Raw genomic sequence first — 54,357 nt, 5'->3', positions numbered from 1 at the left:
GGCTTGTTTGAGGCCAGCGATCTGAGCATTCAAACCCCCACGGCACCCAGCTTGCAACCCGTGGTGCAAGAGGTGATACGCGAAGTTGAGGTGGTGCGCGAGCTGCCAACGGGCAGCGGCACCGCCATGGTGATCGACAAGCCGCTGCGCTCTGGCCAGCATGTGTATGCCAAAGGCCGCGACCTGATTGTGCTGGCCATGGTCAACCCCGGGGCCGAGATCATGGCCGATGGCCACATCCATGTTTATGCGCCCCTCCGCGGCAAAGCCATAGCAGGTGCGCGCGGCGACGAACAAGCGCGCATCTTCACCTCATGCCTAGAAGCTGAGTTGCTCTCTATTGCAGGCACCTACCGAACCAGTGGCGATGCCCAGTTGCCTGTTGATGTGGCTGGCAAAGCTGCGCAAATCCGCCTGCAAGGCGATAAGTTGGTCATGCAAGCACTGTAAAATTCAACAATCAAATAACAGAAACAACTTGGGCTTTATTCATGACAAAAATCGTGGTGGTGACTTCTGGCAAGGGCGGCGTGGGCAAGACCACAACCAGCGCCAGTTTTTCCTCAGGCCTCGCGTTGCGCGGCTTCAAAACGGTGGTCATCGACTTTGACGTCGGCCTGCGTAACCTCGACCTCATCATGGGTTGCGAGCGACGCGTGGTGTATGACTTCATCAACGTCATCAACGGTGAAGCCACCCTCAACCAAGCCTTGATCAAAGACAAGCAGTGCGACAACTTGTTTGTGCTGGCTGCCTCTCAAACCCGGGACAAAGACGCGCTATCACAAGACGGCGTGGAGCGCGTGTTGAACGACCTCAAAGAAATGAAGTTTGACTACATCGTGTGCGACTCACCCGCCGGCATCGAAGTTGGCGCAATGATGGCCATGCACTTTGCTGACGAAGCTTTGGTGGTCACCAATCCCGAGGTCTCCTCCGTGCGCGACTCTGATCGCATTTTGGGCATGCTCAGCAGCAAAACCAAACGTGCGATTGACGGCGACACGCCCATCAAAGAGCACTTACTCATCACGCGCTACAACCCCAGCCGCGTTGAGGACGGCCACATGCTGTCGCTGGAAGACATTCAAGACATCTTGCGCATTCCCTTGATTGGCGTCATTCCCGAATCAGAAACTGTGTTGACCGCTTCCAACCAAGGCTTGCCTGCGGTTCATTTAGAAAATACCGATGTGTCTGAGGCCTACAAAGACGTGATCAGCCGTTTCTTGGGCGAAGACGTGCCGATGCGCTTCACGGATTACGTCAAACCTGGTTTGTTTAAACGCATGTTTGGCGGAAAGTAAGCCATGTCCTTGCTCTCACTCCTGCTCGGTGAAAAGAAAAAAACCGCCAACGTTGCCAAAGAACGTTTGCAATTCATACTCACCCATGAGCGCTCGGGCCGCAATCCGCAGCCCGATTACTTGCCTGCTTTGCAACGCGACTTGGTGGCCGTGCTGTCGAAATACGTCAAGATCAACCCAGATGACATCAAAGTCAATCTAGAGCGTCACGACAACCTTGAAGTACTCGAAGTCAAAATCGAACTGCCCGACTGAGTGACATTTGCACACAACAATAAAAAGCGACCCGAGGGTCGCTTTTTATTTGGCTTGCACCAGCATGGGGCGAATTAACCGCCTTTGTTGGAACGCTTGCCAGGGTTCTTTTTGCTACGTGTCGCAACACCGCGCTCAAGACTCACACGTTGGCCACGACCACCGGTGCGCAGCATGGTGCCTGGCAGGGGAACAGGTTTTGGTGCGCGTTGACGGTCGGCTTCGGTGACGATTTTGTTTCCCATGAAATTCTTCCAGTTAAAAAAAGTTACAGCCCGCAATTAGGCCACATGTTTGGCGTATTTTCGCATGTAACCGCTCATAATCGACACAACACAAGGCATTTATGAACCCCATCATCAGCGAACTGCTCGCACGCATCCAGCACATCGAGTCAGAGATCGAGCTGGAGATGCAGCTCAAACGCGCAGAGCTCAAAGCCGACTTCGATGAAACCCGTGTGCGCTTTGAGCGTGAGGTGTTGGAGCAACAGCGTCGCTTCAAAACAGGGGTGATGGCTTACCTGTTGACTGCCAACTGGCTCAGCGTGCTGACAGCGCCCGTGATTTACGCCCTGTTGTTTCCCATCCTGCTGCTTGACCTGTGCATCACCGTGTATCAGCACATTTGTTTTCGCGCGTATGGCCTGGCCCGCGTCAAGCGCGGCAGCTACTTTGTGTACGACCGCACGCATTTGGCCTACCTGAATTTGATTGAAAAAATCAACTGCGCCTACTGCTCGTATGGCAACGGCGTGATGGCCTATGGGCGCGAGGTGGTGGCGCGCACCGAGCAGTATTGGTGCCCCATCAAACACGCCCGCAAAATCATGGCAGCGCACCCCTACTACACCGGCTTTGTAGACTTTGGCAATGCGCAAAGCTACAAGGACGAGCTTGAAAATCTGCGCACTGAGCTGACCAAACTCAAATAAAAATTTCCCCATGCCACACACCGACATTGACAAGCGCTTGATGGACTTAGAGGTCAAGGCCAGCTTCACCGAAGATTGGGTGGAGCAACTCAACCAAACCATTTTTCAGCAGCAGCAACAGATCGACGCGCTGATCCGTGAGGTGAGCCAGCTGCGCCAGCAAACGCCTGACGGCGGATCGGGTGGCTTCACCCGTGCGCAAGACGAGTTGCCGCCGCATTACTAAAAAACATTTCATCAGGAGACACCCATGCCAAAAACAGTCGATTACTACCTGGCCCCGCAAAGCCCTTGGACCTATTTGGGCCATCAAAGGTTTGTGCAAATTGCCAAAGACACGGGCGCCACCGTGCGCGTGAAGCCGATGGACTTGGGCAAGGTGTTCCCCATCTCGGGCGGCCTGCCCTTGGGCAAACGTGCGCCGCAGCGCCAAGCATATCGATTGGTCGAATTGACACGTTTCAGCAAGGCGCTGAACATGCCACTGAACCTGCATCCCAAGTTCTTCCCGGTTGCGGGCGACCCTGCGGCCAAGCTGATCATTGCGGTGGACATGCACCACGGCACGCCAGCGGCTTTGGCCATCACCGGCGATGTTTTATCTGCCGTGTGGCACGAAGAAAGCGACATTGCCGATGCCGCCACTTTGGCCAAGCTGTTGAGCAAACACCAACTCGATGGCGCATGCCTGGCGTTGTCTAGCAGCGCTGAAGTACAGACCCGCTACGACAGCTACACCCAAAACGCCAAAGACGCACAAGTGTTTGGCGCGCCAAGCTTTGTGATAGATGGCGAGATGTTTTGGGGCCAAGACCGTTTGGACTTTGTGGCCGCCGCACTCAAGTCGTAAAAAAGCACCGACGCAAAACAACTCAGCCACCGACGTTGCACACATGGTGCAACGCGGTGGCTGAATACTTTTAGCCCGCCAGGAAGCGGGTATCCATCAATTAACGCGGTGTGCGTGGCTTAGGTGCGCGCTTCTTGGCATCAAAGCCGCCACCAAAAGACTTGCCTGCCGCTGGGCGAGCTGGCTTGTCAAACGGTGTGCGACCTGCTTCAAACGGAGCACGTGGGCCGCGTGCTGGGGCACGGTCATCAAAGCTTCGCGGTGCACGGTCTTCAAAGCTACGTGGGGCACCAAAGTTGCCGCGAGGGGCGCCTTGGCCTTCGCCAAAGTTACCACGAGGGGCGCCACGGCTGTCTGCGCCGAAACCACGGCTCTCACCGAAGTTGCCGCGAGGAGCGCCTTGACGTGGCTCAAAGCTGTTGCCACGAGGGGCGTCAGAACGGTGGTTGTCTTGGCGGCCTTCGAAACGGCCCTCAGAACGGCCTTCAGAGCGGCCTTCCGAACGTGGCTCGAAGCGGCCTTGGCCATTGCCTTCAAAGCGACCACCACCGCCACCAAATTTGTTGCCGCCTCCAAAGCCCCCGCGGTTACCACCGCCACCAAACTTACCGCCGCCTTTGCGGTCGTAGTCACGGCCAGCACCGCCACGTTGTTCAACGCGTTGGGTGGGCTCCATGCCTGGGATCACTTCAGCTGTGAACTGCTGACGCGTGTAGGCTTCGATGTCATAAATCTTGCGCTTGTCGCGAAACTCTGCAAGCGTCACTGCCAAGCCGTCGCGACCCGCACGACCGGTACGGCCAATGCGGTGGGTGTAGTCTTCAGACTTCATCGGCAAACCAAAATTGAACACGTGCGTCACGGTGGGCACATCAATGCCGCGCGCGGCCACGTCGGTTGCCACCAAGAACTGCACTTGACCTTGGCGCAACGCCATCAAGCGGCGGTTACGCAAGCCTTGGCTTAAGGCGCCGTGCAAAGCGACTGCGGAAAAGCCTTCTTGTTGCAAGTCATTGGCCAAGCCGTCGCATTCAATTTGCGTGCTGGCAAAGATGATGGCTTGGTTGATGGTGGTGTCACGCAAAAGGTGGTCCAACAAACGGCGCTTGTGTTGTGCGTTGTCCGCCCAATGCAGGATTTGGCGAATGTTGCTGTGCTTTTCTTGGGGCGAATCAATTTGCACGCGTTGGGGTTGACGCATGACGCGGGTGGCCAACTGCTGAATGCGCGGCGCAAAGGTGGCGCTGAACATCATGGTTTGCTTGCGATCAATGGTGAGTTGGTTGATTTCAGCCAAGTCGTCCGAGAAACCGAGGTCCAACATGCGGTCGGCTTCGTCCACCACCAAGAATTGAACCTTGTCCAACTTGATTTGCATCGAGCGTTGCAGGTCAAGCAAACGGCCAGGAGTGGCCACCACCAAATCAGCGTTTTGCAGCTTGGCAATTTGCAACTGGTAAGGCATGCCGCCCACCACGTTGGCCACGCGCAAACCACGGCAATGCTTGACCAAGTCGATGGCGTCGTGCGCCACCTGCTGTGCCAATTCGCGGGTGGGGCAAACAATCAAGGCGCCAGGTGTGGGGGCTTTGAAGTTACGTGTGTTGGTAGGGTCTTTGCGCTTGGCACGCTTAGGGGGCTCTTCGCCATTGGCAGCAGCGTCAGCCACCAGCTTGTCCCACGCTGCTTTGTCAGCGGCATCGGCTTGGGCTTGTTGCTGGAGCAAGGTGTGCAACACAGGCAACAAAAATGCCGCTGTTTTGCCGCTACCTGTTTGGCTCGACACCATCAAGTCGATGAACCCTGCCTTGGCATCTGCATTGGCAGATGGCAAAGCCAAAGGAATGGTTTTGAGTTGAACCGTGGTGGGTTGTGTGTAGCCAAGATCAGCCACAGCTTGCACCAGTTCAGGGGCCAAGCCCAGTTCGACAAAGCCGTTAGGCACGTCGGCTTGGACGGCTTCAGGCGCATCGGCTGGCGTAGCTTCAGGCGCTTGAATGCCCTCAGTGGACACTGCATGTGGAGCAGCCATAGAAATAGTTTCGGCAGGCGCAAATTCGCCTGTCACATTGAATGTGTCAGTCATGATTTTTCTCGCACGTGAGCGCCGCAAGTTGTGCGACTGCTCCGTTCTAGGTTAAAAAACATCAACCATCAAACGGAACCTGCTCTGACCCGCTAGGGGTTTGTTCAGTGCTTGGGGCTCTTTTGGCGAGCCCGGTGAATGAAGGGAGATGTACAAATTCGCTACGGCTTTGTAGCGAAGTAGGCGATTATGACATGAATTCGGGTAATTACCTAATTAAAGTTTCAAGAAGTGTTCACGGTAGTGAATCATCTCGTCAATCGACTCGTGCACATCGGCCAACGCCGTGTGTTTCTGGGCCTTTTTGAAGGCATTCAACACCTCAGGCTTCCAGCGGCGGGACAGCTCTTTCAAGGTGCTCACATCCACGTTGCGGTAGTGAAACCAGGCCTCGAGTTTGGGCATGTACTTGTTCAAGAACCGACGGTCTTGGCCAATGGTGTTGCCACACATGGGAGAAACACCCTTGGACACATAAGGTTTCATGAAGGCAATGAGTTGCGCTTGCGCTTGCTCTTCGGTCACCGTGGACGCTTTGACTTTGTCAATCAAACCGCTCTTGCCGTGCGTGCCTTTGTTCCATGCGTCCATCTTGCTGAGCAACTCGTCGCTTTGGTGAATCACAAACACAGGGCCTTCGATGCGCACTGACAAATCGGGGCTGGTCACAATGACGGCGATTTCCAGCAAACGCTCGCGCTCGGGATCAAGGCCAGACATTTCGCAATCCAACCACACCAAGTTCAGGTCTGACTTGGCAAGTTGGGGGGGAACAGGGGTAACAGGAGTGGGAGCAACTTCAGACATGGGCCAGATTGTCGCCCATCATCTAAACTCTGCCACCATGATGAATCCCTCTTTCACAATGACTTTGACACTGGCTGCCTTGCTGGTCGTCAACCTTCTCACCAAACTGTGGCTCAGTGGCCGCCAAGTGCGCCATGTGGCTCAGCACCGCGTCCAAGTGCCCGCCGCCTTTGCCCACACCATCAGCTTAGATGCGCACCAAAAAGCCGCCGACTACACACTCGCTAAATCACGCGTGGGCTTGATGGACTTGGGGCTCGATGCCATCACCTTGATGGCGTGGACATTGTTCGGCGGTTTAGACCTTCTCAACAAACTCACGCTCGATTGGCTGGGCGCTGGCATGGTGCAACAAGTTGCGCTGGTGGTGAGCTTTGGCTTGATTGGCGGATTGATTGGCTTGCCTTTGTCGCTCTACCAGACCTTTGGCATTGAACAGCGTTTTGGCTTTAACAACACCACGCCCAAGTTGTGGGTGAGCGACCTGCTCAAAGGCTTGTTGGTCGGTATGGTGTTGGGCTTGCCCATTCTCTGGTTGGTACTGTGGCTGATGGAAGCTGGCGGCGCGCTGTGGTGGTTCTACGCTTGGGTGGCGCTGGTGGTGTACCAGTTGTTTGTGATGTGGATTGCTCCCAACGTCATCATGCCTTTGTTCAACAAGTTCACACCGCTACAAGACGCCACCCTCAAAGAACGTGTGACCGCGCTGATGACCCGCTCGGGTTTTACTGCCAAAGGTTTTTTTGTGATGGACGGCAGCCGCCGCTCGGCCCACTCGAATGCTTTTTTCACTGGCTTTGGCGCAGCCAAACGCGTGGTGTTTTTTGACACACTGCTGGCCAAATTGAATGGCGACGAAATGGAGGCCGTATTGGCCCACGAGTTAGGCCACTTCAAGCACCGCCACATTTTGAAAATGATGGCTACCAGTTTTGCTACCAGCCTTGCAGGCTTGGCATTGCTGGGTTGGGTATCGCAACAGGTGTGGTTCTACACGGGCTTAGGGGTCATGCCTAACCTGAGTGGCCACAACAGCGCATTGGCTTTGCTGCTGTTCATGTTGGTGCTGCCTTTGTTCACTTTTTTTGTATCGCCTTTGTCTGCTGGCCGCTCACGCAAGTTTGAATTTGAAGCCGACGCCTATGCTGTGGCAAACAGCGATGGCAAGGCCCTGGCCAGCGCCCTGCTGAAGCTGTACCAAGACAACGCCTCCACCCTCACACCCGACCCTTGGTATGTGGCGTTTTACTATTCCCACCCGCCCGCGTCTCAGCGCTTGGCGCGGATGGCCGCATGAAGCAACCTGGCTTGGTGGTGGCCAGCCATGGGCGCCACTGCATGGTGGAGTCTCCCAACGGTGAACGACGCATTTGCCATCCACGTGGCAAGAAAAGCCAAGTGGTGGTGGGTGACCGCGTGCTTTGGCTGGCCAGCACCGATGAGGGCACGATCGAAAAAGTCGAACCGCGCCACAACTTGTTTTACCGACAAGACGAGATTCGCACCAAGTCATTTGCGGCCAACTTAGACCAAGTGCTCATTTTGTTAGCGGCTGAGCCTGAGTTCTCTGAAATGCAGCTCACGCGGGCGCTGATTGCCGCCGAAGCGGAGCACATCTTGCCCCTGATCGTGCTGAACAAGCGTGATTTGACTGAGCTGCATGCGCGTGCCTTTGCACGCCTTGAGCCTTACGTGAAGATGGGCTACACCGTGCTGCAAGGTGCATTCAAGTCCGGTGATTTGGGTGACTTGCCTGAGCGTCTGAAGCACAAAACCACCCTGGTGCTGGGCCCCTCAGGCACGGGCAAAAGCACACTCATCAACGCGCTGGTTCCCAACGCCAATGTGGCCACGGCGGAAATTTCGCAAGCGCTCAACTCAGGCAAACACACCACCACGTCCACCACTTGGCATTGGGTAGATGCTGAGCGCAAAACAGGATTGATTGATTCACCCGGTTTTCAAGAGTTTGGCGTGCACCATATCGATGCCATGCAGCTGGCAGCCTACATGCCAGACTTCAAACCGCATGTGACGCACTGCAAGTTTTACAACTGCACGCATTTACACGAACCTGCGTGCGGGGTGCAAGACGCGGTCACGGCTGGAGCGATCAGCCCTTCGCGCTACAAGCTCTACGGCATGTTGTTTGCCGAACTCACCCAGCCTGTGAATTATTGAAAGCCGTTGAGGATTCGCTCAGTCTTTAGCCCAACAAACGGGCCAAGGTCAGCAAAGCCAACAGCACCAACCACAGCACCACACTGCGCCAGACCAAGCCCACCACGCTAGACAGATGCGCCATCTCGGGCGTGCGGCCCGGGGTACTTTCGCTGTCTTGATCGTGCGCTTCGCTGGCATCGTGGGCCCGCAAAGCTTCTCCTCCCAAGCGCACATTCAATGCACCGGCGGTGGCGGCCAGCAACACGCCGTTGTTGTCTTCAGGAAAGCGTTGTGCATGGGTGCGCCAGCAGTCAATGGCTTCCTCAAAATTACCCACCACCGCAAAGGCCACAGCGGTTATGCGTGCAGGCAACCAATCGATACGACGCCATGCATCTTGTGCTGCCTCTTGCAAGGTATCGCTCACCCAAGCTTGCGAGGTTTTGGAGGATGACTGCCAAGTCTGCGCCACCATGTCACTCATGCGATAAATCACTGCACCTGCGGGGCCAAAACCCAAGGCCGCCAGCACCGAGAACCAAGTGAGCACACCAAATACATGGTGGTGCGCGGAAAGCACCGAATGCTCAATCACATGTCGCAGCAATTCGCTGCGCGGCAAACTGCCCACTTCCACATGTTGCCATTTGGCCAACAGCTCACGCGCCAAGCCTTCGTCACCCACATTCAAGGCATCGCGAATGTCGGTGAAATGATGACTGAATTGGCGAAATCCCAAGGTGGCATACAACACGGCCACGCTCCAAATAATGGCCACAGGCCACCCAAACAAACCGATCAGCAACCAATGCACAGCCACCGCCATGACAGCGGGCAAGCCAACAGCCAAGGCCCAAGTGGTCCACGCCAAACGCGGATGGCCCGCATCCAAGGTTTGGCTGATCCAATTGACCCACATCCGAACGCTGCCATGCACCCAATTGCCTTGCACCAAGGGTCGGGCTTGTTCAATCAACAAAGCAAGGAGCAAAGAAAGAAAACTCATATCCGAATGATAGCGGTGTGTTTCATCAATTGAAGCCATTCAAGCCTGTAAGAAGCGGTAAAAGTTACGCAACATGCCCGCAGTCGCACCCCATACAAAGCGCTGCTGTGACCCGTCTTGGTAAGGCATGGAAAGCCATTCACGGGTGACGCCCTCAAACGTGTGGCGGTGCCAGCGGTGGTGCGCGGGATTCATCAAAAAAGCCAGCGGCACTTCAAATGCATCAGACACCTCGTGGGTGTTGATCTGTAGCGTCATGGCGGGTGAAATCAAAGCCACGACGGGCGTCACAGAAAAGGCAGAGCCGGTGACATATTGGGGCAAGGTACCGAGCACCTTCACATGGCGGGCGTCTAAGCCCACCTCCTCATGCGCCTCGCGCAGGGCTGTGGCGGCTGCATTGGCATCACCTTCATCACACTTGCCACCCGCAAAAGCAATTTGCCCTGCGTGCGTGGACATGTGCGCTGGCCGCTGGGTCAATAGCACCGTGGGTTCATCGCGCATGACCAACCCCAGCAACACAGCCGCTTGGGTCGGGGCGCGGTCCTTGAACATGCGCTCGCGCACCAGCTCGGGCTGCCACGCAGGTGGGTTGGTAAAACGTGCTTGCAACGCCTCTGGCGTGAGGTGCTGTGCAGCCACGGCGGTCAGGTGCACGTCTACTTGAAAAACGGGCACCCGCTGCGGATCAAATTCTGGGGGTTGGGACATAGAAAAAGCCACCGCAAGCTTTCACTTGGGGTGGCCTATTAGCAAGGTGAGACCTGCTTATTTAGCGGCTGCTGCGGCTTTGAGCGCTGCGGCTGACTTGCTGACCAACTTTTCTTTGATACGCGCAGACTTGCCGCTACGGTCACGCAAGTAGTACAACTTGGCACGACGCACATCACCGCGACGCTTGACTTCGATGCTCGCAATCAAGGGGCTGTAAGTTTGGAACGTACGCTCCACGCCTTCGCCGCTGGACATTTTGCGCACAGTAAAGCCGCTGTTGAGGCCACGGTTGCGCTTGGCGATCACCACACCTTCGTAGGCCTGCAAACGCTTGCGTGTGCCTTCAACCACGTTGACGCTCACAATAACCGTGTCGCCTGGTGCAAATTCGGGAATGACTTTGGCGAGGCGAGCAATTTCTTCTGCCTCAAGGGTTTGGATCAGGTTCATGTTTTCCTCTAAAAGATCTTGGTCGCGCTACACAAAAGGCTTCTTGCACGTGGGCATGAAGCGGCCGACCAGAGGATCGAATAGCCTGCAATTATAGCTTTTTTTGCGCCAACAAAACAGACTCGTCTTGGGCCGACAGTTTGGACTCGGCGCGGGCCGCATCAATCAGCTCTGGACGCAGGCGGGATGTGAGCTGTAGGCGCTGGTCACGGCGCCAGCGCTCGATGTGGATGTGGTGGCCCGACATCAGCTCGGCTGGCACGCCCTGCCCCTGCCATTGCTCGGGACGGGTGTAATGCGGGCAATCCAGCAAGCCGTCTAAAGCGGGATGAAAACTGTCCAACTGATGGCTGCCCTCATCATTGAGCACACCGGGCTGCAAACGCGCCACGGCATCCAACAAGGTCATGGCGGCCAATTCGCCGCCCGACAACACAAAGTCACCCACGCTGATTTGGGCATCCACATGGGTGTCAATGAAGCGCTGATCCACACCTTCGTAGCGGCCGCACAACAGCACCGCGCCTTGGCTGTCCGACCAGCGCTGCACGCCTGCATGGCGCAGCATCTCACCAATCGGCGAGAACAACACCAGCGGAGCCACATCGCGGCCTTGCCCACGGTCGGTGCGAATGGCGCTCAGACAAGCTGCCAAAGGCTCGGGCATCATCACCATGCCGGGGCCGCCGCCAAAGGGGCGGTCGTCCACACGGCGGTAATTGCCCTCGGCGTAATCGCGGGGGTTCCACAAGCGCACGTCCACCAGGCCCGCCTCGAAAGCGCGGCGCGTAATGCCGATTTTTAAAAACGGCTCAAACAGTTCGGGGAACAGGGTGATGATGTCAAAGCGCATGGCGATGGCCTTGGGCTGATCAATTAGTAATCAGGCTGCCAGTCGGCGGTGATTCGGCGTCCAGCCAAATCGACGGTGTCGATGTAGGCAGACACAAATGGAATCATGCGCTCGAAAGCCTTGCCCTCTTCTTCGTAAGCAAGCACCAACACAGTTTGTGGGCCCGTGTGCAACAACTCACGCACGGCGCCCAGGGCCACACCTTCTCGGTTGACCACGTCCAGGCCAATCAGGTCAACCCAGTAGTACTCGTCTGCCTCGGGGGTGGGGAAGCTGGCGCGCGACACAAAAATGCGCGCACCTTTGAGCAGCTCTGCGGTGTTTCGGTCAGCCACCTCTTGGGCCGTGGCCACCACAGAATCAGAATGTTCTTTGGCTTCGATGATTTTCAAAAGCACGGTGCCAGAAAATGTTTTGGCACCTCTTTCAGAGGGTTGTAAAAACCAACGCTTGGAAGAAAAAAGCGCCTCCGGAGAAGCGCTGTGGGGCAAGACCTTGAACCAGCCTTTGATGCCCCAAGCATCCGCAATGCGCCCTACCTCGATGGCGTCCGCAGGAAGTTCTGCAGACGTTAGGCTCAGCAGCATTGCAGCGTTTGTGCTCAATTAAGCAGCCACCTTGGCAGCAGCTTGCTTGACCAAACGGATCACAGTCGGAGAGCACTGAGCGCCCACGCTGGTCCAATGAGTCAAACGGTCGTGCGCAACGCGCAAGCTTTCTGCTTGACCTTTGGCGATTGGGTTGTAAAAACCAATGCGCTCGATGAAGCGGCCGTCGCGACGATCGCGCTTGTCGGCAACAACAATGTTAAAAAACGGACGGGCTTTAGAACCGCCGCGTGAGAGTCGGATGACGACCATGATGAATCCTTCGGGTGGAAATTTTTTCAACGTTTGAGACACGCGCTAAGCCACCCGGCCTGCGACACGCTGAAAAGCCTTCTAGTATAGCGCTTTACACTCTGTCCATGAAAAACAAAACCATCGCCGCTTGGCTGGCCTTCTTAGGCGGCCCTTTTGGGCTTCACCGTTTTTACCTCTTTGGCATGTGGGACACCTTGGCTTGGTTGCTGCCTATCCCCACTGCACTGGGCATTTACGGCATCGAACGGGTAGGGCAATACGGCCTAGACGATGTGGCCAGTTGGTGGCTCATTCCGATTGCGGGCTTCACCTTTGCAGCCTGTGCTTTGAATGCCATCGTGTATGGCCTGATGACGCCTGAAGCATGGAACGCCCGCTTCAACAGCACCGAGAGCGAAGACGCACCGGCTGGCCAAACCAATTGGCTGACCATCGGCGCGATTGCCATGGCGCTGCTGATTGGCACCACGGTGCTGATGTCCAGCATCGTGTTTAGCTTTCAGCGTTACTTTGAGTATCAAATCGAAGAGGCGCGAAAGCTGTCGGAATAAGGCAGTTTTTCAACCGCTTGGTCCTGCACTGCCGCCAGTTGCGCAGCACTGACTCGCGCTGGCCACACCTCAGTCAAAGGCAGCAACACAAACGCACGCGCCTGCCAACGGGGGTGCGGCAAGCTGAGTTCTGGCGTTTCTAAAACAACATCGCCGTAAAAAATCATGTCTAGGTCTAGCGTTCGCGGTGCGTTGACGTAGGGGCGCTCGCGGCCACTTTGCAGCTCGAGGGCTTGCAAGGCATGCAACAACCCAAGCGCGCTGAGCTGTGTTTGGACCAACACAACGGCATTGATGAAGTCTGGCCCCTGCGCTTCATACGGGGCACTGCGGTAAAGCGATGACGCCTTGACCAGGTGTGTCGTGGGTAAATTCGCCACATCGCGCAAAGCTTGCTGCACCGTGGCCACTGCGTTGCCCAAATTGGCGCCCAGAGCCACACACGCCATGACGGGAGAGACTGACATGGCGTGGCCCAGGTTTATTCAGCGGGGGATGCCCCACCCGCTTCGCCGGTGGACTTGCGACGGCGGCGGCGGCGTTTTTTGACCGGGGATGTGCCGCCGTCTTCACCCACGTCTTCACCCACGTCAACGCCGTCAGGCCCGACGTCTCTGAAACGTGGGTCTTGCGCCTCAGGCTTGGGCGCACGACGCACCGCATGCACGCGGGGTACACGTTGGGATTTTTGTTGTTGCTGCTCTTGACGCACTTGCAGCAACAGGTCTTCACGCGCGCTGTCGCTGGCCATGCTGAACTCTTGCCACCAGTCTGACAAGGCTTCGTCCACCTCGCCCACATCGGCACGCAAGCGCATGAAGTCAAATCCTGCCCGAAAACGTGCTTGGTCCACCAAGGTCCAAGGTCCGCTGCCTGTTCGCTTTTCAAATCGCGGTTGCATCATCCAAATTTCGCGCATGTCCGCGCCGAGCTTGCCGCGGCCCGACACATCACCGATGCGAGCGTCAAACACTTCGTCAATCGCGTCTTGCAGTGCAGGGAACGAGGGCTGCTTGGCGCTGCGCTGGGCCCAGGTTTCGCGCACGTCTGACCACAACACACAGGCCAGCAAAAAGCTCGGGGCCACGGGCTTGTCCTCGCCGACGCGGCGGTCGGTGTCGTTGAGCGCGGTGGTGACAAACTGCTCGCCTGAACGCGCCACCACAATGTCGAGCAGCGGGTAAATGCCTTTGGCCAAACCTTGCAGCTTGAGCTGCTCGATGCTGGCCAGCGCGTGGCCGGTTTGCAAGAGCTTGAGCATTTCGTCAAACAAGCGGCTTTGCGGCACATCGGCCAGCAGCTTGGCAGCGCGCTTCAAAGGCGCAGCTGTTTTGCTCTCAAGCTTGAAGCCCAAGGCCGACAACTTGGCCGCAAAGCGCACGGCACGAATCACGCGCACAGGGTCTTCGCGATAGCGCGTGGCTGGATCGCCAATCATGCGGATGACTTTTTTCTTTGCGTCGGCAATGCCGCCGTGGTAGTCGATCACATTGCCCGTTTCGGGGTCGTAATACATCGCATTGATGGTGAAGTCGCGGCGGGCCGCGTCTTGGTCTTGCGGCCCCCACACGTTGTCGCGCAGCACACGGCCACTCGCGTCAACCGCATGCTTCATATTGGCCAGCTCTTGTTTGCTGCTGCGTTCGTTGCCTTTGACTTGCTCGGCGTCGGCGTTGTCGAGATGGGCACGGAAGGTGGACACCTCAATCACCTCATGTTCGCGACCGCGGCCATACACCACGTGCACGATGCGAAAGCGTCGGCCAATGATGAAGGCGCGACGAAATGCTGCCTTGACTTGCTCGGGCGTGGCGTTGGTGGCCACATCAAAGTCTTTGGGCTTCAAACCCAACAACAAGTCACGCACCGCACCGCCCACGATGTAGGCCTCAAAACCTCGGTCTTGCAGGGTGCGCACCACATTCAAAGCGCGTTCGTCCACCCAGTCGACATTGATGCCGTGCACCTTGGCAGGCACCACTTGGCGTTTGCCCAAATTGGGCAGGGTGCTGGCAGGTGCTTTGCCCATCAGCTTGTTGATGAATTGTTTGATCATTGTTTTGGGAACAGTTCCAAAATCGGCCAGCCTTTTTCTAAGGCCACGGCGCGCAGTGTGTCGTCGGGGTTGGTCGCCACGGGGTGGTTGACGCGCTCCAACAAGGGCAAATCGTTGCGGGAATCGCTGTAGAACGTGGCGTCTACATCGGCCCAGTCCAAACCTTTGCTGATAAGCCATTGTTGCAGACGTTGCACTTTGCCCTCACGCAGACTGGGAACACCCAAAATTTCGTTGGTAAACCAGCCTGTGGCATCGCGCACCAATTCAACAGCGATCAAATCATGCACCCCAAAGGCTTGCGCAATGGGGCGGGTCACAAACTCGTTGGTGGCGGTGATGATGAGGGTGTGCTCTCCCGCATCGCGGTGCTTTTTCACCAGCGCCAGTGCTTGGGGCAGGAGGGCCGGCTGCACCACCTCGCGCATGAATTGCGCATGGGCCTCAGCCGCCTCGACTGGGCCGCGCTGGCAAAACGCCTGGGCACCAAAGCGCACGTAGTCGTGAATGTCCAAAGTGCCCGCTTGGTAGTGGGCATAGAACTCGTCATTTTTTTGAAGGTAGGTGTCTCGGTCATGCCAACCCAGCTTGACTGTGAATGCGCCCCAAGACTGGTCAGAATCAATGGGCAACAAAGTGTGGTCGAGGTCAAATAAGGCGAGTTTCATCACATGGCTTCCAGCATGGCTTTGATCAGGGGAATGGTGATGGCGCGCTGCGTTTGCAGGGCATAGCCATCAAGTTGGTCGAGCAGTTGAATGAGGCTGCTGAGGTCGCGACTGAAGCGGTGGAGCATGAAATCCATCACCTCATCACTCAAAAACACACCGCGGTCGTCCGCTTGTTGACGCAACACAGCGCGGCGTTCGGTTTCGCTGAGCACCTGCAATTGAAAAATATGGCCCCAACCCAAACGGGTGCGCAAGTCCTCGCGCAAGCTCAGGTCACTGGGCGGCACGCTGCCTGAAGCCAGCACCCACCGCTGCTGACCGTCAGTGGGCGTGATGGCGTTGACAAACCAATTGAATGCTGCTTGTTGCTGCACCGCGGTGTAGCGCTGCACATCGTCCATGATGACCACGCGCCAAGCATTCTCAAACGCGAGGGGCTCGGCCACGGTGGCGTCCAGCCAACCCGCCGCGTGACCTTGGTCACGCAAGGCGGCTTGCACGGCGCGCAGGAGATGGGTCTTCCCACTGCCGCTTTCGCCCCACACATAGGTGGGCACGGGAGAGCGTTTGTCGTTGCCCACCCACAACTGCAGGTGTTGCAGCGCGTCAAGGTTGGGGCCCGAAAAGAAGTTGTGGAGTGTGGGGCCAGGGGCCAAGCCAATGTCGAGTGCAATTTGCTTCATCTGCACTTAAACGCCACGGTACAAAGCACTGGCTTGATATTGCGCACGCAAGCGACGTATGGCCACCAGCAACACGGCGCTGGCAGGCAAGGCCACCAGCACACCTACAAAACCAAACAACTGGCCAAAGGCCATTAAGGCAAAAATCACGTGCAGCGGGTGCAGCCCAATGCGCTCGCCCACCAAGCGCGGGGTCAACAAGAAGCTTTCAATGAGCTGCCCCAAACCGTAGACCACCGCCACCATCAGCATGGCTTGACTCGGCGCAAACTGCAACACGCCCGCGAGCACCGCCAACACCAAACCTAGGCCAAAACCCACATAAGGCACAAATACAGCCAAGCCTGTGAACACACCAATGGGCAAGGCCAGCTCTAGGCCAAACGCCCACAGCGCCAAGCTGTAATAGACGGCCAACAAGGCCATGACCGACAGCTGCCCACGCAGGTATTGGCCCAACACATCGTCACACTCCGACACAAAGCTGTCGTAAGCCGCTCGAGCGGGCATGGGTACCAGCGCTTCAACATGACGCACGAAGCGCTGCCAGTCGGCCAACAAATAAAACAGCACCACAGGAATCAACACCAAATTCCCCACCACGGCCAAGGCCACGCTGCCCCCAATGCGCAGCGAGGCAAGGGCTTGCTTGAAGCCGTCTTCAAACGAAGTGCTGAAGTTTTGCAACACAAACGCTTTGATGCTGGCACTGTCCAGCATGACAGGAATGCCTTTGGCTTGCAGCCAAGGCGCGATGTCGGTTTGCAGTCGCTCGACCAAGACAGGCACTTGGTCGCGCATGCGCGGCAGCTCGTGGGCCAAGATCGGAATCAGCAAGGTGAACAAAGCCACCACCAACAACAAAAACAGCACTTCGACCAGCACCACCGCCACCAAGCGGGGCACGCGACGGCCAAACGTTCGCTGAAAGCCACGCACCAAAGGGCTCAGCACATAAGCCAACACAGCAGCCACCACAAAAGGCATGAGCACAGGTCCCAGCAGCCACAAAACAAGCGCCGCCACTGCGGTAAGGCCGGTCCAAGACAAGGCATGTTGTTGAGCGGGAGTGAATTGCATACAGCGTGTGAAGGTGTTGGCTTTAAAATGACAGCTCGATTCTATCGGCGCACACCTTGACAGCGCCCCAGCACCTCCTCACTATGAACAAACCCCTCTCCTACAAAGACGCCGGCGTCGACATCGTCGCAGGCGATGCCTTGGTCGAACGCATCAAGCCCTTGGCCAAAAAAACCATGCGCGAGGGCGTGTTGGCTGGCATCGGGGGGTTTGGCGCACTATTTGAAGTGCCCAAGCGCTACAAAGAACCCGTGCTGGTCAGCGGCACTGACGGCGTGGGCACCAAGCTGAAACTAGCCTTTGAATGGCAAATGCACGACACAGTAGGCATCGACTTGGTGGCCATGAGCGTGAACGACGTGTTGGTGCAAGGCGCCGAACCCCTGTTCTTCCTCGACTACTTTGCCTGCGGCAAACTGCACATCGACACCGCCGCTGCGGTGGTGGGTGGTATTGCCAAAGGTTGCGAGCTGTCAGGCTGCGCCCTGATTGGCGGCGAAACCGCTGAAATGCCCGGCATGTACCCCGACGGCGAATACGACCTCGCAGGTTTTGCCGTGGGCGCGGTAGAAAAATCCAACATCTTGACCGGCCATCACGTCCAGCCAGGTGACGTGGTGTTGGGCTTGGCCTCATCGGGCGTGCACTCCAACGGCTTCTCGCTGGTGCGCAAAGTCATTGAGCGTGCGGGTGCAAACGCACCCGCCACCTTAGACGGCCAGCCGTTCAAAGAAGCCATCATGGCCCCCACCCGCCTGTACGTCAAGAGTGTGTTGGCCGCCTTGGCCGCGCACCCCAACACGCAAGATGCCTCCGGCATCAAAGCCCTCGCCCACATCACAGGTGGCGGCTTGTTAGAAAACATCCCACGAGTGTTGCCCGAAGGCATGGCCGCACACCTGACCAAAGGCAGCTGGCCACAAACCGAGCTGTTTGCTTGGTTGCAAAACACAGCGGGCATCGACGACATGGAAATGAACCGCACCTTCAACAACGGCATCGGCATGGTGGTGGTCATTGACGCAGCCCACGCTGCTGCTTGTGCCGAGGTGCTGCGCGCCCACGGCGAGCAGGTGCACACCATTGGTGTGATTGCCCAACGTGGCGAAGGCGCTGCGGTGGTGGTGGCTTAAACGCTCAATCTTGGCTGCCAAACGAGGGCAGCAGCACCATCAACCGCTGCCTCACCAGCATCAAACGCTCAGGGTCTTGGTGCGAGGTGTAGACCTCTTCTAAATTGCGCAACATGCGCGCCACGATTTCGCGTGGCGTGGCGGCGCGCAAATAGTGTTTGAGCAACTCATCTGACACATGGCCGTCGCGCATCAAGCCCGACTCGGCATGCAAGGGCATCAAACGCTCAGACAAGTCTTCTTTGCTCAGCGATTCGCCCGTGAACGGGTCAATCACCACCTGCCCTTCGTTGGGGTGAGGCAAGCGTACTTTGACCAAAAAGTGCCCCGGAAAGCCCACACCTTGGGCATTGAGCCCGATGCTTTGCGCCAGTTCTAGCCACAACACGGCCAAGCTGATGGGAATACCACGGCGCGTGCGCAACATGACGTGCAGGTAGCTGTTGTCGGGGTCGTAATAGTTGTTGAGGTTGCCACCAAATCCGTGCTCGTCAAAAAAGAACTTGTTGAGCAAGCGCAGCTTTTGCAAAGCGCCCGCATCGGCGGGCAGGCGTTGCTTTAATCGGTTGCCCAGCTGATCCACATGGCCCAACACTTCTTGAATATCCAGCTCGGGGTATTCGTCTTGGGCCAAACTGGTCACGGCTTCAAGCAGAGGAAAGTGCGCATCGCTTTGTACCAAAGACGCAAAGTATTCCAGGGTGGTGGGCACTTCGAGTTTGAAATCCATGGCGCAGCCTCCTCTTGTAGCAGTTTATCGGCGCAGCAAGGCGCGCAGTTTCAAGCCTGTGACGGCCAGGGTAGCAAAATACACCAGCGCGCTCACGGCCAACACGCCTGTCATCAAGCCCACGCGCAACAGCGGCGTGGCGCGCAAAGCTGTCCAGTCCCAATGCTGGGCAGCCCACCACAGCCATGCGCCCAATACCGCACACGCGGCCAGCACTTGCAGCACAAAGCGCAACCAGCCTGCGCTCAACACAAAGCTGCCGTTTTTAACCAAACCCCACAGCAGCCAAGCCGCATTAACCAAAGCGCCCAAGCCAATGGACAAGGCCAAACCCGCATGTGCCAAATAAGGCACCAAGGCCAGATTGAGCAACTGGGTGATGACCAAGACCGCCACCGCAATGCGCACCGGTGTGCGAATGTTTTGGCTGGCGTAATAGCCAGGCGCCAGCACCTTGATGGCCACCAGACCCAGCAACCCCACGCCATAGCCCATCAGTGCCAAGGTGGTTTGCTGCACATCGTGGGCGGTGAATGCGCCGTAGTTGTAGAGCACCGCCACCAAAGCTTTGGAGAAAATCAGCAGCGCCATGGCGCAAGGCAATGCCAACAACAACACCAAACGCAAGCCCCAGTCGAGCAAGTCTGAATATTTAGCCTGGTCATTGTCCGCCTTGGCTGCCGAGAGCTGGGGCATCAGCACCACGCCCAATGCCACACCCAACAAGGCAGTGGGGAATTCCATCAAACGGTCGGCATAACTGAGCCAGCTCACACTGCCCGCCACAAGCTGAGAGGCTATTTGCGTGTTGATGAGCAGGGAAATCTGCGCCACGCTCACACCCAGCAAGGCAGGCGCCATCAGTTGCAAAATGCGCGTGGGGCCTTCGGCGCCCCAAGCCTCGCGCACAGCACGCCCGCTCACACCCACGCGGGGCAACAGCCCCAAACGACGTAAAGCCCATAGCTGCACGCTGAGCTGAGCCACACCGCCCAGCATCACACCCACCGCCAGTGCATAAATCGGTGGCACGCCCAAAGTGCCAAACCACGGGCCGCCCCACCAAGCGGCGGCAATCATGGACACGTTCAACAACACGGGCGTGGCAGCAGGAACGGCAAAGCGCTTCCACGTGTTCAGCACACCCGCCGCTAAGGCGACCAAGGACATAAAGGCGATGTAGGGAAACATGAAGCGCGTCATCACGACCGCCACGTCAAAACCTTCGGGCGATTGCTTCAACCCGCTGGCCATGGCCCACACCAGCCAAGGTGCGCCCAAGACGCCCAACACAGAGGTAACGAACAAAGCCCAAATGAGCAAGGTGGCCACTTGGTTGATCAGCACTTGGGTGGCTGCATCGCCATGTTGTTGGCGACTGGCGGCCAGCACCGGCACAAACGCTTGGCTGAACGCGCCTTCGGCAAACAGGCGACGGAATAAATTGGGAATACGAAACGCCACATTGAAGGCGTCAGTCAAGGCGCTGGCCCCGAAAGTCGAGGCAATCAGCAGCTCGCGCATCAATCCAGTGATGCGGGAAACCAGGGTCAAGCCAGAAACAAGAGATGCGGATTTGAACAATGTCACGCTTGGAGTGTAGCGATTTGCTACAATCGTCTGCTTTGCTGACAACATCCTCAAACCTTCAAGGAAACTCATCATGGCTTCAGCCAAACCCAAGAAAAAAAATCCGCGCCTGGCATCAGGCCGTAAACGCGTCCGTCAGGACATCAAAATCAACGCTGCCAACACCTCGTTGCGTTCCAAGTACCGCACCGCGGTGAAGAATGTCGAAAAAGCTGTCATCGCTGGCGACAAAACCAAAGCCACCGAGCTCTTTGCCAAGATGCAAGCCGTGGTGGACACGATTGCTGACAAAGGCATCTTCCACAAAAACAAAGCAGCTCGCGACAAGAGCCGCCTGTCCACCAAGGTCAAAGCCTTGGCACTCGCCGCCTAATTCATTAGGCCACCAGCCCGGGCTGCCAAATCAGCCCGCCGTTTGTCACGGGTGCGCTGTCAGCAAAGAAAAAGCAAAAACCCGCTCTTGAGCGGGTTTTTTGTTGTCAAACCACGGGTGGATAGTCAGGTAACAAGCAAGCTTCCACCACTTGCAAGTTGTTGTCTTTGGCAAAGTTCATCACAAAGTTCCAAGCCATCGGCTCTTCATCGCGCAAATCGGTGTGAACGATGACACATTTGTTGTTGTCCAAGGTATTGGGCACACACCAAGGCGAATAACTCAAATGGCTGCCAGGGGTTGCGCCGCCGGGACGAAACTGGCTCATCACGCCGGCCAAACGCTCGGCCCAATCACTGGGGCGAAACGTGCGTCCTTCTTGGGTCAGACCCAGAATAAAAACTTCTTTGGCGGAGTGTGAAACCATCGGGTAGAGGCTGAAATCGGTTGCATGGCGAAGGGGGATCTCCCTCACTCGCTCACTGGCAAACATTCTATCTTATAGAAGACTTGTGGCATGGAGATACCCTCGAAGGAGCCACGGTTTTGTCATGTCAGTGCCTTTAAAATCTTAGCTCAGCGGCTCAACCTTCGTTGGGTCGTTTTTATTTTTGGAGTTGACATGACCACGCCTGCCGCATCGCCCCACACCATGAACACCTATGGCCGTCTGCCAATGACGGTGTCGCATGGCCGAGGTTTGCGAGTGTGGGACACCGAGGGCAAGTGCTACCTCGATGCCTTGGCCGGCATCGCCGTCAACACCTTGGGCCATGCCCACCCCAAACTCACCCCTGCCTTGCAAGACCAAGTGGGCAAGATGATGCACAGCTGCAACTACTACCACATCCCCCTGCAAGAAGCCCTGGCAGCCAAGCTGGTGGCGTTGTCGGGCATGACCAATGCATTCTTTTGCAACAGCGGCCTAGAAGCCAACGAAGCAGCCCTGAAACTGGCGCGCAAGTTTGGCCACATGAAGGGCATTGATCTGCCAGAAATTGTGGTTTATGAGAAGTCCTTTCACGGCCGCTCACTGGCCACATTGGCGGCCACGGGCAACGACAAAATCAAAGCAGGCTTTGGTCCCATGATGGGCGGCTTCATCCGCGTCCCTGTCAACAACATCGACGCACTCAAACAAGCCACCGAAGGCAACCCCAATGTGGTGGCTGTGTTTATGGAAACCATCCAAGGCGAAGGCGGTGTGACGCCCATGCGGTCCCAGTACCTGCAGCAAGTGCGCCAGCTGTGCGATGCGCGTGATTGGCTCATGATGGTGGATGAAGTGCAATGCGGCATGGGCCGCACGGGTCGATGGTTTGCCCACCAATGGTCTGGCATCGTGCCTGATGTGATGCCGCTGGCCAAAGGCTTGGGTTCTGGCGTGCCAATTGGTGCGGTGGTGGCAGGCCCCAAAGCCGCCCACATCTTCCAGCCTGGCAACCACGGCACCACTTTTGGTGGCAATCCGCTGGCCATGCGGGCAGGCGTGGAAACCATTCGCATCATGGAGGAAGACAAGCTGCTCGACCACGTGACCAACGTGGGGGCTCATTTGCATGCCGCCTTGCACCGCGAGCTCGATGGTGTGAAGGGCGTGAAAGAAATTCGTGGACAAGGCCTGATGATTGGCATCGACCTTGACCGCTCTTGCGGTGTGTTGATGCAACGCGCACTCGATGCGGGTTTGCTGCTGAGCGTGACCGCTGACAGTGTGGTGCGTTTGGTACCACCGCTCATCATCACGCAAGCAGAGGCCGACGAAGTGGTGGCCATCTTGGTGCCACTCATCCAAACATTCTTGGCAGAAGCCCCATGACCCAAACGCTGAAACATTACTTGCAGTTCACGTCTTTGACGGCAGACGAATACACCTATGTGTTCCAACGTGCGGCGCTGATCAAGAAAAAATTCAAAGCCTACGAAAAGCACCACACCCTGGCCGACCGCACACTGGCCATGATTTTTGAAAAGGCCTCCACCCGCACCCGCGTGAGCTTTGAAGCTGGCATGTACCAACTCGGCGGCTCAGTGGTCAACCTCACCACGGGCGACAGCCAACTGGGCAGAGCCGAGCCGATTGAAGACAGCGCCCGCGTGATCAGCCGCATGACCGATCTGGTGATGATTCGCACCTATGGCCAAGAAAAAATCAAAAACTTTGCGGCCCATTCGCGCGTGCCCGTGATCAACGGCTTGACCAACGAGTTCCACCCCTGCCAAGTGATGGCCGACATCTTTACCTACATCGAGCACCGCGGCTTGACGGTGCATCCCCTCGAATGCCTCAAAGGCAAAGTCGTCGCTTGGGTGGGAGACGGCAACAACATGGCCAACACTTGGCTGCAAGCGGCCGACATGCTGGGCTTTACTGTGCACGTCAGCACACCGAGCGGCTACGAAGTGGACCCCGCCATTGCAGGCCTGTCCAACAGCGATTGCTACAAAGTATTTGCAGACCCCATGCAAGCCTGCGAAGGCGCCGACCTGGTCACCACCGATGTGTGGACCAGCATGGGCTTTGAAGCTGAAAACGACGCGCGCCAACAAGCCTTCGCCGATTGGTGCGTGGACCGCGAGATGATGGCGGTAGCCAAAACCAACGCACTGTTCATGCACTGCTTGCCTGCGCATCGCGGCGAAGAGGTCGCGGCCGATGTGATCGATGGCCCACAAAGCGTGGTGTGGGACGAAGCTGAAAACCGCATGCACGTCCAAAAAGCACTCATGGAATACCTGTTGCTTGGGCGTCAGTGACAACGGGTGCGGCTTAGCGCTGCCGATAGCCGTAGAGCCAAGGCATATCCATCAAATGCGGCCCCATCAGACGCAAGCCTAAATCTCGCACCCACTGCACGCCACCTGTGGCGTGAAAAATTTTGCCATTGCGCGCTGCCCTCGCCTGCACCCTTGCATTGCGCTGCCAACGGGCATTGGCAAATTGATGCAGGCGCTCGGGCACTTGGGCCCATGCAGCATCTTGCAACTGCGAGGCCAGCTCAGCCGCATCTTCAATCGCCATCCCAGCACCTTGGGCCAAGTAAGGCAGCATGGGGTGTGCGGCATCACCCACCAAAGCCAGTCGGCCTTGCGCATGTTCGTGCGCACCCTGCATGACAGCTCGGCCGCACAAGGGCCACAAACGCCAATCGCTGCATGCGCGCATCAAATCAACCAAGGGGACACACGCGCCGCGCAAAGCGTGGCTGAGCTCGGCCAAAGTTTGCGCTTGTGACTTTTGCGCATTCCAAGTGTGTAAAGCGGGCAAGTGTTTGGCATCGTCTTCAAGCAAACGGCCCTCCGCCAAACACACCACATTGAGGTAGTCGCCGCCCCGAACGGGGTAGCTCACCACATGGGCTTGTGCACCCATCCACACCGACGCATCTTGGCTGCGCAAATGCTGGGGCAAGTCGGCTTGAGACACCAAGGCGCGATAAGCAATATGGCCTGTGAAAGAAGGCAAGCCATCGCCTAAAAGTTGTTGACGCAACGGACTCCACACGCCATCCGCAGCCACCCCCACAGCGGCGCTGTAATGGCTCAAATGGGACTGCTGCACAACATCAAAGACTGCCTGATTTTCAGATTGGCCCACCTTTTGAACCACCGCATCGTTGACGACTTGCACGCCTTCGCGTGCTGCGGCTTTCAACAACAGGCCATGCAAATCAGCACGGTGAAGGCAAGCATAAGGCGCGCCGTATTGTGTGACTGCTTGTTTGACAGGAAACGTGGCCAACACCTCGCCCGTCTTCAAGCTGCGTGCGTGCAAGCCCGCGGGAAATGCAGCCACTTGTTTGAGTGCCGCACCCATCCCCCATGCTTGCAAAATGCGTGTGACGTTGGGGCCCAGTTGCACGCCAGCCCCCACTTCTGAGAACTCCGCCGCCCGCTCAAAAACTGTGGCGTGCCAACCTGCACGCGCTGCAGCAAGACCTGTGGCCACGCCCCCAATGCCACCACCTGCAATCAACACATTTCGATTCATGCAAGGGATTTTGCTTGATCCATCGCCCTTGCTGTCACCAGCGCAACTCAGACGGTGGCCAAGCGAGCGCAGCGGTGAAGAAAAAAACTTGAAATTTCTTTTAAGCTTATTGAATTTATTATCTAATTAACAAATTGGATTGAAATTTGTAAGAAAATACAACCAACTTATCATCCTAGGTGTCTATTTTGAGCTAACACCCCGACTTTGGAATTGATTCATGAAAACATATGAGATCAAAACTTACATCGCCGTATTGCTTGGCCTGATATATGCGGGCGCTCATGCACAAACAGCTGATCGTGAACCTTTCTTAGCCTTGGCGCTGCAAGAGGTGATGGAACTCGAGATCACCTCGGTGTCCAAAAAACCGCAAACAGTGTCACGCTCGGCGGCCGCCGTTTTTGTCCTTACCGGTGACGATATTCGGCGCGCCGGGGCGCAAAATATTCCTGATGCTTTGCGTCTGGCGCCAGGCCTGCATGTAGCCCAAATCAGCGCCAATGCTTGGGCGGTGAGTGCACGTGGCACCAATGGACGCTTTGCCAACAAACTATTGGTCATGATTGACGGACGCACCGTTTATTCACCCATGTTTTCGGGCGTATTTTGGGATGTGCAAGACACAGTCTTGGCAGACATCGAACGCATTGAAGTGATTCGAGGCCCAGGCGCGGCATTGTGGGGGGCCAATGCAGTCAACGGCGTGATCAATATCATCACCAAATCTGCTTTGGCCACACAAGGCACCTTGATCGACATGAGCGCGGGCAGCACCACACAAGGCCAACTTTCTATGCGCCGTGGCGGCCAGTTGGATGGCCTAGGCCACTGGCGACTCTATGGCAAAGCGTTCGAAAACAAAGCGCTCACTCTTGCCAATGGGCAAGGTGGTGCCATGGACGCTTGGCGGCAACAACGCCTTGGCTGGCGCGCGGACCTCAACCACAGCTGTGGGCTTATGAAATCGGTTGGAAGCAACGTTTGGCACCCGGTTTGACCTTAGACACAGCCGCTTATCACAACGATTACAGCCAATTGCGTGCAGGCAGTTTTAACGTGAATAACATGCGCTGCATGCCCTCCTACAACCTGCCATTGCCCGCTGGCTCACCGCCTTACGCAGAGTGCTACTCGCCTGTGCCGCTGCCCAATCAGTATCTGGTCCTGCCCGCCACATTGACCAATGATTTCAGTGGCCACAGCTATGGCTTGGAAGCGTGGCTCGATTGGCAAGCCTCACGCCAACACCGTTGGCAAGCCAATGTGACGCGCTACGCCATGACCCTACAAACATCAGCCACCAACGTCTACAGCTGGGATTCCCCCGACAGCAGTCCTAAATGGAAAGGATCCGTGCGCTGGTCTTACACCCCCGATGCCCGCACTGAACTTGACGTCATGGCGCGTCATGTAGGCGCGCTGCGTGATGTGCTCTTTGGTCAGTCTGTGCCCAGCTACACCACCTTGGACATGCGCTGGGCTTGGTCAAGTCAACCCGGCGTGCAGTGGAGCGTGACTGGGCGCAACCTCATGACGTCGCGACACCTTGAGTTCGTGTCTGAGGCCGCTGACGTGGCACGCACCCTGATTGGCCCTTCGCTGAATTTTGGACTGCGTTTGCAGTACTGAGCAAACAGGCAATTCATGCAACTCCAGCGTTGTCAAAACCCCCGCTTGACCCACACCATTTGGTGTGTTGGGCTCTGCATCGTGGTGCTTTGCGCTTGCCTGGGCACAAGCGCTGTGTGGGCAGAGCCGCAGCGCGCTGCGCGGATCAAAGCAGTGTTGGTTTTACGCTTGCTTAAATTTGTAGATTGGTCCGCAGAGAGCGCGCCTCGTGGGGCGGACCCTTTGCAAATTTGCACTTGGGGAGACTCACCCACCGAAGCAGCGTTGCAGAGTTTGCAAGGTCAAAAAATAAAAGAGCGGGAGGTCCGAATGCGCAAACTCGGCACGCCTTTGGACACACGAGGCTGCCATGTTCTTTTTGTGAGCGAGGGTGTGCGTGACATCACCCCAGCACAGTTGTACAACTCCGGCAACGCCGCCGTGCTGACGATCAGCGACATGCCCGACTTCAACAAACGCGGCGGCATCATCAATTTGGTGCAGCAAGACAACCGCATCGGATTTGAAATCCAGTTGCGTTATGCGCGCGAGCAGGGCCTGCAAATCGGTGCGCCACTGCTTGAGCTGGCACGCGTGGTGGATTGAACAAACACATCTGTATGCGCAAACCCGACTTGATCAAAAACAAACTGAACCGCTTGATGCTGCGCGCGGTCAGCCTCGCGTTGTTGTCAACCACCTTGCTGCTGATGCTCTACCAAGGTTGGACATTCCAGCAACACATGTCCGAGCGCTTGGCGGTGGTGGCACAAATGGCAGGCAGCAACCTGACTGCGGCCTTGGAATTTGAAGACGCGCGCCAAGCACAACTGCTGTTGCAATCGGTTCAGGCAGAACAAGACATTGTGGCGGTCACGCTATACAACAGTGAGCGCCAACGTTTTGCCAACTACACCGAAACACGCCACAAGGACTTCACACATCCCAAGCAGTTGAGTGCTTCAGAAGCGCACGGACACAACCACTTTGACCTGCAAACCAAGTCGATCACACACACCGCGCCCGTTTTGTTGCACAACGAAACTGTGGGCTATTTGGTGATCAGCGCCAGCCTCAACCGGTTGTTTCAACAGTGGTGGATTAGCCTGTTGCTGATTGCCTTGATCTCTTTGATTTCCGGCTGGTTGGCCATGCGCGTGGTGGCATCTCTACAGCAACAACTGGTTGAACCCATCACCCAATTGGCGAAATCCATGCGCCAACTCACGCAGGACCAAGATTTCAGCCTTCGCGTGCGCAGTACATCTGACGACGAGGTGGGCCAACTCACCCAGGGTTTCAATGAAATGTTGGCCCATTTGCAAGCGCGCGAACTTGCTCTAGATGACCGCAACCGTGAGCTAGCACAAAGTAACCGTGAGCTGGCTCTCGCGGTCGAACAAGCGACCCAAGCGCGCTTGGTTGCAGAACAAGCGGCCTACGTGAAGTCGATGTTCTTGGCCAATATGAGCCATGAGATTCGTACCCCCATGAGTGGCATTTTGGGCATGACCGAATTGCTGCTTGAAAGCCCATTAGAGACCGAGCAACGCAGCCAAGTACAGACTGTGCTCGACTCGGGCCGCGCTTTGCTCAACATCATCAACGACATTCTTGACTTTTCAAAAATCGAAGCCAACAAAATGGTGCTCAGCCCTTCGGATGTCCAGCTGCGCGTTTTATTGCAAGATTTGATTCAGCTGTTTCATCGTAGCGCCAAGATCAAAGGCTTGTCTCTCAACTTACATGTTGACGCTGATACACCCCACTGGTGCCGCGTGGATGCGGGGCGCTTGCGCCAAATTTTGGCCAATCTCTTGGGCAATGCCATCAAGTTCACCAACACAGGCCATGTGCAATTACGCCTCATCCACATCAGCAGCGGCGAAAACACCAGCCAGTTACGCTTCGAAGTCACAGACACTGGCATTGGCATTCCCACAGACCAGCAAGCGCAAATCTTTGACGAATTCAACCAAGGCGATATCAGCACTGCACGCCGTCATGGGGGCACAGGCCTGGGCTTGGCGATTGCCCAGCGTTTGGTCAAACTCATGGGTGGCGACATGCAAGTGCACAGCCAAGTTAGCCAAGGCAGCACCTTTGGCTTCACGCTGGCATTAGAAAATGCCCATGACACGCCCTTGGCTAACCAAAGCTTGCCGCATCAAGTCATGCCAAGCCACACTGACGCTGCTTCGGCACTGATCGGCAACCGTCGTGTGCTGGTGGTGGAGGATCACCCCGTCAATCAAATTTTGGCGCGCACCGCACTGCAGCGCTTGGGATGCGATGTGACCATCGCCAGCGGCGGCAAAGAGGGCTTTGAGGCCGCCATCTCCCACACGTACGACCTGGTACTCATGGACTGCCAAATGCCCGATGTAGATGGCTATGAGGCCACGCGTCAAATCCGTCAATGGGAAAGCTTTGAAGGCGTATCTGCCCAGCGCGCGCGAACACCTATCGTGGCACTGACGGCACATGCCATGCCAGGTGATCGCGAGAAATGCGAAGCCGCTGGCATGGATGACTACCTGAGCAAACCCTTTTCAGGGCAAGACTTGTTCAATGTCTTGCAACGATGGACTTAACTTGCTGGCAAAAGGCACACGCAATTTAAGCTGTCACCCCTTTTGCAGTTTCTACATACTCGTCGATCTGGTTGAAATTCAAGTACTTGTAGATCGCTGCGCCGTCGCTGTTGACCACCCCCATGGCTGCGTGGTACTCGGCCACCGTGGGGAACTTGCCCATCTTGGAGGTGATCGCTGCCAGCTCCGCTGAAGCCAAGTACACATTGGTGTTCTTGCCCAAGCGGTTGGGGAAGTTACGGGTCGAGGTAGACACCACAGTCGCGCCTTCGCGCACTTGGGCTTGGTTGCCCATGCACAAGGAACAGCCAGGCATTTCGGTGCGTGCACCCGCGGTGCCAAACGCAGCGTAGTGACCTTCTTTGATCAATTCGCTCTCGTCCATCTTGGTGGGCGGGGCCACCCACAATTTGACAGGAATGTCACGCTGGCCGCCGAGCAACTTGGCAGCGGCGCGGAAGTGACCAATGTTGGTCATGCAAGAACCGATGAAAGCTTCGTCGATGTGGGTGCCGGACACTTCAGACAAGAACTTAGCATCGTCTGGGTCGTTCGGGCAGCAGACGATGGGTTCTTTGATCTCGTTCATGTCGATCTCAATGACGTGCGCGTACTCGGCGTCTTTGTCGGCTTCGAGCAAGGTGGGCGCAGCCAACCAAGCTTCGACTTTTTCGATGCGGCGTGCCAAGGTGCGTGCGTCGGCGTAGTTGTCGGCGATCATGTTTTTCATCAACACCACGTTGGACTTGAGGTATTCCTCTACAGGCTCTTTGTTGAGCTTGATGGTGCAACCTGCGGCTGAACGCTCAGCCGACGCATCAGACAATTCAAACGCTTGCTCGACCTTGAGGTTGGGCAAGCCTTCGATTTCCAAGATGCGTCCCGAAAATTCGTTGATCTTGCCAGCCTTGGCCACAGTCAACAAACCTTGCTTGATGGCGAACAGCGGAATCGCATGCACCAAATCGCGCAGCGTCACACCGGGCTGCATCTCGCCTTTGAATCGCACCAGAATTGACTCTGGCATGTCCAAGGGCATCACGCCCGTGGCCGCGCCAAAAGCCACAAGACCTGAGCCGGCAGGAAAGGAAATACCGATCGGGAAACGGGTGTGCGAGTCGCCTCCTGTGCCCACGGTATCTGGCAACAACAAACGGTTGAGCCAAGAGTGAATCACACCATCGCCTGGTCGCAGCGATACGCCGCCACGGTTGCTGATGAAGGCAGGCAATTCGCGGTGTGTCTTGACGTCCACAGCCTTGGGGTAAGCCGCGGTGTGGCAAAACGATTGCATCACCATGTCGGCACTGAAGCCCAAGCAGGCCAAATCTTTCAATTCGTCACGCGTCATGGGACCTGTGGTGTCTTGAGAACCCACGGTGGTCATCTTGGGTTCGCAATAAGTACCAGGGCGCACGCCTTGGCCTTCGGGCAAACCCACCGCACGACCGACCATTTTTTGCGCCAGCGTGAAACCAGCTTTCGTGGTGATCGTCGCGGTTGGCAAGCGAAACACCGTCGATACTGGCAAACCCAAGCACTCGCGGGCCTTGGCAGTCAAGCTGCGACCGATGATGAGGTTGATACGGCCACCAGCGCGCACTTCGTCAAACAGCACATCGCTCTTGAGGTGGAAGGTGGAGATGGTTTCACCGTTCTTCACGATCTTGCCGTCATAGGGCAGCACATCGACCACGTCGCCCATGTTCAGGGCACTGACGTCGACTTCGATGGGCAGCGCGCCCGAATCTTCTTGGGTGTTGAAGAAGATGGGGGCAATCTTGCCACCCAAAGTCACGCCACCAAAACGCTTGTTGGGCACAAACGGAATGTCTTGGCCAAAGCCCCAGATGATGCTGTTGGTGGCCGACTTGCGCGAAGACCCTGTGCCGACCACGTCGCCCACGTAAGACACCAAATGGCCTTTTTTCTTCAGCTCTTCAATCATGGCCATGGGGCCGCGCTTGCCGTCTTCTTCGGGCTTGAAGGGTGCGCCTTCGCGGGTGTTTTTGAGCATCGCCAAGTAGTGCAAGGGAATGTCTGGGCGGCTCCAAGCGTCAGGCGCAGGGGACAAATCGTCAGTGTTGGTCTCGCCTGGCACCTTGAACACGGTGATGGTGATTTTTTTCTCAACTTCTGGGCGGGAGGTGAACCACTCGGCATCGGCCCAGCTTTGCATCACTTCTTGGGCTTTGGCGTTACCGGCCTTGGCTTTTTCAGCGACATCGTTGAAGAAGTCAAACATCAACAAGGTTTTCTTCAAGGCTTGCGCGGCCACAGCGGCCACTTCAGCATCGTCGAGCAATTCGATCAAAGGGTGCACGTTGTAGCCGCCCACCATGGTGCCCAGCAACTCAGTGGCTTTGGACTTGGAAATCAAAGCGACCTGAATTTCGCCGTGTGCCACAGCGGCCAAGAACGAGGCTTTGACTTTGGCCGCATCGTCCACACCAGGAGGCACGCGATGGGTCAACAAGTCCATCAGATAAGCCTCTTCGCCCGCGGTTGGGGCCTTGATTAACTCGATCAATTCGGCCGTTTGCTTGGCATCCAATGGCAGCGGTGGGATACCCAGCGCTTGGCGCTCGGCGACGTGGTCACGGTAGGCTTTCAACATGGTTTTCTCCGGTCTATCAAATCAACAATAAAAGGTTATTTCTTGGCCAGCGCGGGCGCTTCCAACAAATTTGGCGGCGGGTCAAGCTTCATCAGATGGGCCGTTGTCGTTTGGTGTTCACTCTGACATTCGTCGGCCATACGCTGACCGAGCTTGCTGTTCATCAACATCGATTTGTGGGGCAACTGCAACCACATGGCTCCGGCTGAAGCGTCTTCCAACCGCACAGCGCCTGTGGTGGTTTGTACGGGTGTCATGAGGTAGGTGTTCCTCTTGAGTTGCACGATAAACCTTGCAGGATGCTGCGGGTCGGGAGTGACAGTGACCGAGTTGCCCAACTCGCACACCATGCGGCCGAGATGGACCTCGCCCAGCTCAGGCGGTGCAACTGACTCTGCTTGGGCTGGCAGTGCAAGCGCGGCGGGCGCTGTGACAACGGGCACGGGGGTGGCTCTGACGTAATAGTATTTGGGCGCAGCAGGCTTGGGTTTGGCTTGCGCTTGCGCAGCAGATGAAGGTTTTGCTGCCGCGAGCTTGCCAGGTGGCGGCTTGGCATGTGGCGGCTTGGCAGGGGCGGCGGCTGACTTTGGCTGGGGCGCAGGCTCTGCGGCCCACGCGACATGACCCATGCTGGACAACACCAAAACCACCACAGACAAGCAAAAATTATTCATGCGCATCTCCGCTCAAGCCTTGAAGAATAACTGGACTTCGGCTGGAAGGCTACAACCCGTGCTGTGCGCACGTTCCAACACTTGCCAATAAAAGCGGTAACTCGCACGGTCTTGCAAATGGCCTTGGTGGCTGATGGGCGCCCATTGGGCGGCATAGGCAGCCAACACAATCTCGCTGGCCACTTCTATCGCTGCAGGATCAGGCGCCATGGCCTCGAGGATAGGACGAATTTGCGAGGGGTGAATGCTCCACATGCGGGTGCAGCCCAACTCTTGCGCCGCGCGTTGAGCGGCGGCACGCATAGCGGCCATGTCATTGAACTCGGTCACCACACAATGTGACGGCACTTTGCCGTGGGCATGGCAGGCACTGGCGATGTCCAACTTTGCGCGCACCACCAGCGGGTGGTTGAATTGGCCTTGCGATGTCATGGCTGACGCGGGGATGGCACCACCATGCGCAGAAATAAAATCCATCAATCCAAAGCTGAGCGACTGCACTCGCGGGTGAGCGGCGATCTCAAACGCGCGATGCACTGCAGCTGGCGACTCAATCAACACATGAATCGACAAATCTTTGGCGCCAGCATCAAGCAAGGCTTGCTCAGCCACCAACACATCGGCCACTGACTCCACCTTAGGCACCATGATGTGGCTCAAACGCGTACCCGCTTGGCCCGCAATGGTGGCCATGTCGGCTTGAAAACTCGGATGATCGACGGGGTGCACACGCACGGCCACCCGGGCCTCAGGTGCTGCACGCAACGCCAACTCGGTCACGAGCGCGGCATGCTCTGCCTCGCCGCCGACGGGTGCGCCGTCTTCACAATCCAAGGTCACATCAAAGACGCAAGTGCCAAATTCTTGCGTCATGTCAGCTTGCAGCTGCAAGCTTTTGCGCATTCGCGCTTCGACACCGCTGTAGTGGTCACAAACAGGCAGCTGAACGATGCCCGCTTGTGAGCCCAACAAAACTTGACGCGGATGAAGCAAAGAGGCCTCCACACTGTTTGATGCGTGCAAGTTCTTGTCCAATTTGGCTTTATCCAGCACTGGCTTAGATCAAGTGGGCCACACCGGCTTGCTCGTCGGTCAACTCTTTCAAGGTCTTGTCGATGCAACCTTGGCTGAAGGCGTCGATCTCCAAACCTTCCACCACTTTGTATTCACCGTTGTCGCACGTGACGGGAAAGCCAAACATGACGTCTTTTGGAATGCCATACCAGCCTTGCGAAGGAATGCCCATGGTCACCCATTTGCCGTGTGTGCCCAAAGCCCAGTCACGCATGTGGTCGATGGCAGCGTTCGCAGCAGAAGCTGCGGAAGACAAACCACGTGCATCAATGATGGCCGCACCACGCTTGCCCACCGTGGGCAAGAACACATTCGCGTTCCACTCTTGGTCATTGATCATGGTCTTGACAGACTCGCCCTTGATGGTGGCGAAACGGTAGTCTGCATACATGGTGGGTGAGTGGTTACCCCACACGCACAATTTTTCGATGTCAGCCACAGCCTTGCCTGTCTTGGCCGCAATTTGAGACAAGGCGCGGTTGTGGTCCAAACGCAGCATGGCTGTGAAATTGTGAGGCTTGAGGTCTGGTGCGGCTTTCATGGCGATGTAGGCGTTGGTGTTGGCGGGGTTGCCCACCACCAAAACCTTCACATCGCGAGAAGCCACAGCATTCAAAGCCTTGCCTTGCGATGTGAAGATGGCGCCGTTGATGGCGAGTAACTCAGCGCGCTCCATGCCTGGGCCGCGAGGACGTGAGCCCACCAGCAACGCGTAATCGACGTCTTTGAACGCCGTCATCGGGTCGTCATGGGCTTGCATTCCAACCAAGAGGGGAAATGCGCAGTCTTCCAACTCCATCATCACGCCGCGCAAAGCTTTTTGTGGGCCTTCCACGGGGACTTCCAACAATTGCAAGATAACGGGTTGGTCTTTGCCCAACATTTCACCAGAGGCGATACGGAACAACAGGGCGTAACCAATTTGACCAGCTGCACCAGTGACGGCAACGCGAACAGGCTTCTTGCTCATGAGGAAAACTCCAAATAGTGATTAAAAAAGGAAGATGGCACAGTTTACCCGCGAAAACCCTTTGGGCACCCTGTCTTATGTCTTATAGAAGATATGATACGAGGATGACAACGAACTGACGCCCATGCGTCCAGACGACCCACACATGGCCTCTAACACAGCGCCCTCTTTTGCAGCTCTTGGCAACCCCACCTATGTGGGCAGCGATGCGTTGGGCGCTTCGGCTCTGTCACCTGCTTTCAGCCCGCTTTATCAGCAAATCAAAGGCTTGATTTTGCAAAGCCTAGAGTCAGGCGAGTGGAAACCAGGTGAAGCCATCCCCAGTGAAATGGATTTGGCTGGGCGGTTTCGCGTCAGCCAAGGCACCGTGCGCAAAGCCATTGATGAACTGGCAGGCGACAACCTGTTGGTACGCCGACAAGGCAAGGGCACCTTCGTGGCCACCCATGCCGAGCACCAGGTGCAATACCGATTCTTGAAGCTGCAACCCGACAATGGCGATGCGCAAAGCGAAGGCCCGGCCGAGCGCACCATCATTGACTGCAAGCGCCTTCGCGCCAGTGCCGACATTGCCCGCTCGCTCAGCCTGCGCAGCGGCGAAACCGTGCTGCAAGTGCGCCGCGTGTTGGCTTATGCTGGGGTGCCCACGATTTTGGAAGAACTGTGGCTTCCAGGTGCCCCGTTCAAGGGCCTGACTGCCGAACGCTTAAGTAGTTACAAAGGTCCGATGTATGCGCTGTTTGAAACCGAATTCGGTGTTCGCATGGTGCGAGCAGAAGAAAGTATTCGCGCCGTTAACCCTGACTCAGAACAAGCCCAACTGCTGAACGTGGCTATCCACGTGCCCTTGCTGAGCGTGGCACGGGTTGCCTACACTTACAACGACACCCCCATGGAATTGCGACGCGGACTCTATAGAACGGATACGCATCACTACCGAAACGCTTTGAGCTGACATGAAACCCTCATGTCAGCTTGATAGAGTGAAATAGAATTTCAGCTGTTTTGACATACAGATAAACCCCAAGAAAGAACCCCCATGACCCAGCTTGCCAAAAAGCGGCCTGAGTTCCGCAACATCAACGCATTGACCGACTTGCCCACCTACAGGCTTCCTGCGGCGGGTATTGTGTCGATCTTGCACCGCATCAGCGGGTTGATCATGTTTTTGTTGCTGCCCTTCATCGTTTGGATGTTTGACACCTCGGTGTCTTCCGAAATTTCCTTTGCCAAGTTCAGCGCTGCGTTCAACGTCGGCTTGGGCTTTGTGCCTGCGGTGTTGGTGAAAGTTGTGGTGCTGGGACTGATCTGGGCTTATTTGCACCACCTCATCGCTGGCGTGCGCCATGTCTACATGGACGTCAACCATGCTGTGTCCAAAGAATTTGGCAAGTCTTCCGCCATTGCCACTTTGGCACTGAGCTTGGGTTTGACTGGCGCTTTGGGTGCCAAGTTGTTTGGTCTTTACTGATTTATTAGGAGCTTTCAACATGTCTGTGAATTACGGTTCCAAGCGCATCGTCGTCGGCGCGCACTACGGCCTTCGTGACTGGCTCGCCCAGCGCATCACCGCTGTTTTGATGGTTTTGTTCACCTTGGCGGTGCTGGGCCAAGTGCTGTTGACCAGCGGCGAAATCAGCTATGACAAATGGGCGGGCATCTTCAGCTCGCAATTCATGAAGGCCTTGACCTTCTCTGTTTTCATTGCGTTCACCCTGCACGTCTGGGTGGGCATGCGCGACATTTGGATGGACTACGTCAAGCCTGTGGGCGTGCGTTTGTCGTTACAAGTTTTCACTTTGGTTTGGCTGGTGTCGTGTCTCGGCTGGGCCATTCAGGTTCTCTGGAGGCTCTAAGTCATGACCGTTAAAAGCTCTATCCCACGTCGTAAATTTGACGTGGTCATCGTCGGTGCAGGCGGCTCTGGCATGCGTGCCTCGTTGCAACTGGCACGCGCTGGTTTGAATGTGGCTGTCTTGTCTAAAGTGTTTCCCACGCGCTCACACACAGTGGCTGCCCAAGGTGGCATTGGTGCCTCCTTGGGCAACATGAACGAAGACAACTGGCACTACCACTTTTATGACACCGTCAAAGGCTCCGACTGGCTCGGCGACCAAGACGCGATTGAATACATGTGTCGCGAAGCCCCCAAAGTCGTGTACGACTTGGAGCACATGGGCATGCCTTTTGACCGCAACCCAGACGGCACGATTTACCAACGCCCCTTCGGCGGCCACACCGCCAACTACGGCGAAAAAGCTGTCGAACGCGCCTGTGCAGCCGCTGACCGCACCGGTCATGCAATGCTGCACACGCTTTACCAACAAAACGTCAAAGCCAAAACCAGCTTCTTCGTCGAATGGATGGCACTCGATTTGATTCGCGACGACTCGGGTGACGTGGTGGGCGTCACCGCCCTCGAGATGGAAACCGGCGAGCTCTACATCATGGAAGCCAAAACCGTGATGTTGGCCACCGGTGGCGCCGGCCGCATCTTTGCTGCGTCAACCAACGCCTTCATCAACACCGGCGACGGTTTGGGCATGGCCGCTCGCGCAGGCATTCCTCTCGAAGACATGGAATTTTGGCAATTCCACCCCACCGGCGTGGCTGGTGCGGGCGTGCTCTTGACCGAAGGCTGCCGTGGCGAGGGAGCGATTTTGCGCAATTCAAATGGCGAACGCTTCATGGAGCGTTATGCCCCCGCCTACAAAGACTTGGCCCCACGCGACTATGTGTCACGCTGCATGGACCAAGAAATCAAAGAAGGCCGCGGTTGCGGTCCTAACAAGGACTACATCAACCTGGACATGACCCATTTGGGCGCCGACACCATCATGAAACGTTTGCCTTCGGTGTTCGAAATTGGCCACAACTTTGCCAACGTCGACATCACCAAAGAGCCCATCCCCGTGATTCCGACCATCCATTACCAAATGGGCGGCATTCCAACCAACATCCACGGCCAAGTGGTGACGCAAAACGCCAACAACGAAAGCGTGGTGGTGAACGGTTTGTACGCGGTGGGTGAATGCTCTTGCGTGTCGGTGCACGGCGCCAACCGCTTGGGCACCAACTCCTTGCTCGACTTGTTGGTGTTTGGCCGCGCAGCCGGCAACCACGTGGTGGAGTTCAACCAAAAGAACAAAGAACACAAGCCACTGCCCGCCCATGCCGCCGACATCAGCTTGGCGCGTTTGGCGCGTTTGGAAGCCAATCAAACTGGTGAATACGCCCAAGATGTGGCCAATGACATTCGCGACGCCATGCAGACACATGCCAGCGTGTTCCGCACACAGGCGATGATGGACGAAGGCGTCAAGAAAATCGCCGCGCTGCGCGAGCGCGTCAACAACATTGGCTTGAAAGACACCTCCAAAGTGTTCAACACCGCACGCATCGAAGCCTTGGAGGTCGAAAACCTGATTGAGTCAGCCGAAGCCACCATGGTCTCTGCTGCTGCTCGTCACGAAAGCCGTGGGGCTCACACCGTGAACGACTACGGTGACTCGCCCGAGCACCCCAACGGCCGCAATGACCAAGAATGGCACAAACACACGCTGTGGCACAAGGATGGCAACAAGCTGACCTACAAGCCCGTGCAAATGAAGCCCTTGACCGTCGACAGCATCCCGCTGCAGACCCGTACTTTCTGATCAGGTAAACACCATGACAAAACGCACGTTCCAAATTTATCGCTACGACCCAGACACCGACGCCAAGCCTTACATGCAGACCATCGAGGTCGAATTGGATGGCCATGAGCGCATGCTCTTGGATGCTTTGATGAAACTCAAAGCCGTCGACCCCACCATTTCGTTCCGTCGCTCATGCCGTGAAGGCGTGTGTGGCTCGGATGCGATGAACATCAACGGCAAAAACGGCTTGGCCTGCTTGACCAATATGCGCACCCTCCCTGGCGTGATCGTGCTCAAGCCCCTGCCCGGTCTGCCCGTGATCCGCGACATGATCGTGGACATGACCCAGTTCTTCAAGCAATACCACTCCATCAAGCCTTACTTGGTCAACGACACACAAGCCCCTGAAAAAGAGCGCCTGCAGTCACCCGAAGAGCGCGACGAGTTGAACGGCTTGTACGAGTGCATCTTGTGCGCCAGTTGCTCCACGAGTTGCCCCTCGTTTTGGTGGAACCCCGACAAGTTCGTGGGCCCTGCCGGTTTGTTGCAAGCCTATCGCTTCATTGCCGACAGCCGCGACCAAGACACTTCTGGCCGCCTAGACAACTTGGAAGACCCTTACCGTCTTTTCCGCTGCCACACCATCATGAACTGCGTCGACGTTTGCCCCAAAGGTTTGAATCCCACCAAGGCCATCGGCAAAATCAAAGAACTGATGGTTCGTCGCGCCATCTGACCATGGATGTGGATTCAATCTTTCGGGATACCTCAGTGGGGGACCCCACGCTGGACGGCTTAGATGGCAAGCAAGCATTGGGCGCCCGAGCGATCAGCAAACTGCACTGGCGAAGCCGGCGCGGCTTGCTCGAGAATGATTTGTTCATTCAAAAATTTTTCAAACAATATGAATCGCAACTCACCGTGGGCCATGCCAGAGGCATGTATGAGTTGATGGACTTGTCGGACAACGATTTGCTCGACATCTTTTTGCAACGCAAGGCATTGCCAGACAAACCCCTATCAGAAGATGCACGTGAAGTGCTGCGAATGTTGAGACACTGAACCGAACACCGCTTTTTAAAAGACATTGAGGAATCACCATGAAACTTGCAGACAACAAAGCCACCCTCTCGTTTAGCGACGGCAGCCCCAGCATCGAGATGCCCGTCTACAGCGGCAGCGTCGGCCCAGACGTCATCGATATCCGTAAGTTGTATGGCCAAACGGGCATGTTTACCTATGACCCAGGCTTCTTGTCGACCGCTTCTTGCCAATCAGCCATCACCTATATCGACGGCGACAAAGGTGAGTTGCTGTATCGCGGCTACCCCATCGAACAACTCGCCACCCATTGCGACTACCTTGAAACTTGCTACTTGCTATTGAAGGGCGATCTGCCCAACACTGCGCAAAAATCCGAGTTCAAGCACATCGTGACCAACCACACCATGGTCAACGAGCAAATGCAATTCTTCTTGCGTGGCTTTCGCCGTGACGCGCACCCGATGGCTGTGTTGACGGGCTTGGTGGGCGCTTTGTCAGCCTTCTATCACGACAGCACCGACATCACCAACCCAGAGCACCGCGAAATTGCTGCCATTCGCTTGATCGCCAAAATGCCAACCCTTGTGGCCATGGCTTACAAATACGGCGTGGGTCAGCCTTTCGTATACCCGCAAAACAACCTCAGCTATGCAGGCAACTTCTTGCGCATGATGTTTGCTGTGCCTTGCGAAGAGTACGTGGTCAACCCCGTGCTCGAACGCGCCATGGACCGCATCTTCACGCTGCATGCCGACCACGAGCAAAACGCATCGACATCCACAGTGCGTTTGTGCGGCTCCTCGGGCACCAACCCCTTTGCCGCCATCGCTGCAGGTGTGGCTTGCTTGTGGGGCCCTGCACACGGCGGCGCCAACGAAGCTTGCCTGAACATGCTGGAAGACATCCAAAAAATGGGTGGCATTTCCAAAGTCGGCGAATTCATGGAGAAAGTCAAAGACAAAAACTCTGGCGTCAAGCTCATGGGCTTTGGCCACCGCGTCTACAAAAACTATGACCCCCGCGCCAAGATGATGCAAGAAACCTGCGACGAGGTGTTGAAAGAACTCGGTCTCGAGAACGACCCCCTGTTCAAGTTAGCGAAAGCTTTGGAAAAGATTGCTTTGGAAGACGAATACTTTGTCAGCCGCAAGCTCTACCCCAACGTCGATTTCTACTCTGGCATCGTGCAACGCGCCATCGGCATTCCCGTGAACTTGTTCACGGGCATCTTTGCCTTGGCTCGCACCGTGGGCTGGATTGCACAGTTGAACGAAATGATCGGCGACCCCGAGTACAAAATCGGCCGCCCACGTCAGTTGTTCACCGGCGCTGCACACCGCAACGTAGAAGACATAGCCAAGCGCAAGTAATTGCGCACAGCACCTCAGGGGTCGGCTCTGCCGCTATGAATTCTGTCCCGTTTTTAAAGACGCCCGAGGCTCTGAGGGCGCTGGTCAACGTCGTTCACGCCTCCTGTCAATGTAGCTTGCAACATTGCACAGGATGGGAGAGCGTCAACGACAGCGCGTGGCCCGCGCAGCAGATGACCCTCGTGGCCACCTTGCGCGATCCCGATGTGTATGAGCCCACATTTGAAGAACAGCATCCCCACGGCACGCGTTACGAATCAGCCGATGCGCCTGTGGTGCTGAAGTTTTTTCCCTACAACCGCTGCGATGTGCATGCCTGCAACACATGCCAGCAACACGCGCTTCGCTACACAGAGTTTGGTGGCTACTACGTTGACCCTCGAGCGCGTCGCTTAAACCCTGAGCTGATCACAGACTGAGTGACCCGCCCAGGTGCATCGGCATTTAGCCCAGCGCCATCTCGCCACCCAAGGCCTCCAACAAATCCGGCAAAAGCTTGCTGAGCTCGCCTGTGGCAAGGGCCACGTCGGCATCAAAGCCCTCGTCTTTTCCAGCTGACATGGCCTCAAACACCACATCTAAGAAGGTGATTTTTTTCAACTGGAGCGCTTCAGTCAACGAAAACGACACGCGCCCTTGCCACGTCAGCGCCAAACGCGTGGGCAACTTTCCGCCTTGCACATGGTGCTTGACCTCATCGGTATCCAGCGGGTGGCGAACGTAGCGCACCACCGACTTTGATTCATCAGCAGCCTTGAGCTCACACTCGCGGTCCACGCTGAATGCCGCAGGTGGCTCTTGCGTCACCAACCACAAAGCCATGGCCGACTGAGGCGACATGTGGGTGTTGATCAAGGTCAGGCTCAGGCCCGCAAAGGTCTTGACCAGCAGAGTCACCACCTCATCCGCTTTGGCTTGGCTGCCTGCGTCCAACACCATCACATGGGTGATGGGGTCAATCCACACCAGCACTGACGACTCTTGACTAAAGGCCATGGGCATCAAAGACATCTTCACGTCTTCTTTGATGTCCTTCATCTCTTTCTTGCCGGGCTTGCGGCCCTCAGCCATCTCAATCTGCGCACCGCGCTCTTTGGCCTTGCGTGTGACCACCGAGCCGGGCACGCCCTTGGTCTCAATTTTGAGCTTCAACATGCGCTGACCATTCACTGCCTCGACCAACGCGCCGTGCGCCTCACCGCGGGGCTCCACCCACCCAATCGCCTTGTCTTGGCTTGCGCCGCAAGGCACAAAACGTTCGGCGTCAAGCGCTTGCTCCATTTGTTCAAGGCTGGGACGCCAGCCCTCGCCGATTCGATACACCATCATATTTTTGAACACGAATCGCCTTTAGTTTTGAGATCTGATTGCCATAAAAAAAGCCAACCGCAAGAGTTGGCTTTGGAAGTTGTGGTCATTTTAGCTTGTGGCCCTTGCCTTGAATGACGACGAAAATGACGAGAACTGGAGAACACGGATGAACATCAATTTCCTTCGCACACTGGTGTGTCTGTTAGGCCTGCTCGCCGCCATCCCCTCTCTCGCCCGGCAAGGCGACTGCGGCTTTATTCAAAACCCAGACCGCCAAGCCTATTGCCGCGCCATCAGCGGTGGTGGATCTAGCCACTGTGGGTTTATTCGTGATGGCGAAATGCAAGCCCGCTGCCGTGCCGAAACGGGCGGTGGCAGCAGCCAATGCGGATTTATTCGCGACCAAGACATGCAGGCTGCTTGCCGCGCCAGTGCAGAACGTGCCAACACAGCATCCTCTGGCGGCTCTGGCCAATGCGGATTTATTCGCGACCAAGACATGCAGGCTGCTTGCAGGGCCAAAACGAGGTAAGCCCAATCTGGGCTTTGAAAATCAACCCGTTGGAGCGACAGCGCTTTAGGTGACTTGCACCTAAATCCAATCGCGCTAGGATTTCAAAAAAATGCGCAACAACCAAACAACCCAAACTGGAGACGACAACATGCACCTTAAAAAATTTGTAACTCATGCCAGCAAAACCAGTGGCATTGCCGCCTCGCTGGGCATCGTCCTCGCTTTAGGTTTGCCGCTTGTACCGAGCGCAGCGCACAGCCAAACAAGTTACCCCACCCGCCCCGTCACGCTGGTGGTCCCCGTGCCGCCTGGCGGCATTCTTGACACAGTGGCAAGAATGGTGGTGCCGTCGATGACACAAACCTTGGGCCAGCCCGTTGTGATCGACAACAAGGCCGGCGCAGGCGGCAACATCGGGGCCAGCTTTGTGGCCAAGTCTGCACCAGACGGCTACAACTTGTTAGTCGGCTACTCGATGTTTCATGTGGGCAACCCCTCGATGTACCCCAACCTCAGTTGGGATCCGCTGCGCGATTTCACGCCCATCGGCATGCTGGTCGTGTCGCCCCATGTGTTGGCTGTTCACCCTTCCGTTCCCGCCAAAAACCTGCGTGAGCTGGTGGATTTGGCGCGCGCCAACCCGGGCAAGCTGAATTACGCCACCTCTGGCAACGGGTCAGTGCCGCATGTGGGCGTGGAGTTGTTCAAGCAACAAAACAATATTTTCATCACCCACATTCCCTATCGGGGCGCTGGCCCAGCCATGCTGGACGTGGTGGCGGGCAATGTCCAAATGACTGTGGCCACGCCGCCCTCATTGGCGGGCTTTGTGCAGTCTGGCAAGATGCGCCCACTCGCAGTAGCAGCCAGCAAACGACTGGCGCTGATGCCCGATGTGCCCACCTCTGCCGAGGCCGGCTTTCCTGGGTTTGAGCTAGAGGCGTGGGTGGCCTTGTTTGCACCCATGGGCACCCCGCCCGCTGCAGTGCAAAAGCTCACCGAGGCGGTCAAGCTTGCCATGGAGTCCCCCAATGTGCGCAAGTCAGCCGAAACAGCAGGCGTTGAAATTCGCTACATGCCGCCCGCCCAATTGGATGCGGTGGTTCGCAAAGACATTCAATACTGGTCCAACGTCATCAAGACTGCCAATATTCGAGCTGACTAAATACCCTGGGCAGCCACAGATCTGATTTACAACTTCAATTCATCGCTTCAATATGACGACTCAAAACTCTTCGGCCTCATTTGTGACACGTGCCTTGGCACTCGACTGCGCCGCGCTGAGCGACGCGCTAGACCGCTCTGGCATTGCTGGTCAGTGTTACCAAATCAAAGCTTGCGATCCCAAGTTTCGAATGGCTGGCCATGCTTACACCGTGCTCTACCGACCAGCCGCCCATGGTGAAGAGGGTCATGTGGGCGACTTCATTGACGATGTCGAACCCGGCAGCGTCATCGTGATCGACAACCGCGGCCATGACCACATGACCACCTGGGGAAACATCCTGACCGAGATGGCGCATCAGCGAAAAATGGCGGGCACCGTGATCGACGGCATCAACCGTGACGTGGCACTGTGTAGCGAGCTCAATTACCCCATCTACAGCCGAGGCAGTTGGATGCGCACCGGCAAGGGACGTATTCAACTGGCGGGTTTGCAAGTGCCCGTGCAAATTGGTGGCGTGACTGTTTATCCAGGTGACTTGCTGCGCGGTGACGCGGACGGGGTGGTGGTCATTCCCAAAGCCTTGCAGGAACAAGTACTGGGGTTTGCTGAAGAAATCACACGCAAAGAAAACACCGTGCGCGCGGCCATTCGCTCAGGCATGCGCATGGATGAGGCCAGACGCCAAAACCACTACCACGCGCTGCAAAGCCCCGACTACCAAAAAATTGCGGGCTAAGGCCGCTCACTCATGTAGGAATGAAAAACGCCCCGTGAGGGGCGTTTCTTTGATTGTCTGGCGGAAGCGGTGAGATTCGAACTCACGGAGGGCTCACACCCTCGCCGGTTTTCAAGACCGGTGCATTCAACCGCTCTGCCACGCTTCCTTGTTGAATTTCAGGCGAGATTGTAATGGCTGTTTCACTCGTTTCTATCCACGCTCAGGTCTCTGGCAAAAACATCGATTGCAGATCGCTCAAGAAGTCAAAGCCACGCTCGGTGGGCACCACGCGCTGAAAGTCTCGGGTGATGAGGCCTTTGGCCTCGGCCTCGGCCAAGGCGGACTGAATGGCGGTCACGGGCAGGCCTGTGCGCTCTGTGAAGTCGGCCAACGAAAACCCATGACGCAGACGCAGGGCGTTGAGCATGAACTCAAACGGCAGTTCGGCCCGTGTCACTTCGGTGTTTTGCGCCACCGCGCGGTCAGCGCGACTGCTGTCGAGCGCATGGTCCATGAACAGGCGCGGGTCGCGGTGGCGCACTTGGCGCAGCACGCGATGGGCAAAGCTGAGTTTGCTGTGCGCGCCAGCACCAATGCCTAGGTAGTCGCCAAACTGCCAGTAATTGGTGTTGTGCCAGCAGCGGTGCTTGTCTTTGGCGTAGGCCGACACTTCGTAGCGGTGTAGACCTAAGGCGGCAGTGCGCTCGGTGATGCGGTCCAGCATGGCGTAGGCGTCGTCGTCTGGCGGTATTTGCGGTGGAAATTTGGCAAACACGGTGTTGGGCTCGATGGTGAGGTGGTACACCGACAAATGGGGGGGCTGCAAGGACAAAGCCATGTCCAGGTCTTGGTCCAACTGCGCCAGGGTTTGGCCAGGCAAGGCGTACATCAGGTCGAGGTTGAAGGTGTCAAAGGCGTCCCGTGCTTCTTGTACCGCCGCAATTGCTTGGGCGCGGTTGTGCACGCGGCCCAAGGCTTGCAAGTGTTGGTCGTTGAAGCTTTGCACGCCCACCGACAAGCGGGTCACGCCTGCGGCGCGAAAGGAGCGGAAGCGGTCTTTCTCAAACGTGCCGGGGTTGGCTTCTAGCGTGATTTCGCAGTCGGCCTCTAAACGCAAGCGCGCACGCATGTCGCTGATCAGCCGCTCAATCGCGGCCGGCGAAAACAAGCTGGGCGTGCCACCCCCAATGAAGATGCTGTGCACGCCGCGGCCCCAGACGAGGGGCAGGCTGTGCTCTAGGTCGGCGCACAGGGCGTCAAGGTAGCGTTGCTCGGGCAGCTCGCCGCCCACGCTGCTTTGCAGCTCGTGTGAATTGAAGTCGCAATAGGGGCATTTCTTGAGGCACCAAGGCAGATGCACATACAGCGACAGCGGCGGCAAGCTGCTGAGCGACAGCGTGCCAGGGCGCATGAGGTGTTGGATGTCTTGGGTCATGGACAGCGTGTCAAGCAAACCAGCGCTCGCGCATGAGCGCGAGCATGAGCTGCGCCGCTTGACCCCGGTGGCTGTTGGCGTTTTTCACGTCGGTGGGCAACTCGGCAAAGGTTTTGCCAAAGCGCGGAATGAACATGATGGGGTCAAAGCCAAAGCCATTTGCCCCCACCGGTGCGCGTGTGATGTCGCCTACAGCACGGCCAACAGCGATGAGCGGCTCGGGGTCATCCGGATGGCGCACGGCCACAAGGGTGCTGACCAAGGCAGCGCGGCGGTTGTCGATGTTCGCCATTTGTTCTAGCAAGGCGCGCACGTTGTTGTCGTCGCTTTTCGCGTAGCCAAACTGGGTGGCATAAAAAGCGGTTTGCACACCAGGCAATCCGCCAAAGGCGTCCACACACAAGCCCGCATCGTCGGCCACCGCAGGCAAGCCGCTTTCTCGTGCAGCGTGGCGGGCTTTGGCCAAAGCGTTTTCCACAAAGGTGTGAAACGGCTCTTGGGCTTCGCCAATGTGCAAATCGCCTTGGCGTACCAACTCAACACCCAGCGGTGCAAACATGGCTTGCAGCTCAGCGAGCTTGCCTTGGTTATTTGAGGCCAGAACGATTTGCTTGATCATCGTGGGCGTGGGCGTGGGCGTGGGCGTGGGCGTGGGCATGGGTATTTATGCCGCCAAAGCTTCTTGTTGCATCGCGATGAGTTCGCGCACGCCTTTTTCAGCCAAGGCCAGCAAGGCATTCATTTGCTCGCGCGTGAAAGGCAGGCCTTCGGCGGTGCCCTGAACTTCCACATAGTGACCCGCGCTGGTCATGACCACATTCATGTCGGTGTCACAGGCCGAGTCTTCGGTGTATTCCAAATCAAGCAAAGGCAATTCGCCCAACATGCCGACAGAAATGGCAGCAATGCCTTGGGTGATGGGGCTCTCGGTCAGCTTGCCTGAGGCCATGAGGGTGTTCACCGCATCCTGAGCGGCCACAAACGCGCCGGTGATGCTGGCGGTGCGTGTGCCGCCGTCGGCTTGCAACACATCGCAGTCGAGGTGAATGGTGCGCTCGCCGAGTTTTTTCAGGTCAAACACCGCGCGCATGGAACGGCCAATGAGGCGCTGAATTTCTTGGGTGCGGCCCGATTGTTTGCCGCGTGCAGCCTCGCGGTCGCTGCGGGTGTGGGTGGCACGGGGCAGCATGCCGTATTCGGCGGTGACCCAGCCTTCGCCAGAGCCTTTTTTGTGGCCTGGCACTTTTTCTTCCACCGAAGCGGTGCACAGCACCTTGGTGTGGCCAAACTCAATCAGCACCGAACCTTCGGCGTGCATGGTGTAGTGACGGGTGATGCGCACGGTCCGCAGTTGGTCGGCGGCACGGGTGTGGCGTGAGGCGGGTAAGGAATGGGTCATGGGTAATGGCTTTGAATCAAGCGTTTGAAGAATGGGGTCAGCCGTCGATTGTCGACCAATCGCAAGACCTTGCCTGTGCGTCAAAAAACTGCCTCAGTCGGCCTGAGATAATTCAGGCTTTGATACAAAAAGTCACCCCATGCCCATTTACAGCATGACCGGCTATGCCAGTGCGCAAACCGAGCTAGCTTCAGACACCGCCAACAGCCCCGCACTGCGCTTGGGGCTAGAGATTCGCTCGGTCAACAGCCGCTTTTTGGACCTGACGTTCAAGATGCCCGAAGAGTTGCGCCAACACGAAGCGGCCCTGCGTGAACTGGTGACCCAACACCTCAAGCGCGGCAAGGTCGAAGTACGCGCCAACATTGAAAGCACGGCTGACACCAGCTTTGCCCAACCCACCCCTGCCCTGCTGCAGCATCTGCTGGTCCTGCAAGAGCAGGTTCAGGCGCACTTACCCAAGGCCAACGGCCTGTCGGTGGCCGATGTGCTGCGCTTGGCCACGGCCCAATCGGCCGCACCTGCTGACATTGGGCCTGCGGTGCTGCAACTGGCCCAAACCACCCTGACCCAATTGAGCGGCGCCCGTGAACGCGAAGGCGCACGTTTGGCGCAAACCTTGCGCGATCGCCTGAGCCAACTGCGCGTGCTGGCCAAACAGGCGGCGCCGCTAGTGCCACAGTTGGTGGAGCAACAGCGCTTGAAGTTTTTAGAGCGTTGGCGCGAAGCCATGGCATTGACCGAAGGCTCGACCCTGCCCGAAGCAGCGCAAGACCGCGCCTTGACTGAGGCCACCTCGTTTGCGATTCGCATTGACGTGGCCGAAGAGCTCACGCGCTTGGTGTCACACTTTGAAGAAATGGATGATTTGCTGGCCAAAGGCGGCAAAGCTGAGGGCGTGGGCAAGCGTTTGGACTTTCTGATTCAAGAGCTGCACCGCGAGGCCAACACCTTGGGCTCCAAGTCAGCCACGATGGACATGACCCGTATTTCGGTGGACATGAAAGTGTTGATCGAACAACTTCGCGAACAAGTACAGAACCTCGAATAATGGACAACTTTCCCGGTAACCTCTTTGTGGTGGCAGCCCCCAGCGGGGCTGGCAAATCAAGCCTCGTCAATGCCTTGATGGAGCTTGACGCCAAAGTGCGCCCTTCCGTCTCGCACACCACCCGCCAGCCGCGCGGCCAAGAAAAACACGGCCGCGAATACTTCTTTGTCTCGCCGCCCGAGTTTGACCACATGGTCGAAGCCAACGCATTTTTGGAATGGGCCCATGTGCACGGCCAGCGCTATGGCACCTCACGCAAAGCGATTGAAGACCGCATTGCCCAAGGTGCAGACGTGATTTTAGAAATCGACTTCCAAGGCGCGATTCAAGTCAAAAAGTTGTTTGCCAATGCAGTGCTCATCTTCATCTTGCCCCCCAGCTGGGAGGAGCTCAAATCGCGTCTGCACAACCGCGGTGAAGATGCGGCTGACATCATTGAGCTGCGCCTACAAAACGCGGCCGACGAGATGGCCCAGGCCCGAGAATTTGACTACGTTATAATCAACGAAATGTTTGAGACCGCTTTGTTCGACCTGAAAGCGATCGTGCATGCACAGCGCCTCAAATTCCTGGCACAGCGCCGGGCTCGGGCTGAGATCTTTCAAGCCCTGAACATCACCTGAATTCTGGAGTACCCACATGGCCCGCATCACTGTTGAAGATTGCCTCGCGCAAATCCCTAACCGCTTTCAATTGGTGCTGTGCGCCACTTACCGCGCTCGCATGCTCAGCCAAGGTCACACGCCCAAGGTCGAAAGCAAAAACAAGCCAGGCGTGACCGCCTTGCGCGAAATTGCAGCAGGCCACATTGGCATCGAGATGCTCAAAAAAGTACCCGGCTAAATCCGGGCTTGCCCAAGTCAAAAGCACCGCACTGTCGGTGCTTTTTTTATTGCGGGTAAAGTAAACCGTATGAGCGTTACCCAATCCACTCTCAAGCCACCCGCTTCTCTGTCCAGAAGTGCGGCCGCGGCCAATGCTGCAGCCGCGAGCTTTGCTGCGTTGACGCAAAAACTAAGCTACCTCCATACCGAGGGCTTGGAGATGGTGCGCCGCGCTTACCGCTATGCCGACGAGGCGCATTTGGGTCAACTGCGCAACAGTGGTGAGCCCTACATCACCCACCCCATTGCCGTGGCAGCGCAATGCGCGGAATGGAAGCTAGATGCACAAGCACTCTCAGCCGCGCTGCTGCATGACGCCATGGAAGACTGCGGCATCAGCAAAACTGATTTAATCGAACGCTTTGGCATTCAAGTGGCTGACTTGGTGGACGGCCTGACCAAGCTCGACAAACTGGAATTCAACACCCGCGAAGAAAGCCAAGCAGAGTCCTTTCGCAAAATGCTGTTGGCCATGGCACGCGATGTGCGCGTCATCCTGATCAAGCTGGCCGACCGCAGCCACAACATGCGCACCATGGGCGACATGCCCCGTGCCAAATGGGCCCGTATCTCCAACGAAACGCTGGAAATTTATGCACCCATCGCCCACCGCTTGGGCCTGAACCAAACTTACCGAGAATTACAAGAACTGGCGTTCCAACACCTGTGGCCTTGGCGTCATCACGTGCTGAACAAAGCCATTCAAAAAGCCCGCCACCGCCGCCGCGATTTGATGCAAAAGGTGGAGCAAGAGGTGAGCGCATCGTTGGCCAAAGTGGGTTTGCAAGTGCGTATCTCGGGACGCGAAAAAACGCTGTATTCGATTTACAAAAAAATGGATGAAAAGCTCCTGAGCTTTGCGCAGGTCACAGACATCTATGGCTTTCGCCTCATCCTGCCCAATGTGATTGACTGCTACACCGCCATGGGCGTGTTGCACCAGATGTACAAGCCCGTGCCTGGCAAGTTCAAAGACCACATTGCCATTGCCAAGCTCAACGGCTACCAGTCCTTGCACACCACCATCGTTGGGCCATCGGGTTTGAATGTCGAGTTTCAAATGCGCACCGAAAGCATGAACTTGGTGGCTGAAACTGGCGTTGCAGCCCATTGGCTCTACAAAGACAGCGGCTCCAGCAACGAAACCAACTTGGGCAACAAGTGGCTGCAGTCGCTGCTAGACATCCAAGACGAAACGCGCGACGCCACTGAGTTTTGGGACCACGTCAAAGTCGACTTGTTCCCAGATGCCGTGTATGTGTTCACCCCAAAAAGCAAGATCATGGCCATGCCACGCGGCGCGACTGTGGTTGACTTTGCCTATGCGGTGCACAGCGATGTCGGTGACCGCACCATGGCTGCCAAGGTCAATGGCGAACAAGTGCCGCTGCGAACCGAACTGCGCAATGGCGACATCATCGAAGTCATCACCTCCTCCGTCGCATCGCCCAATCCTGCATGGCTGGGCTTTGTGCGCACGGGACGTGCCCGATCCAAAATCCGTCACCACCTCAAAACGATGGCTCACAGCGAGTCGCAAGAGTTGGGCGACAAGCTGTTAGCCCAAGCGCTGCGTGCCGAGGGCATTGACCACATGCCCGCGCTCGATGGAGAGTATTCGCACCTATGGGACAAGTTGCTGCACTTCACGGGCAGTAAAACACAAGCCGAGCTCTTGACCGACATCGGCTTAGGCAAACGCGTGGCCAGCATCGTCGCCAAGCGTTTGGCCAAGTTGCTGGCAGACACAGGCCTCAAGCCCGATGCACTTCTGCTCAGCCGCGAGCGATTCACAGCCCACGAAAACCTGTCGCAAGGCAGCGTCACCGTGGACGGCAGCGAAAACGCCTCGGTGCAATACGCCACCTGCTGTCGCCCCGTTCCAGGGGATGCGATTGTGGGTTATTTGGGACGCGGTGAAGGTCTGGTGGTGCACACCGATCTGTGCGGCGTGGCCCAACGCTTGAAGCACAAAGACAGCGAACGCTTCATTGCCGTGGAGTGGTCGGATGAGCCCACGCGCACCTTTGAAGTCGCAGTGGTGGTCACTGTGAGCAACGGCAAAGGCGTGTTGGCACGCGTGGCCTCAGCCATCACGGGCGCCGAAGCCGACATTACCCATGTGCTGATGGCCGACGAAGTGATGGGCCAAGAGGCCTTGGATTTGCGTTTTGTCTTCAGTGTGCGCGACACAGCGCATTTAGATGCAGTTCTGAGCAACCTGCGGCGCGTCCCCGCAGTTTTGCAAGCACAACGCACGGTGTCGGGCGTGGGGCGTGAGACCTGAGATTCAAGCCTGCCTATTTAAGGCTTGTCATCCACAGGCGCTGGATAGCGCACCGCCAACAGCTCCACCTCTTGCACACCCACTGGCGTGACCAACTTCACCACATCACCTTCACGCGCTTTAAGCAAAGCGCGTGCGATGGGTGACACCCAAGTCACTTCGGCTTTCAAACTGTCCGCCTCGTCAATACCCAAGATAGTGACTGTGCGCGCCACTTGGCCCTCATCCACATAGGTCACCGTGGCGCCAAAAAACACTTGATCGCTGCCGTGGTGGCTGCTGGGGTCTGTGACTTGCGCAATCTCTAAACGTTTGGTGAGGAAACGAATGCGGCGGTCAATCTCGCGTAGACGTTTTTTACCGTAGTGGTAATCGCCGTTTTCCGATCTGTCGCCATTGCTGGCGGCCCAATGCACGATCTCGACCATGCGCGGACGTTCGTTGTCCATCAGCTCAAACAACTCCGCACGAAGATTGGCATAGCCTGAGGGCGTGATGTAGTTTTTGCTACCTACAGGCAGCGGTGGCAAGGCGTTGTCCTCCTCCTCGCCATCCGTCTCTTGGGTGAAAACATTGTTCATGATCACAAACTCTGTGCAGTGAAGAACAAAGAAAAAGGGTTTACATCCGAAAATGTAAACCCTTGTTCAATTTGGTGCGGCTGGCAGGAATCGAACCCACGACCCCTTGGTTCGTAGCCAAGTACTCTATCCAGCTGAGCTACAGCCGCTCTGGAAAAAAGCCATTGTACCACAGATGCACCACCCTGCTTTCGCAACCCACATCCGAAGCTAATGCAGTTCAGTTCAGTGCAGTGCAGTGTGAAGGCAGATGACGCGCAGCCTAAGCAAACTCAGGCAGCAAAACAAATGCGCACAAAAAATCAAAAATAGTCAAAAGAAAAGAAGCGCTTCACGAATTCACGACACGCAATTGCATGGCCTAAACTAAGGGTCAACACCGCAAAAATCTAGTCCAAATTGACGATGGCTTTGGTGCAATCGGTGCTGACAATTCAACCTGCTAATCAAGCTGTTTTATTTGGTGGGCGATTCAAATAATTCCAAAGAGTTTGCAATTTTTACTAACGATTTTTACTTTGAACAGCATCTCCACAACAAGTCAAGTCCGCGGTTTAAATTGTTAGTTTGAGCGTTTTGCATCATTAAAAATAAAACGAAGGGGCCCTTCAAGAATGGATGATTATTCCAGTCAGCGTCGGAAATCTAGCAATCAACTGGTGGGCATCGGCCTGGTGGTTGTGGTGCATGTGTTGATCCTATGGGTTGTGAACTCTGGCCTGGCAAGGTCATTTGTTAAAAAAATCCAAAAGCCTGTTGAGGCTGTTTTATTGGAAGAAAAAAAACCTGAACTTCCACCTCCCCCACCGCCGCCGCCTGCGCCTGTCAAAAACGTCCCTCCGCCACCTGTATTTGTGCCCCCTAGTGATGTGCAGGTTTCAGCGCCTTCAACCGCCAATGCGATCTCTGCAGTCACTTCTACGCCAACACCCGTGGTGGTCGCACCGGTCGTCAACACACCGCCGCCTGTTCGCACGCCAGCTGTTGTGAATTCAGCCAACTGCGTGAAACCTGAATATCCAAGCGTTTCTAAGCGACTAGAAGAAGAAGGCACAGTCAATCTGCGATTTCTCATTGGCATTGATGGCAAGGTCCTTGAGGCATCCATAGAAAAATCATCTGGCTACAGAAGATTAGACGAAGCTGCGCGTGAAGGCTTATCGCGATGTCAATTCACTGCAGCAACAGTGGGTGGCAAGCCAGAGCAAGCTTGGGCCACCATGAAATACACCTGGCGACTTGACTGAGCGAATCGCTAAATTGACTTTTTAATTTCCCCAAAATACCAAACCGGAGAATTCATCATGCCTAAACAAATCAAAAACCTATTCTTGTCAGCCATTTTTTTATATGCAGGCAATCTGATGGCGCAAAGCACAGAAGCCGTTTCAGCTGCTTCGGCCCCCATCACTGCCGCAGCGACCGCTATTGCTGAAAATCCTTATGGGCTAGCAGCCCTGTGGAACCAAGGAGATGGCGTTGCAAAGGGCACATTGCTGATCTTGGTGTTGATGAGCATGGCGTCTTGGTATGTCATCATTATCAAATTTGCCGAGCAAGCCAAACTCAACAAGCAGGCCAAGGCAGCCCAAGAAACCTTTTGGACAGCGCGCACCGTTGAGCAAGGCAAAGAAACCTTGCAACCAGATTCGGCATTTCGATTTATTGCTGAAAAAGCACTGCAAAGCGCTACCAAACATACCGGTTTATTGGGTGCTGTTGACTTCAATGAATGGGTCACCATGAGCATCCAGCGCGCCATTGGCAATGTTCAAAGCCGCATGCAGGATGGATTGGCAGTTTTGGCGACCGTTGGCTCTACCGCGCCATTTGTAGGACTTTTTGGAACGGTTTGGGGCATTTATCACGCTCTGGTCAAAATCGGTATTTCTGGCCAAGCCTCGATTGACAAAGTTGCAGGCCCTGTCGGTGAGTCATTGATCATGACGGCTATTGGATTGGCTGTCGCAGTACCTGCGGTTTTGGGATATAACTTTTTGGTGCGCCGCAACAAAGCCGTGATGGAACAAGTCAACGAATTTGGCTCTGACTTACATGCCGTATTGCTGGGTTCTCTTAAAAAGTAAGCCTTCTTTCAATCGGCTCCTATTAACCCAAATGGCTTGACTGATAAGTTAAGAAACTATTATGGCAATGAATGTTGGCGAAACCGATGAGGAAATCATCAGCACCATCAACACCACTCCTTTGGTGGATGTGATGTTGGTTCTGCTGATTATTTTCTTAATCACGATTCCTGTGGTCACC

Annotated in this window: 61 protein-coding genes, 2 tRNA genes and 1 pseudogene (1 of these 64 only partly in view); 35 read left to right on the top strand and 29 right to left on the bottom strand. The window is 56.3% G+C overall.

Annotation, left to right across the window (positions count from 1 at the left end):
* The 3 genes in view from minC to minE are tightly spaced (at most 41 nt apart) and all read left to right on the top strand, a layout consistent with a single transcriptional unit that may run on beyond the window.
* Positions 1 to 450, top strand: partial view of a septum site-determining protein MinC gene (minC, locus tag V7Q41_RS08155; RefSeq protein ID WP_333845279.1) — the 3' portion only. 297 nt of this gene lie to the left of the window's left edge; the window shows 450 of its 747 coding nt (coding positions 298-747); the start codon falls outside the window, past its left edge; it ends in the stop codon at positions 448 to 450.
* A gap of 41 nt (positions 451 to 491) precedes the next feature.
* Positions 492 to 1,307, top strand: coding sequence for a septum site-determining protein MinD (minD, locus tag V7Q41_RS08150; protein ID WP_333845277.1), 816 nt, complete (start codon positions 492 to 494; stop codon positions 1,305 to 1,307).
* 3 nt (positions 1,308 to 1,310) lie between these two features.
* Positions 1,311 to 1,562 (top strand): cell division topological specificity factor MinE, encoded by a 252-nt coding sequence (gene minE / locus V7Q41_RS08145; RefSeq protein ID WP_333845275.1) that lies wholly within the window; start codon positions 1,311 to 1,313, stop codon positions 1,560 to 1,562.
* A 74-nt stretch (positions 1,563 to 1,636) separates the two neighbouring features.
* Here the strand turns inward: minE and V7Q41_RS08140 are convergent, their stop codons facing one another.
* Positions 1,637 to 1,807 carry a hypothetical protein gene (locus tag V7Q41_RS08140; RefSeq protein ID WP_333845272.1) on the bottom strand — a complete coding sequence of 57 codons (171 nt, stop codon included), beginning with the start codon at positions 1,805 to 1,807 and terminating at the stop codon, positions 1,637 to 1,639.
* 101 nt (positions 1,808 to 1,908) lie between these two features.
* Between V7Q41_RS08140 and V7Q41_RS08135 the strand changes: the two genes are divergently transcribed.
* The 3 genes from V7Q41_RS08135 to V7Q41_RS08125 are packed head-to-tail and all read left to right on the top strand — an operon-like array spanning position 1,909 to position 3,346.
* Positions 1,909 to 2,496, top strand: coding sequence for a hypothetical protein (locus V7Q41_RS08135; RefSeq protein ID WP_333845270.1), 588 nt, complete (start codon positions 1,909 to 1,911; stop codon positions 2,494 to 2,496).
* Between the two features lie 10 nt (positions 2,497 to 2,506).
* Positions 2,507 to 2,722 (top strand): SlyX family protein, encoded by a 216-nt coding sequence (locus tag V7Q41_RS08130; protein ID WP_333845268.1) that lies wholly within the window; start codon positions 2,507 to 2,509, stop codon positions 2,720 to 2,722.
* A gap of 24 nt (positions 2,723 to 2,746) precedes the next feature.
* Positions 2,747 to 3,346, top strand: coding sequence for a 2-hydroxychromene-2-carboxylate isomerase (locus tag V7Q41_RS08125; protein WP_333845266.1), 600 nt, complete (start codon positions 2,747 to 2,749; stop codon positions 3,344 to 3,346).
* 100 nt (positions 3,347 to 3,446) lie between these two features.
* On the opposite strand, the gene V7Q41_RS08120 is transcribed toward V7Q41_RS08125, so the two are convergent.
* Positions 3,447 to 5,432, bottom strand: a complete 1,986-nt coding sequence (locus V7Q41_RS08120; RefSeq protein WP_333845264.1) for a DEAD/DEAH box helicase — start codon at positions 5,430 to 5,432, stop codon at positions 3,447 to 3,449.
* A 216-nt stretch (positions 5,433 to 5,648) separates the two neighbouring features.
* Positions 5,649 to 6,239, bottom strand: coding sequence for an oligoribonuclease (orn, locus tag V7Q41_RS08115; protein ID WP_333845262.1), 591 nt, complete (start codon positions 6,237 to 6,239; stop codon positions 5,649 to 5,651).
* Positions 6,240 to 6,279: 40 nt separating this feature from the next.
* Between orn and V7Q41_RS08110 the strand changes: the two genes are divergently transcribed.
* Both V7Q41_RS08110 and rsgA read left to right on the top strand, forming a co-directional pair.
* Positions 6,280 to 7,536, top strand: coding sequence for a M48 family metallopeptidase (locus V7Q41_RS08110; protein ID WP_333845350.1), 1,257 nt, complete (start codon positions 6,280 to 6,282; stop codon positions 7,534 to 7,536).
* Positions 7,533 to 8,420, top strand: a complete 888-nt coding sequence (rsgA, locus tag V7Q41_RS08105) for a ribosome small subunit-dependent GTPase A (RefSeq protein WP_333845260.1) — start codon at positions 7,533 to 7,535, stop codon at positions 8,418 to 8,420. Before V7Q41_RS08110 ends, rsgA begins: the two co-directional genes overlap by 4 nt.
* A 25-nt stretch (positions 8,421 to 8,445) precedes the next feature.
* Here rsgA and V7Q41_RS08100 read toward each other — a convergent pair whose 3' ends face one another.
* The 6 genes from V7Q41_RS08100 to rpsP all read right to left on the bottom strand — a co-directional run bounded on the left by V7Q41_RS08100 (position 8,446) and on the right by rpsP (position 12,288).
* Positions 8,446 to 9,408 (bottom strand): CobD/CbiB family protein, encoded by a 963-nt coding sequence (locus tag V7Q41_RS08100; RefSeq protein WP_333845257.1) that lies wholly within the window; start codon positions 9,406 to 9,408, stop codon positions 8,446 to 8,448.
* 39 nt (positions 9,409 to 9,447) lie between these two features.
* Positions 9,448 to 10,122 carry a CoA pyrophosphatase gene (locus V7Q41_RS08095; protein WP_333845254.1) on the bottom strand — a complete coding sequence of 225 codons (675 nt, stop codon included), beginning with the start codon at positions 10,120 to 10,122 and terminating at the stop codon, positions 9,448 to 9,450.
* Between the two features lie 57 nt (positions 10,123 to 10,179).
* Positions 10,180 to 10,575 carry a 50S ribosomal protein L19 gene (rplS, locus tag V7Q41_RS08090; RefSeq protein ID WP_333845251.1) on the bottom strand — a complete coding sequence of 132 codons (396 nt, stop codon included), beginning with the start codon at positions 10,573 to 10,575 and terminating at the stop codon, positions 10,180 to 10,182.
* A 91-nt stretch (positions 10,576 to 10,666) separates the two neighbouring features.
* Complete coding sequence (gene trmD, locus V7Q41_RS08085) at positions 10,667 to 11,428, bottom strand: tRNA (guanosine(37)-N1)-methyltransferase TrmD (protein WP_333845249.1); 762 nt, start codon at positions 11,426 to 11,428, stop codon at positions 10,667 to 10,669.
* A gap of 23 nt (positions 11,429 to 11,451) precedes the next feature.
* Entirely contained in the window at positions 11,452 to 12,015 is a 564-nt protein-coding gene (gene rimM / locus V7Q41_RS08080) for a ribosome maturation factor RimM (RefSeq protein ID WP_333845245.1), read from the bottom strand.
* An 18-nt stretch (positions 12,016 to 12,033) separates the two neighbouring features.
* Complete coding sequence (gene rpsP / locus V7Q41_RS08075) at positions 12,034 to 12,288, bottom strand: 30S ribosomal protein S16 (RefSeq protein WP_310614075.1); 255 nt, start codon at positions 12,286 to 12,288, stop codon at positions 12,034 to 12,036.
* Between the two features lie 107 nt (positions 12,289 to 12,395).
* On the opposite strand from rpsP, the gene V7Q41_RS08070 reads away from it, so the two are divergent.
* Entirely contained in the window at positions 12,396 to 12,842 is a 447-nt protein-coding gene (locus tag V7Q41_RS08070; protein ID WP_333845239.1) for a hypothetical protein, read from the top strand.
* Here V7Q41_RS08070 and folK read toward each other — a convergent pair.
* From folK to V7Q41_RS08045, 5 genes are read right to left on the bottom strand one after another with little or no spacing between them, the layout of a single operon-like run.
* Entirely contained in the window at positions 12,809 to 13,309 is a 501-nt protein-coding gene (gene folK, locus V7Q41_RS08065) for a 2-amino-4-hydroxy-6-hydroxymethyldihydropteridine diphosphokinase (protein WP_333845237.1), read from the bottom strand. The two genes, V7Q41_RS08070 and folK, sit on opposite strands and share 34 nt — an antisense overlap.
* A 14-nt stretch (positions 13,310 to 13,323) precedes the next feature.
* Positions 13,324 to 14,898 (bottom strand): polynucleotide adenylyltransferase PcnB, encoded by a 1,575-nt coding sequence (pcnB, locus tag V7Q41_RS08060; RefSeq protein ID WP_333845234.1) that lies wholly within the window; start codon positions 14,896 to 14,898, stop codon positions 13,324 to 13,326.
* Complete coding sequence (locus V7Q41_RS08055) at positions 14,895 to 15,566, bottom strand: HAD family hydrolase (protein WP_333845232.1); 672 nt, start codon at positions 15,564 to 15,566, stop codon at positions 14,895 to 14,897. The genes pcnB and V7Q41_RS08055 overlap by 4 nt, the downstream gene beginning before the upstream one ends.
* A complete protein-coding gene (gene hda, locus V7Q41_RS08050; RefSeq protein ID WP_333845230.1) occupies positions 15,566 to 16,252 on the bottom strand; it encodes a DnaA regulatory inactivator Hda in 687 nt (228 codons plus the stop codon). Before hda ends, V7Q41_RS08055 begins: the two co-directional genes overlap by 1 nt.
* Positions 16,253 to 16,258: 6 nt before the next feature.
* Positions 16,259 to 17,332, bottom strand: a complete 1,074-nt coding sequence (locus V7Q41_RS08045) for an AI-2E family transporter (protein ID WP_333845228.1) — start codon at positions 17,330 to 17,332, stop codon at positions 16,259 to 16,261.
* An 83-nt stretch (positions 17,333 to 17,415) separates the two neighbouring features.
* Between V7Q41_RS08045 and purM the strand changes: the two genes are divergently transcribed.
* A complete protein-coding gene (purM, locus tag V7Q41_RS08040; protein ID WP_333845227.1) occupies positions 17,416 to 18,465 on the top strand; it encodes a phosphoribosylformylglycinamidine cyclo-ligase in 1,050 nt (349 codons plus the stop codon).
* 25 nt (positions 18,466 to 18,490) lie between these two features.
* Here the strand turns inward: purM and V7Q41_RS08035 are convergent.
* Together V7Q41_RS08035 and murJ are read right to left on the bottom strand one after the other, a co-directional pair.
* Positions 18,491 to 19,195, bottom strand: a pseudogene (locus V7Q41_RS08035) (SirB1 family protein); the annotation flags it as partial.
* 24 nt (positions 19,196 to 19,219) lie between these two features.
* Positions 19,220 to 20,785, bottom strand: a complete 1,566-nt coding sequence (murJ, locus tag V7Q41_RS08030) for a murein biosynthesis integral membrane protein MurJ (RefSeq protein WP_333845226.1) — start codon at positions 20,783 to 20,785, stop codon at positions 19,220 to 19,222.
* A gap of 73 nt (positions 20,786 to 20,858) precedes the next feature.
* Here murJ and rpsT point away from each other — a divergent pair, with 73 nt between their 5' ends.
* Positions 20,859 to 21,158: a 30S ribosomal protein S20 gene (rpsT, locus tag V7Q41_RS08025; protein ID WP_104801021.1), complete on the top strand. Its 300-nt coding sequence runs from the start codon at positions 20,859 to 20,861 to the stop codon at positions 21,156 to 21,158.
* 106 nt (positions 21,159 to 21,264) lie between these two features.
* Here rpsT and V7Q41_RS08020 read toward each other — a convergent pair whose 3' ends face one another.
* Entirely contained in the window at positions 21,265 to 21,585 is a 321-nt protein-coding gene (locus tag V7Q41_RS08020; RefSeq protein ID WP_333845219.1) for a DUF3579 domain-containing protein, read from the bottom strand.
* Between the two features lie 195 nt (positions 21,586 to 21,780).
* On the opposite strand from V7Q41_RS08020, the gene V7Q41_RS08015 reads away from it, so the two are divergent.
* Positions 21,781 to 22,977, top strand: a complete 1,197-nt coding sequence (locus V7Q41_RS08015; RefSeq protein WP_333845217.1) for an aspartate aminotransferase family protein — start codon at positions 21,781 to 21,783, stop codon at positions 22,975 to 22,977.
* Positions 22,974 to 23,915 (top strand): ornithine carbamoyltransferase, encoded by a 942-nt coding sequence (argF, locus tag V7Q41_RS08010; RefSeq protein ID WP_333845215.1) that lies wholly within the window; start codon positions 22,974 to 22,976, stop codon positions 23,913 to 23,915. Before V7Q41_RS08015 ends, argF begins: the two co-directional genes overlap by 4 nt.
* Before the next feature lie 13 nt (positions 23,916 to 23,928).
* Here argF and V7Q41_RS08005 read toward each other — a convergent pair whose 3' ends face one another.
* Complete coding sequence (locus tag V7Q41_RS08005; protein ID WP_333845212.1) at positions 23,929 to 25,149, bottom strand: FAD-dependent monooxygenase; 1,221 nt, start codon at positions 25,147 to 25,149, stop codon at positions 23,929 to 23,931.
* Between the two features lie 220 nt (positions 25,150 to 25,369).
* Between V7Q41_RS08005 and V7Q41_RS08000 the strand changes: the two genes are divergently transcribed.
* The 4 genes from V7Q41_RS08000 to V7Q41_RS07985 are packed head-to-tail and all read left to right on the top strand — an operon-like array spanning position 25,370 to position 29,354.
* Complete coding sequence (locus V7Q41_RS08000; RefSeq protein WP_333845209.1) at positions 25,370 to 26,149, top strand: TonB-dependent receptor plug domain-containing protein; 780 nt, start codon at positions 25,370 to 25,372, stop codon at positions 26,147 to 26,149.
* Positions 26,056 to 26,781 carry a TonB-dependent receptor domain-containing protein gene (locus tag V7Q41_RS07995; RefSeq protein WP_333845205.1) on the top strand — a complete coding sequence of 242 codons (726 nt, stop codon included), beginning with the start codon at positions 26,056 to 26,058 and terminating at the stop codon, positions 26,779 to 26,781. Before V7Q41_RS08000 ends, V7Q41_RS07995 begins: the two co-directional genes overlap by 94 nt.
* Positions 26,782 to 26,796: 15 nt before the next feature.
* Complete coding sequence (locus tag V7Q41_RS07990; protein WP_333845202.1) at positions 26,797 to 27,366, top strand: YfiR family protein; 570 nt, start codon at positions 26,797 to 26,799, stop codon at positions 27,364 to 27,366.
* A 14-nt stretch (positions 27,367 to 27,380) separates the two neighbouring features.
* A complete protein-coding gene (locus V7Q41_RS07985; RefSeq protein ID WP_333845199.1) occupies positions 27,381 to 29,354 on the top strand; it encodes a hybrid sensor histidine kinase/response regulator in 1,974 nt (657 codons plus the stop codon).
* A gap of 25 nt (positions 29,355 to 29,379) precedes the next feature.
* On the opposite strand, the gene acnB is transcribed toward V7Q41_RS07985, so the two are convergent.
* Genes acnB through V7Q41_RS07965 form a run of 4 tightly spaced genes read right to left on the bottom strand, consistent with a single transcriptional unit; the run spans position 29,380 to position 34,689 of the window.
* Positions 29,380 to 31,971, bottom strand: coding sequence for a bifunctional aconitate hydratase 2/2-methylisocitrate dehydratase (gene acnB, locus V7Q41_RS07980; protein ID WP_333845197.1), 2,592 nt, complete (start codon positions 31,969 to 31,971; stop codon positions 29,380 to 29,382).
* A 35-nt stretch (positions 31,972 to 32,006) separates the two neighbouring features.
* Entirely contained in the window at positions 32,007 to 32,645 is a 639-nt protein-coding gene (locus V7Q41_RS07975) for a hypothetical protein (RefSeq protein ID WP_333845195.1), read from the bottom strand.
* A 12-nt stretch (positions 32,646 to 32,657) separates the two neighbouring features.
* The gene (locus tag V7Q41_RS07970) at positions 32,658 to 33,668 is read right to left on the bottom strand and encodes an HpcH/HpaI aldolase/citrate lyase family protein (RefSeq protein WP_333845192.1); all 1,011 of its coding nucleotides are present in this window, start codon (positions 33,666 to 33,668) and stop codon (positions 32,658 to 32,660) included.
* 34 nt (positions 33,669 to 33,702) lie between these two features.
* A complete protein-coding gene (locus V7Q41_RS07965) occupies positions 33,703 to 34,689 on the bottom strand; it encodes a malate dehydrogenase (RefSeq protein ID WP_333845190.1) in 987 nt (328 codons plus the stop codon).
* 145 nt (positions 34,690 to 34,834) lie between these two features.
* On the opposite strand from V7Q41_RS07965, the gene V7Q41_RS07960 reads away from it, so the two are divergent.
* The 8 genes from V7Q41_RS07960 to V7Q41_RS07925 all read left to right on the top strand — a co-directional run bounded on the left by V7Q41_RS07960 (position 34,835) and on the right by V7Q41_RS07925 (position 41,160).
* Positions 34,835 to 35,644, top strand: coding sequence for a GntR family transcriptional regulator (locus V7Q41_RS07960; protein WP_333845187.1), 810 nt, complete (start codon positions 34,835 to 34,837; stop codon positions 35,642 to 35,644).
* Between the two features lie 84 nt (positions 35,645 to 35,728).
* Positions 35,729 to 36,160 carry a succinate dehydrogenase, cytochrome b556 subunit gene (sdhC, locus tag V7Q41_RS07955; protein ID WP_333845184.1) on the top strand — a complete coding sequence of 144 codons (432 nt, stop codon included), beginning with the start codon at positions 35,729 to 35,731 and terminating at the stop codon, positions 36,158 to 36,160.
* A gap of 19 nt (positions 36,161 to 36,179) precedes the next feature.
* Positions 36,180 to 36,545 carry a succinate dehydrogenase, hydrophobic membrane anchor protein gene (gene sdhD, locus V7Q41_RS07950; RefSeq protein ID WP_333845182.1) on the top strand — a complete coding sequence of 122 codons (366 nt, stop codon included), beginning with the start codon at positions 36,180 to 36,182 and terminating at the stop codon, positions 36,543 to 36,545.
* Positions 36,546 to 36,548: 3 nt separating this feature from the next.
* Positions 36,549 to 38,345: a succinate dehydrogenase flavoprotein subunit gene (gene sdhA, locus V7Q41_RS07945; protein ID WP_333845179.1), complete on the top strand. Its 1,797-nt coding sequence runs from the start codon at positions 36,549 to 36,551 to the stop codon at positions 38,343 to 38,345.
* 13 nt (positions 38,346 to 38,358) lie between these two features.
* On the top strand, positions 38,359 to 39,063 hold the full coding sequence (locus tag V7Q41_RS07940; protein ID WP_333845176.1) for a succinate dehydrogenase iron-sulfur subunit: 705 nt from the start codon (positions 38,359 to 38,361) through the stop codon (positions 39,061 to 39,063).
* A 2-nt stretch (positions 39,064 to 39,065) separates the two neighbouring features.
* The gene (locus V7Q41_RS07935; RefSeq protein ID WP_333845173.1) at positions 39,066 to 39,389 is read left to right on the top strand and encodes an FAD assembly factor SdhE; all 324 of its coding nucleotides are present in this window, start codon (positions 39,066 to 39,068) and stop codon (positions 39,387 to 39,389) included.
* 38 nt (positions 39,390 to 39,427) lie between these two features.
* The gene (locus V7Q41_RS07930) at positions 39,428 to 40,741 is read left to right on the top strand and encodes a citrate synthase (protein ID WP_333845170.1); all 1,314 of its coding nucleotides are present in this window, start codon (positions 39,428 to 39,430) and stop codon (positions 40,739 to 40,741) included.
* Positions 40,742 to 40,776: 35 nt separating this feature from the next.
* A complete protein-coding gene (locus V7Q41_RS07925; RefSeq protein WP_333845167.1) occupies positions 40,777 to 41,160 on the top strand; it encodes a hypothetical protein in 384 nt (127 codons plus the stop codon).
* A 25-nt stretch (positions 41,161 to 41,185) separates the two neighbouring features.
* Here the strand turns inward: V7Q41_RS07925 and V7Q41_RS07920 are convergent, their stop codons facing one another.
* Complete coding sequence (locus V7Q41_RS07920; protein WP_333845165.1) at positions 41,186 to 42,082, bottom strand: recombination-associated protein RdgC; 897 nt, start codon at positions 42,080 to 42,082, stop codon at positions 41,186 to 41,188.
* A 136-nt stretch (positions 42,083 to 42,218) separates the two neighbouring features.
* Between V7Q41_RS07920 and V7Q41_RS07915 the strand changes: the two genes are divergently transcribed.
* From V7Q41_RS07915 to V7Q41_RS07905, 3 genes are all read left to right on the top strand, one after another.
* Positions 42,219 to 42,584 carry a hypothetical protein gene (locus V7Q41_RS07915; RefSeq protein WP_333845162.1) on the top strand — a complete coding sequence of 122 codons (366 nt, stop codon included), beginning with the start codon at positions 42,219 to 42,221 and terminating at the stop codon, positions 42,582 to 42,584.
* A gap of 130 nt (positions 42,585 to 42,714) precedes the next feature.
* Positions 42,715 to 43,731, top strand: coding sequence for a Bug family tripartite tricarboxylate transporter substrate binding protein (locus tag V7Q41_RS07910; RefSeq protein ID WP_333845159.1), 1,017 nt, complete (start codon positions 42,715 to 42,717; stop codon positions 43,729 to 43,731).
* 52 nt (positions 43,732 to 43,783) lie between these two features.
* Positions 43,784 to 44,470: an RraA family protein gene (locus V7Q41_RS07905; protein WP_333845157.1), complete on the top strand. Its 687-nt coding sequence runs from the start codon at positions 43,784 to 43,786 to the stop codon at positions 44,468 to 44,470.
* Between the two features lie 58 nt (positions 44,471 to 44,528).
* On the opposite strand, the gene V7Q41_RS07900 is transcribed toward V7Q41_RS07905, so the two are convergent.
* The 4 genes from V7Q41_RS07900 to rph all read right to left on the bottom strand — a co-directional run bounded on the left by V7Q41_RS07900 (position 44,529) and on the right by rph (position 47,286).
* Positions 44,529 to 44,618 (bottom strand) — tRNA-Ser (locus V7Q41_RS07900).
* Positions 44,619 to 44,672: 54 nt separating this feature from the next.
* Positions 44,673 to 45,887, bottom strand: coding sequence for a radical SAM family heme chaperone HemW (hemW, locus tag V7Q41_RS07895; RefSeq protein WP_333845155.1), 1,215 nt, complete (start codon positions 45,885 to 45,887; stop codon positions 44,673 to 44,675).
* A 10-nt stretch (positions 45,888 to 45,897) separates the two neighbouring features.
* The gene (gene rdgB, locus V7Q41_RS07890) at positions 45,898 to 46,545 is read right to left on the bottom strand and encodes an RdgB/HAM1 family non-canonical purine NTP pyrophosphatase (protein ID WP_333845153.1); all 648 of its coding nucleotides are present in this window, start codon (positions 46,543 to 46,545) and stop codon (positions 45,898 to 45,900) included.
* Positions 46,546 to 46,551: 6 nt separating this feature from the next.
* The gene (rph, locus tag V7Q41_RS07885) at positions 46,552 to 47,286 is read right to left on the bottom strand and encodes a ribonuclease PH (protein WP_333845150.1); all 735 of its coding nucleotides are present in this window, start codon (positions 47,284 to 47,286) and stop codon (positions 46,552 to 46,554) included.
* Positions 47,287 to 47,425: 139 nt separating this feature from the next.
* On the opposite strand from rph, the gene V7Q41_RS07880 reads away from it, so the two are divergent.
* From V7Q41_RS07880 to V7Q41_RS07865, 4 genes are all read left to right on the top strand, one after another.
* Positions 47,426 to 48,337, top strand: a complete 912-nt coding sequence (locus tag V7Q41_RS07880) for a YicC/YloC family endoribonuclease (protein ID WP_333845147.1) — start codon at positions 47,426 to 47,428, stop codon at positions 48,335 to 48,337.
* Positions 48,337 to 48,960, top strand: coding sequence for a guanylate kinase (gmk, locus tag V7Q41_RS07875; protein WP_333845144.1), 624 nt, complete (start codon positions 48,337 to 48,339; stop codon positions 48,958 to 48,960). Before V7Q41_RS07880 ends, gmk begins: the two co-directional genes overlap by 1 nt.
* A gap of 16 nt (positions 48,961 to 48,976) precedes the next feature.
* Entirely contained in the window at positions 48,977 to 49,180 is a 204-nt protein-coding gene (gene rpoZ / locus V7Q41_RS07870) for a DNA-directed RNA polymerase subunit omega (protein WP_333845140.1), read from the top strand.
* 69 nt (positions 49,181 to 49,249) lie between these two features.
* Entirely contained in the window at positions 49,250 to 51,508 is a 2,259-nt protein-coding gene (locus V7Q41_RS07865) for a RelA/SpoT family protein (RefSeq protein WP_333845137.1), read from the top strand.
* A 17-nt stretch (positions 51,509 to 51,525) separates the two neighbouring features.
* Here V7Q41_RS07865 and greB read toward each other — a convergent pair whose 3' ends face one another.
* Both greB and V7Q41_RS07855 read right to left on the bottom strand, forming a co-directional pair.
* Positions 51,526 to 52,089 carry a transcription elongation factor GreB gene (gene greB, locus V7Q41_RS07860; RefSeq protein WP_333845134.1) on the bottom strand — a complete coding sequence of 188 codons (564 nt, stop codon included), beginning with the start codon at positions 52,087 to 52,089 and terminating at the stop codon, positions 51,526 to 51,528.
* A gap of 72 nt (positions 52,090 to 52,161) precedes the next feature.
* Positions 52,162 to 52,238 (bottom strand) — tRNA-Arg (locus tag V7Q41_RS07855).
* 465 nt (positions 52,239 to 52,703) lie between these two features.
* Between V7Q41_RS07855 and V7Q41_RS07850 the strand changes: the two genes are divergently transcribed.
* From V7Q41_RS07850 to V7Q41_RS07840, 3 genes are all read left to right on the top strand, one after another.
* A complete protein-coding gene (locus V7Q41_RS07850; protein WP_333845132.1) occupies positions 52,704 to 53,336 on the top strand; it encodes an energy transducer TonB in 633 nt (210 codons plus the stop codon).
* A 57-nt stretch (positions 53,337 to 53,393) separates the two neighbouring features.
* On the top strand, positions 53,394 to 54,176 hold the full coding sequence (locus tag V7Q41_RS07845) for a MotA/TolQ/ExbB proton channel family protein (RefSeq protein ID WP_442918823.1): 783 nt from the start codon (positions 53,394 to 53,396) through the stop codon (positions 54,174 to 54,176).
* A 61-nt stretch (positions 54,177 to 54,237) separates the two neighbouring features.
* Positions 54,238 to 54,357: ExbD/TolR family protein (locus V7Q41_RS07840; protein ID WP_333845348.1), on the top strand; the 120-nt coding region annotated here is incomplete at its 3' end.

The sequence above is a fragment of the Limnohabitans sp. genome (assembly GCF_036804465.1).
Lineage (GTDB): Bacteria > Pseudomonadota > Gammaproteobacteria > Burkholderiales > Burkholderiaceae_C > Limnohabitans.
Note: the sequence above shows the minus strand (reverse complement) of the source record. Positions and strands in the feature narration are given on the sequence as shown.

Bases quoted from the DNA above. Each gene is read 5' to 3' on its own strand.
- minD (WP_333845277.1), top strand. From the start codon at position 492: ATGACAAAAATCGTGGTGGTGACTTCTGGCAAGGGCGGCGTGGGCAAG.
- minE (WP_333845275.1), top strand. From the start codon at position 1,311: ATGTCCTTGCTCTCACTCCTGCTCGGTGAAAAGAAAAAAACCGCCAAC.
- V7Q41_RS08140 (WP_333845272.1), bottom strand. From the start codon at position 1,807: ATGGGAAACAAAATCGTCACCGAAGCCGACCGTCAACGCGCACCAAAA.
- V7Q41_RS08135 (WP_333845270.1), top strand. From the start codon at position 1,909: ATGAACCCCATCATCAGCGAACTGCTCGCACGCATCCAGCACATCGAG.
- V7Q41_RS08130 (WP_333845268.1), top strand. From the start codon at position 2,507: ATGCCACACACCGACATTGACAAGCGCTTGATGGACTTAGAGGTCAAG.
- V7Q41_RS08125 (WP_333845266.1), top strand. From the start codon at position 2,747: ATGCCAAAAACAGTCGATTACTACCTGGCCCCGCAAAGCCCTTGGACC.
- V7Q41_RS08120 (WP_333845264.1), bottom strand. From the start codon at position 5,432: ATGACTGACACATTCAATGTGACAGGCGAATTTGCGCCTGCCGAAACT.
- orn (WP_333845262.1), bottom strand. From the start codon at position 6,239: ATGTCTGAAGTTGCTCCCACTCCTGTTACCCCTGTTCCCCCCCAACTT.
- V7Q41_RS08110 (WP_333845350.1), top strand. From the start codon at position 6,280: ATGAATCCCTCTTTCACAATGACTTTGACACTGGCTGCCTTGCTGGTC.
- rsgA (WP_333845260.1), top strand. From the start codon at position 7,533: ATGAAGCAACCTGGCTTGGTGGTGGCCAGCCATGGGCGCCACTGCATG.
- V7Q41_RS08100 (WP_333845257.1), bottom strand. From the start codon at position 9,408: ATGAGTTTTCTTTCTTTGCTCCTTGCTTTGTTGATTGAACAAGCCCGA.
- V7Q41_RS08095 (WP_333845254.1), bottom strand. From the start codon at position 10,122: ATGTCCCAACCCCCAGAATTTGATCCGCAGCGGGTGCCCGTTTTTCAA.
- rplS (WP_333845251.1), bottom strand. From the start codon at position 10,575: ATGAACCTGATCCAAACCCTTGAGGCAGAAGAAATTGCTCGCCTCGCC.
- trmD (WP_333845249.1), bottom strand. From the start codon at position 11,428: ATGCGCTTTGACATCATCACCCTGTTCCCCGAACTGTTTGAGCCGTTT.
- rimM (WP_333845245.1), bottom strand. From the start codon at position 12,015: ATGCTGCTGAGCCTAACGTCTGCAGAACTTCCTGCGGACGCCATCGAG.
- rpsP (WP_310614075.1), bottom strand. From the start codon at position 12,288: ATGGTCGTCATCCGACTCTCACGCGGCGGTTCTAAAGCCCGTCCGTTT.
- V7Q41_RS08070 (WP_333845239.1), top strand. From the start codon at position 12,396: ATGAAAAACAAAACCATCGCCGCTTGGCTGGCCTTCTTAGGCGGCCCT.
- folK (WP_333845237.1), bottom strand. From the start codon at position 13,309: ATGTCAGTCTCTCCCGTCATGGCGTGTGTGGCTCTGGGCGCCAATTTG.
- pcnB (WP_333845234.1), bottom strand. From the start codon at position 14,898: ATGATCAAACAATTCATCAACAAGCTGATGGGCAAAGCACCTGCCAGC.
- V7Q41_RS08055 (WP_333845232.1), bottom strand. From the start codon at position 15,566: ATGAAACTCGCCTTATTTGACCTCGACCACACTTTGTTGCCCATTGAT.
- hda (WP_333845230.1), bottom strand. From the start codon at position 16,252: ATGAAGCAAATTGCACTCGACATTGGCTTGGCCCCTGGCCCCACACTC.
- V7Q41_RS08045 (WP_333845228.1), bottom strand. From the start codon at position 17,332: ATGCAATTCACTCCCGCTCAACAACATGCCTTGTCTTGGACCGGCCTT.
- purM (WP_333845227.1), top strand. From the start codon at position 17,416: ATGAACAAACCCCTCTCCTACAAAGACGCCGGCGTCGACATCGTCGCA.
- rpsT (WP_104801021.1), top strand. From the start codon at position 20,859: ATGGCTTCAGCCAAACCCAAGAAAAAAAATCCGCGCCTGGCATCAGGC.
- V7Q41_RS08020 (WP_333845219.1), bottom strand. From the start codon at position 21,585: ATGGTTTCACACTCCGCCAAAGAAGTTTTTATTCTGGGTCTGACCCAA.
- V7Q41_RS08015 (WP_333845217.1), top strand. From the start codon at position 21,781: ATGACCACGCCTGCCGCATCGCCCCACACCATGAACACCTATGGCCGT.
- argF (WP_333845215.1), top strand. From the start codon at position 22,974: ATGACCCAAACGCTGAAACATTACTTGCAGTTCACGTCTTTGACGGCA.
- V7Q41_RS08005 (WP_333845212.1), bottom strand. From the start codon at position 25,149: ATGAATCGAAATGTGTTGATTGCAGGTGGTGGCATTGGGGGCGTGGCC.
- V7Q41_RS08000 (WP_333845209.1), top strand. From the start codon at position 25,370: ATGAAAACATATGAGATCAAAACTTACATCGCCGTATTGCTTGGCCTG.
- V7Q41_RS07990 (WP_333845202.1), top strand. From the start codon at position 26,797: ATGCAACTCCAGCGTTGTCAAAACCCCCGCTTGACCCACACCATTTGG.
- V7Q41_RS07985 (WP_333845199.1), top strand. From the start codon at position 27,381: ATGCGCAAACCCGACTTGATCAAAAACAAACTGAACCGCTTGATGCTG.
- acnB (WP_333845197.1), bottom strand. From the start codon at position 31,971: ATGTTGAAAGCCTACCGTGACCACGTCGCCGAGCGCCAAGCGCTGGGT.
- V7Q41_RS07975 (WP_333845195.1), bottom strand. From the start codon at position 32,645: ATGAATAATTTTTGCTTGTCTGTGGTGGTTTTGGTGTTGTCCAGCATG.
- V7Q41_RS07965 (WP_333845190.1), bottom strand. From the start codon at position 34,689: ATGAGCAAGAAGCCTGTTCGCGTTGCCGTCACTGGTGCAGCTGGTCAA.
- V7Q41_RS07960 (WP_333845187.1), top strand. From the start codon at position 34,835: ATGGCCTCTAACACAGCGCCCTCTTTTGCAGCTCTTGGCAACCCCACC.
- sdhC (WP_333845184.1), top strand. From the start codon at position 35,729: ATGACCCAGCTTGCCAAAAAGCGGCCTGAGTTCCGCAACATCAACGCA.
- sdhD (WP_333845182.1), top strand. From the start codon at position 36,180: ATGTCTGTGAATTACGGTTCCAAGCGCATCGTCGTCGGCGCGCACTAC.
- sdhA (WP_333845179.1), top strand. From the start codon at position 36,549: ATGACCGTTAAAAGCTCTATCCCACGTCGTAAATTTGACGTGGTCATC.
- V7Q41_RS07940 (WP_333845176.1), top strand. From the start codon at position 38,359: ATGACAAAACGCACGTTCCAAATTTATCGCTACGACCCAGACACCGAC.
- V7Q41_RS07935 (WP_333845173.1), top strand. From the start codon at position 39,066: ATGGATGTGGATTCAATCTTTCGGGATACCTCAGTGGGGGACCCCACG.
- V7Q41_RS07930 (WP_333845170.1), top strand. From the start codon at position 39,428: ATGAAACTTGCAGACAACAAAGCCACCCTCTCGTTTAGCGACGGCAGC.
- V7Q41_RS07925 (WP_333845167.1), top strand. From the start codon at position 40,777: ATGAATTCTGTCCCGTTTTTAAAGACGCCCGAGGCTCTGAGGGCGCTG.
- V7Q41_RS07915 (WP_333845162.1), top strand. From the start codon at position 42,219: ATGAACATCAATTTCCTTCGCACACTGGTGTGTCTGTTAGGCCTGCTC.
- V7Q41_RS07910 (WP_333845159.1), top strand. From the start codon at position 42,715: ATGCACCTTAAAAAATTTGTAACTCATGCCAGCAAAACCAGTGGCATT.
- V7Q41_RS07905 (WP_333845157.1), top strand. From the start codon at position 43,784: ATGACGACTCAAAACTCTTCGGCCTCATTTGTGACACGTGCCTTGGCA.
- hemW (WP_333845155.1), bottom strand. From the start codon at position 45,887: ATGACCCAAGACATCCAACACCTCATGCGCCCTGGCACGCTGTCGCTC.
- rdgB (WP_333845153.1), bottom strand. From the start codon at position 46,545: ATGCCCACGCCCACGCCCACGCCCACGCCCACGCCCACGATGATCAAG.
- rph (WP_333845150.1), bottom strand. From the start codon at position 47,286: ATGACCCATTCCTTACCCGCCTCACGCCACACCCGTGCCGCCGACCAA.
- V7Q41_RS07880 (WP_333845147.1), top strand. From the start codon at position 47,426: ATGCCCATTTACAGCATGACCGGCTATGCCAGTGCGCAAACCGAGCTA.
- gmk (WP_333845144.1), top strand. From the start codon at position 48,337: ATGGACAACTTTCCCGGTAACCTCTTTGTGGTGGCAGCCCCCAGCGGG.
- rpoZ (WP_333845140.1), top strand. From the start codon at position 48,977: ATGGCCCGCATCACTGTTGAAGATTGCCTCGCGCAAATCCCTAACCGC.
- V7Q41_RS07865 (WP_333845137.1), top strand. From the start codon at position 49,250: ATGAGCGTTACCCAATCCACTCTCAAGCCACCCGCTTCTCTGTCCAGA.
- greB (WP_333845134.1), bottom strand. From the start codon at position 52,089: ATGAACAATGTTTTCACCCAAGAGACGGATGGCGAGGAGGAGGACAAC.
- V7Q41_RS07850 (WP_333845132.1), top strand. From the start codon at position 52,704: ATGGATGATTATTCCAGTCAGCGTCGGAAATCTAGCAATCAACTGGTG.
- V7Q41_RS07845 (WP_442918823.1), top strand. From the start codon at position 53,394: ATGCCTAAACAAATCAAAAACCTATTCTTGTCAGCCATTTTTTTATAT.